This window comes from Succinimonas amylolytica DSM 2873 (genome assembly GCF_000378405.1).
In the GTDB taxonomy this organism is placed as follows: domain Bacteria; phylum Pseudomonadota; class Gammaproteobacteria; order Enterobacterales; family Succinivibrionaceae; genus Succinimonas; species Succinimonas amylolytica.
On the sequence record NZ_KB899636.1, the window covers coordinates 1,959,570 to 2,014,737 of the forward strand.

Below are 55,168 nucleotides of genomic sequence, written 5' to 3' on the forward strand. Positions count from 1 at the left end.
TATGGTACGGATTCACCAGCACTTTTGTCAAGAATCCCTGAAGCCTTAAAAAGACGGTTTAAGACCTAATACCAATATTTTAAGGGCAGTATTTTCCGGAAATGCCGGCCTAATGGAATGGTTACTTCCAAAAAAAGCTGCTGCGGAACCTGGGAACTGGCCACGGGGTTCTGCGACTGGTGGCTCCGCTCTCCCGGAGGCGCAGGAGGCTGGGAGGCGGGGGTTCTTAAGGACGGCAGCATATCATATTTCGGGTGCCCCGTTTCATCAGAGCTTGGGGTACGTCCGGCTTTATGGATCAGGCTTATTGATATGCCGGAATAGTGCCGGATCCGGAAAACCCTGATATTCAGGTTCCGCCCGCTTTTTTTGGGGAAATGAGAGATTCTTCAAGGTGTGTCCGGGCTTCTGGTTCCCGGATGCAGGTCTGGTAAACGGGGCTGAGCTTCATTTCCCCGTTAGCAGGCTTTATATCATCCGCTGTTTCCTTTTCGGGGCGGGCAATGCAAGATCCGGGAATACCGGACAACATTTTATTTCTCCAAAATTGCGGGGATGGAGTATTATTCTCCCCGCTGACAGCCCAGGCGTTCATAAGAGAGCTTTATACTGGTTCTGCGGCTGTTTTTTTGGAAGAGTGGCGCCTTCTCCGGTGTTTTCGGGGGGCTTTCCGGAGTTCCCAGGGTATTTTCTATGGTAAAAATCAACAGTAATTTTGCAGGTCTCAGACATGTTCTGAAAAGACTGCGCAACCGGGACATGATTTCCCTGAAGCTGACGCTGTGTGCTCTTGTTACCGGAGTTGTTACCGGAGCAGTATGCTCGTTTTTCGAGACCATTCCCATGGCTCTTTCCGGTTATCGGCTGTCGTCTCTGGAACATCTGGCAGGGCGCCCGCTTCTGGCTTGCCTCGCTGCCTTTGTAGTTAGTGCCTTTCTGGGCGGCTTTGCCATGTATCTTACTAAACGTTTTGCTCCCGAGGCCGGGGGATCCGGAATCCCTGAAATCGAGGGTGCGATGGCGGATCTGCGTCCGGTCAGGTTCTGGCGGGTACTACCGGTGAAGTTTTTCGGGGGCATATTTTCATTAAGCTCGGGCATGATTCTGGGACGGGAGGGGCCGTCCATTCAGATCGGCGGCAATCTGGGAGCCATGGTTTCCCGGATTTTTCGGCTGACTCCTGAAGAGTTTCATGCGCTTCTGGCTGCCGGAGCCGCTTCGGGACTGGCCAGTGCCTTTAATGCCCCTCTGGCAGGGATTATCTTTGTAATGGAGGAGCTTAGAAGCCAGTTTCGCTATACTGTAGCCTCGGTGCAGGCAGTGACCTTTTCGGTAATAGCCTCAACTATCACCCGGGATAACTTTTCGGGAGCTTTTCCGGTGTTTGAGCTTCCGGAATATCATATGCCGGATCTCGGGGATCTGGTGTTTTTCGCACTGTTCGGCATGGTGATGGGCGGTGCCGGGGTGGTCTTTAACCGCAGTGTCGGACTTGTGCAGGATCTCTACCTTAAAATTAACGGAGACCGTCTGAAACGGCATATCGGCACCGGGCTTGTTCTGGGGGGGCTGTTCGGAATGCTGTCCCTGTACTTCCCCATGCTGTCCGGTTCGGGAATGCAGCATATAACCGGCTGGATTACCGGTAATTTTTCCATAACGCTGCTGGTTCTGCTATTTCTGGGACGCTTTCTGGGGGTGCTGCTTTGCTTTTGTTCCGGAATTCCCGGGGGAATATTTGCGCCCTCCCTGTCTCTGGGAACACTGAGCGGAGCATTGGCGGGGGCGGTGCTGCTGCGAACCGGGTGCATTAACTTTGACCCCGGGATTATGGCCATTGTCGGCATGGGGGCCTTTTTTGCAGCCTCGGTCCGGGCCCCGGTGACGGGAATCATTCTGGTGTGTGAAATGACCAATAACTTTGAATTTCTGCTGCCTATGATGGTGGCGGTATTTGCTGCAACACTGACAGCCGGGGGGCTCAGAGGGAAGCCGGTGTATACCCAGATTCTGGAGCGCACCCTGAGACTTTCCGGAAACCGCAGCATGATGCGAAAATTTTCCCGCATGCGGGCGCACTACCGTAAAAACGGAAGCCGGATGCCGGCCGGAGATCCCAAGCCGGCTATGGAAGCTGCAGTTCCGGAAAAACAGTCCTGAGTTCCGGAGCTTCTGGGGACTTCTTCAGATTTTAAATACACTTTACCGGACGCGGCAGCCCGGCGATTTTCGTGGCCAGAAGTGCGGGACCGTCGGGAAAAAGCCTGTAGAGATATCTGCTGGAGCCTTTTTCCGGGCCGAATTCCTTTGCCATGGCCTTTACCAGAAGTCTGATGGCAGGGGAGGTATTGAATTCCTCGTAAAATTTTCTGACAAACAGCACCACTTCCATTCTTTCCGGGGTAAGGGGAAGATTAAGGTCAGCGGCAATTTTCGCGGCGACCTCCGGATTCCAGTCCTGAAAATTTTTAAGATAGCCGTTTTCGTCTGTTTCAATGCACTGTCCGTTTACGTTAAGCAAGATTATTCTCCCTGATGCAGCAAAATCATGGCGTAATGAGCCGGGAATACAGCTGTTTCCTGTTTTAGGCCGTTATGGTTCGTGGATACTGTAAGTCTCCGGAGATAATTTTCTGAAACTTTGTCAGTTTTTTCAACCGTTTCCGAGGGCTGGAATTTTTGGTGCCGGTCGGGATAAAAACAGAATTATGCGTACTGATAAAAACGTAATCCGTACGGGAAAAAGGGAGCTAGCGGAAACACGGAAAGAAAATACGATATATGTGGAGAGAGGAGATACTGCAAAAAAGAATGAAACAACGAAGAAAGAATACGTGCGGCAGAAGCCTGAAGATGGCGGACAGGATGAGATTTGAACTCATGAACGCTTGCGCGTTGCCGGATTTCGAATCCGGTGCATTCAGCCGCTCTGCCACCTGTCCACGGTTCGCAATTATATCTTTTTCCGTTCAGGATGCAAGAGGAAACTGCATTTTTAGGTGATTATCCTGTGAAAGCGTGCGGATTATGAGGAAATAGGCTGCCTCCAGGAATGCCGCGGGCAGTATTTCTGCTAATCCCGTGTCAGAAACGGCTCCCGGACTACACCGGCATTTGTTCAGCAGATCTCTCTAGCTGTCAGCGGTGCCTTGATGAAACACCCTTTGTAACGGGAATTTTCGGAGAAAGAAGCTTCCGCTTTACCGGAATGACGCTGGAAGAGTATTTCTGAGTATATGTCATAAGTGGTTATTTTTTAAACATTTGTATATAAAATAAGATGTAAATTACAAAAAATATTGATTTTTGAGGATAAGTACTGGTAGAATCCAGGTGTTCGTTCATAATGAACGATTATTCGAAAGCTTTAGAAGTGGTTATATACGTTATTATCAGGTTCGAAAGATAAAGATTATGAAAATAATTGCGTTCGTTTTATATTCCTTTATTTTTGCAGGTACCTCATATTCCGGTGCCCGGTTCACGTTATCAGAGAAATTCTCTCTGAAATCTCCCTCTGCCTTCCGACAGTATTTTTATTAGGGATTGGCAACTCTTTCTTAAGGTGTTATTTCTTTAGAAGATATTTTTGACAGTTTTTGAAGATTTTAAATAATTGTTTGGAAAAATATCTGATGAAGTAGCTCTGGATTCAATAGTTTTTAATGATCAGTCTGGATTTTTATTTGAAATTCTGAAGTTCGGGTTTTGTCATTGAAAATGACAGGTTTGATAATCAGAATAATGATAATTATTATTTAAATTTTTCGGATTTTATAGTGGGCGTCTGTATCTATCTATCTTGCAGGTGATTATCAGGTATTTATGCAGACGGTATGCTGCATGAGGTGCAAAGTTATTTCAGACAGGTAACAGGTGATCGCTGGGATGCTGCTTATCAGCAATTATCGCGTAAATGATTAAAGAAATATATGGATTCTTTATATGAACAGGCTTTGGAATTAAACGTTAAAAAGCTCATGGAACTTGAAGAAGAATATTACAGGAAACACTCTTCAGACAAGGAGCCCTTTAAAGAGGTGGTTCCGCGAATTTTTCGGATGGAGGACAGCTATTTCAAGTTTGTGATCAAAGGAGAGAAAGTGCTTAAAAGTGTTAGCTATGAGCTGGTGAAACTGTTTTTTAATTGTGCTGACTGTTTTGAAATTTTTCATGAAGGTGGAAATGAAATTTCTGTTGAGAAAGGTAAAAGAAGATACAGTATGGATATGTTTTCTCAGTCTGACAATATTGATATCGACATTGAGATGCAGACTTTCTCCTACAGAATTGAACGCTTCTTTATTTACTGGGCAGCCGGTGTTGCCACCAGGGATAACGGTATTCCCACTGATAAACTGAGAATGAAGCAGCGGCTTCTGGTGATCATTTCCAATGCCGGACAGCCTCTTGATGTAACTGCCAGTACCGAAAAATGGTATTTTGGAACGGGCAGTTTTCCATTTGATACTGACAATGGAAAAATAATTGGTAAATTGATCCCTACAGGATTAAATACTTTGGTGATAGATTTGGAAAAATTCAAAAAGCAAGTAAAGAAACCAAGGTTATTGCTTGATTATTATCTGTCATTTTTGCTCACTAGCACATATCAGGAGATGCGAGATTTATGTAATGCGGATGAAGATGGTATAATGAGAGAAATAATATTACGTGATATGGAATTTCTTTCGCGTGATGATACCTGGAGAGGTTATATGGAATATCACAACAAATTTTTTGAATCTCTTGCGGAAAAGTATGCGAATGAGTACCGGGAAAAAATTGAGGCTGAGTTGGAGGCTCGGATTCGGGCTGAGCAGGAGGCCCGGATTCAGGCTTTAAAATTGGTTTATGATGAAGAAATCAGAACAAGGGACGAAGAAATTAGAAAACTCAGAATCAGTGAAAGTGAATACAGAGCCAGGGCAGAAAGAACAGAAAGAGCAGAAGCCAGAGTTTTGGAGTTTACAAAAGGAACTCAGAAATCTTAGAGATGGTATCAGGTAACGATCTGCTGTGATTTTTATCTATTTAAAATGATTCTCATCGGGAAGTGTTTGCGAAATCATGTCGCATGATGGTACCTTCAGTCATATTTTTCCGATTGTATTTGCAGGAATATCCGGTTCTAATATAATGGCTCCGAGGAAAATGTTAGCGGTTATTTGTGCCGGGAGGAGGTTCGATGTTGAAAGGTTTTCTGGCCGTTTTTGCGGTACTGGCAGTTCTTGCCATCCCCCCAAGCAGCCTGGCCGCCGGGACTTTCTCTGAACAGTACCAAAAAGCATCTCTGCCCCAGGGCTGGAGTATCGGTCATCACTTTTTCAGTGAAATGCGGAAGCATAATGCCGCCATGTACACCAATGCCGCTCTGGAGGTTTCGGTGGGATATACCGAGCTGTATTCTCTGGAGTACGGGGCTGTAGAAAATGCAGTGAATGAAGCGATAGGTCTCTATACCTGCAAAAAAGGAAAAAAGGCCTGGACGGCCGAGGTGCTGTCCTGTGCCAATAATTTCACGCTCTATTTTTTTGAAAGAAACGGCCGGGTGGTGATGCTCACCAGTGATTTCTCAAATCCGCAGCAGGAGAAAGAGGTAAAGAACTTTATCGGTGCCATGTATTTCAGTGAGGCCGGCGGCAGCGGCGGAGCTTCAGGAAGCGGCAGCAAAAAGTCCTCCCGCTGATCAGAGCGGAGGACATTTCAGAGACCGGAGCACCGTTATTTCATCATCTTTCTGGCTGACAGACGACAGGAGGGGCCCCGGAGTCGGATATCAATGCTGCGGGAGTTTTTTTTCAGCAAAGGCCAGTGCGGTGTTTACCACTTCTTCGATGGAAAGGGTGGTGGAATCAAGAATCAGAGCATCCGGAGCTGGTTTCAGAGGTGCGGTCGCCCGGTTTCTGTCCCGAAAATCGCGATCCTTTATTTCAGCCAGAATCTTCTCATAGTCGGCGGTTTTCCCCTGTGCTTCCAGCTGCTTCGCTCTTCTTCTGGCCCGCTCCTCGGAGCTGGCATCCAGGAAGATTTTTACCGGAGCGTCAGGGAATACCACGGTTCCCATGTCTCTGCCGTCGGCAATCAGTCCGGGCAGGGTTCTGAATGCTTTCTGCCGGTCCAGAAGGGCGGACCGGACTCCGGGCAGTGCTGCGATCCGTGAGGCGGCACCGCCGGTTTCCTCGTTTCTGATGGCCCGGGACACATCCTCGCCGTCCAGCATGACGGCAACGCCGGTATCGCGGGGTTCGAAGGAGAGGCTGAGACTGGCCGCCAGTTTTACCAGGGCTGGCTCATCGGAAAGACTGACGCTGTTTTTCAGAGCGGCGTAGGCCAGTACCCGGTAAATGGCTCCGGAATCCAGAATGGCAAAGCCGTACTTTCTGCTGAGGCGGAGACAGAGCTCCCCCTTGCCGGCTCCGCCGGGGCCGTCCACTGTGATAACGGGAATTACTGCACTCATATCTGAATAATCCTTAAAATGAAAAGCTGATTTAAAGGACTCTATTATACGAAAGCCGGCAGGAATCGGCAAAAATGCCCCGTTCGTTTTGAAGCGAAGGCGGAATTCTCCCCGGGCATTTTCCGGAAAGCGGATTTTCGGGGGCAGCAATTTTCCGGTGCTGCTGTTTCATAAAAACTCGAAAACAGCAGGTCAATTCACCTCGCAGGGCACCGTAGGATCTTCAGAGCAGTCAGAAATTCCGTAAAAAGCTCCGATTATGGTTAAAAAACAGCCGGTTTTTCCTGTTTTTTACAAAAAATTTAAAAAAATTGCCGATTTTGTTTACAAAGGAAAATTTTTCATTATAATAGCACCCGTTGACGCGGACAGATGGCAGAGCGGTTGAATGCACCGGTCTTGAAAACCGGCGACGGTTCGCACCGTCCCTGAGTTCGAATCTCAGTCTGTCCGCCACTGATGAAGTTTCCTTCCTGGTATCATCTTTTTAGTTCTGTCTTTTCCTTTCACCACTTCTCTTCCTAATTCTTTATTTCCTGTAACGCTGTTTTTGTGATCTCTGTCCGGAGTTTTTTGTAATATCGCGAGTGATAAGGCATTTTTTTGGTGTCTTTTTAAGCAAAATTGCAAAGGTACAGATTGTTTATTAACTATACGTATTTGGCAGACGCGTGATTCGGTTCTCCGGTATTACGGCAGTTCTGAAGGTTATCCTGTTTTCGAAAACGTATTTTGTGTGATTCTGTCCGCAGTTTTCCGGCTACCGGAACTTTCAGCGGCAGAATTAGGGAATAGAAGATGCAGTCCAAAGAAGATCAAGCTTTAAACTCCCCGGTTGTTAAAGATCAGGCAGATTCACTGAATACTCCGGATTCCGGGCGGCAGACTAATGATGTCCGTCTGGCCGAACGGATTCGTTATATCATGGACTGCATTGCCGAAAATCTCGTTGATCGTGATTATGTGGTCAGACTGGCAGTGCTGGCAGTACTGGCCGGACAGAATATTTTTCTGTACGGTCCTCCCGGTACCGCAAAGAGCATGCTGTCCCGGAGACTGGCCTCAATTGTCCGCGGCGGAAAGTATTTTGAACACCTTATGCACCGGTTCTGTACGCCGGAGGAGATTTTCGGACCGGTGTCGCTTTCGGAGCTTAAAAAGGATAATTACGAGAGAAAAACTGCCGGCTACCTTCCGGATGCCGATTTTGCGTTTCTGGACGAAATCTGGAAATCGAGCCCCGCGGTTCTCAATACTCTTCTTACAATCATAAATGAGCGCTCCTTTCATAATGGCAGCCGCGTCGAGAAGGTACCGCTCCGTTCTCTGGCCGTAGCCTCCAATGAGATCCCGGATGCCGAGTCCGGAATGGAGGCCCTCTATGATCGCTTTCCGGTCAGGATTCCGGTTTTTCCGGTAAAGGGAGAGGGGGCTTTCCGGCGTCTTATCACAAATTCTGCAGAGTCTTCCCTTGAGGATTTTGAGAAAAAATTTCAGGGAATTTCCCCGGAGGAATATCAGGCATGGCTGCGGGAAATCCGCCAGATGCCGCTTTCTGAACATACTGTTGCGGCGCTTTCTCTTATCCGGGAGGAAATGCTCAGAGTTTCCGGAACCCCGCTTTCCGTAAAGGATCATGATTTCCGGGAGGGGGGCGACCCCGGAGTTTCCCGGAATGCAGAACCGCGTTTTTCCTACGTTTCCGACCGGAGGTGGATACAGGTGGCGGATTTGCTCCGGGCAGCCGCATTCTTTAATGGTCATGAGCGGGTGCTTCTGAGCGAGCTTCCCCTGGCGGTCACCGCTCTCTGGAATGCTCCGGCGGAGATTTCTGCCTTTCGCGATCTGGTGTATAACAGTATCAGAACCGTGCTTTCGCGCATGATCCGGGATGGCAGCACCGGACGTTTCCTAGATACGGGCAGGGAGATTGGCGAGCTTATAAAGCGCTATTCGGATCCCGACTCCTTCAAAAACTCCGGGGTTCAGGTGAAACTTACTCCGGAAAGGGAGGTCTGGTTCCGCTTCCTTAATGATACCGGCCTTTGCTATCGGGCTCTTGACAGAATGTGGAACAATGATGCTGTCATGGAGGAATTTTCTCTCAGCAGCATCTGGGCCCCGGGTGTTAGAAAGGAAGTCCGGAATCCCCGGGAAAACAGCAGAGCCGGTTTTGTTCCCGTGGTGGGGGATATTATTCGCATTGTGGTTACCCGGGATCTCAACGGCTATCTGGGCAATATTGATCTTCCCGGACTGGAGTGCTTTGGCTTTTCGGTGCCGGGGATGCTGGGCAGCAACGGCGCACTGACCGACGATAACCATTTTACCTGCAAGGCCGGACTTCTGCCGAAGCTTATGCAGATTTACCTTAAGAGCTGTCTGGATCCGGAGGTGGAGCTATATGCCCGTATCAGCGGTCTTCCCCAGCATCCGACTCTGGACGGAAAGCTGCAGGTGACTGTCAGGATTAATTTTGAGGGGATTTTTGCGGAAAGATATCTCCGGGAGGATATCCCGTTCTGTGATACTGACAAGATGACGGAAATTAAACCGGTTTCCGTGGGTGTTGACGGCAGATCAGTCTACGGGGATTTTCTTTTCGAACCCGGATTCCGGCTTTATTCTGCGCAGATGGAGAACAATGACAGCGTCATTGTGTCCATTGAGGACAAGACACCGCTTCCGGCCCGCGGCGAAGTGTGCGAATACTGGAACCGCTTTATGGGGAGCAGGTATGAGCTCTGCGAGGTTAATTCCTACCGCAAGTGGTTTCATAACCGGGTACAGGAGCTCCGGCTTGCGGAATGCCGGGAGATTTCCTGCCGGATTATGCCCGACGGACGAGGAAACTACATTCTGGTTCACAAGGGGCTTTGCTGTATTTCCGACGAGCTTTCCCGGATTCAGAATCATGACGAGCTGAGCGCCATGATGTCATCGGTGGTCGCCATGCGGCTTCAGGGCATTGACGAGAAGCGCTGTCTTCTGATGGTTTCCTCGCTGAACGGAGCGGATCTTACCGGTATCTGGATGAACTATGAGGGGATTGTTTCCATGCACCCCTGCGATATCCGGGATGAGAATTTTGAGGTGTCCGGAACGGCCGAGTCGGCGAAACTGGAAAACGGGGACTGCCGTATTGCAATAAAGACTGATGAGGGATTGCTGGAAGCAGTTCTTATTGATAAAACCTATAAGGTTCTTTCGGACTTTAGCGGCGATCTGGGAAGACTGTCCGAAAAAATGTCTCTGAACCGGGATCTGGTGGCCATGGTTACCCGGGATCTGGAAAACCGCGAGGAGCTGGTTAACAGCAGCATCTTCCTGTCCAATACCGACAAATACGAATTTACCAGGCTTCTTAAGGAGATCTACGAGCCCTACTTTAACGAATGCTCGGTTTCCTCCACCTATGAGATCCAGCTTACGGAGCTTTTAAGCCGTTATGAGAAAATCACTATTCCGAAAATCGATATGAGTCTCCGGGAGCAGGTCCGGAAGGAAGCGGAGCGTATCGAGGCGGAAAAGAGAGCCCTGCAGGAGCAGATTGCCCGTGAGGAGGAGGAGCGCCAGAAGCGTGCCCGGGAAGAATCGGCCCGTAATGCGCCTGCTCCTGAAGCGTCGGCCTCCTTAGCCAGGAATCCGGACGCTACTTTGGGTTCCGGCGCAGCCACCGGGATTTCTAAGGAACCGGAGAAGACACCTGCGGAAGTACGGCGTGAAGAAATCCTGGAGCAGGAGTCCGGAAAGAAGGCTGCTACGGAGAAGGTGGTTTCCGAGGTGGTGGCCGGAGCGGTATCCGGTGCCATTGCCGGAACCCTTGCCAGTGCGGCCCTGGAAAACGAGGCGGCTGCTTCTTCAGGAATTGCTCCCAGGGAGCCGGCCAGAGCTGAGCCCGCAACTGATAATTCCGTGTCCGCCCCGGTCTCAGGAAAGACCGCTCCGGCCGGAGCCGCCGGAATCATGAATGCAGTCCGGGAGGAGATCATGAAACCGGGGCCCGCTCTCTGTGAGGGTGAGGTTATAAAGCCGCGTCCCAGGCCTCAGGCTCCGGATCCTGTGCCGCAAAAGACACTTTCGGAACCGGAAGAAATCCGGGCAGAGAGAGCGGAGTCAGGGCCCGTAAAAGAAGCTTCTTCGGAGAAGCCTTACCAGGATGTGGCCGCCTCCCGGGCGGAAAAGCCGGTGATGCAGCAGGCCAGAAAGTCTGGCTGGAGCTTTAAGAATCTGTTCAGCAAGGGCGTTAAAAGCAGTGAAGTTCCTGCTTCCGGAGAGACTGCTGCCGGAGTCGCGGAACCCCCGGCACCAAAGCCTCGTCCCGAGCAGGATCCCATGCATATTGACGAATCCGTCTCCCGGGAGCTCGGAGATAATGACGAGTTCCGGTACCGGTTCGAGCCGGCTCCTAAGGTTCGGGATTCTGAGCCTGCTTCTCCCCAGTCTGCCGCAGTGCGGCCTTCCGGAGCCCCCGGGAAGCCGGTTATCGGCGGTGCGGCTTCAATGAGTCCGGTGCCCGAGCCTCAGAAGGATTTGCCGCAGGATTCTGTAAAGCCGGTGCTTTCCGGAACACCCCCGGAGGATTCCGGAGCTCTGCATGAAGGAGTGGTAAGCAGAATTTCTGAAATCCCGGTTTCCGCGCCCCCGCAGCCGGCCCCGGTGCCCCCGGAGCACAAAACGGAACCTCCGGTTTCGCTGGCCTCATCAGGAGCTCTTCCGGCGGGACTTCTTAAAAAGCTCCAGGAAAAGAAGACTCAAAAATCTCCAGAAGGTGTTCCGCCGCCCGCGCCGGCACCCCGGGATCCGGTTTCGGAAGTGGCAGAGGCATCGCGGGGAGCTCCGTCCGCAGAGGCGGTACAGTCTCCGCTGCCTCAGCAGGGCAATTCTCCGGTACTTTCCGGATCAGTGCCTGCTCCGGAGCCGGCAGTGTCTTCAGTGATGCAGAACGGCGATATGGATTTCGAGCTTTCCGGAGCGGAAGAGGAGATGAGCTATGAACAGCGGGCCCGCATGGAAAGATTCCGTAATCGTTCTGGCAGCGAGGAGGCTAAGCCCAAGCGTATCGATATCAGAGAGCTGCTGAGAAATCACCACAGCAATCTTTGATTTCCGGTTTATGCTGAAGGGAGCGGCTGCCATGTATGCGGATGAATGTAATTCTGCCGGCGAAGATAGGTTTCTGACGGATTTTGAGGGGGTTATCCGGGATCTCGGGGTGCGGCTTCAGCCCCGGAGATGGATATCTGAACGGGAGCAGAAGTCGGTCAGCCGGGCGGTAAAGGTGATTCAGGAGCTGGAAACCGAGATTCTGGATCGGCTGAAAAAACAGGAAAAGGGCAGTCCCGAGGAGCTTTTTGATCTCCGTAGGCTCGGCTGGCTGTCCCAGCTCTCTCCTCTGGAAATCGTCCGGGAGCCGGCCTATCTTGAGCAGCTCCGGGAACTTATTCAGACTCATGCTCCTGACGAGAATTTCGCCAGTGTGACAGAGAGCTTTCGGGTATACCGGGAACTCCTGGAGGAGGCTGTTCCGGCAGAGCCTGACACTGCGGGCTCCCGCTGGGAACGGGAGGACCGGCTGCTTATTGCCGCGAACCGCTTTCGGGCTGTCTGGGAAATCCGGATATCCGGGGTTTCCCGGGCCATTCGGAACCGGGTTGCGGCCCGGGAGCAGGTGATTCGGGATTTTCTGAACGATGCCGGTGATACCCAGTTTGAGGATATGTATTCCGGAATCCGGTTCTCTATGGAAAACGGCATTCCCTCCGATGTTTTTACTGCCATTCAGGACGGCGACCGGGACTGGCTGGAAAGAGCAGCCCGGCATTTTGTATCCCAGTTTGATATCCGGAAGAGGGATCTCTCCTATGTCCTCAGCTCCTACCGGGAGCTGCGCACCTCCAAAACCGGTTTCGGCTATCTCAGGTATATAAACGAGGTTCAGAAGAATCCGGAGCTTGCCGCTCTGGTGGACGAGCTTGGCCGCAGTCTCTCTCTTGACGAGGTTTTTCGGGAGGAGCAGGAAGAGCTCCGGCAGGCTTTGAAGGAGGCCCGGGGCAGCAGGATCCGCCCGGAGACCGACAGCATTAATGGCATAAGGCGCGACAATTATATTCCCTATGTTCTTCCGGAGGAGTTTGTCAGGCTGGCGGATCCCGACCTGGAGATCCTGTTTGATATTCATTATCTGGAACGTACTCTGCTTTCCTTTGATTTTAACAGAATGACCGGCGTGTTTAAGAATCTGCCGGAGTTCGGCAGAGGGGCCGGAAAGGGCCGGGGGCCTCTTATCATCTGCGTGGATACCAGTGCCTCCATGAAGGGCCGGAATGAAAACCTGGCCAAGGCCACCGCTCTTATGGCAGCTCTCAGATGTCTGGAAAACCGGAGACCGTGCTTTCTGATAAACTTCTCGGTAAAGACTGTAGCGCTCCGGGTTTCTCCGGATCGCAAAACAGAAGCTCTTTCCAACCTGAGCGAATTTCTTTCCCGCTCCTTTCACGGCGGTACCAGCATTGACGAAATGGTGAAGGATTCTCTGGACATTGTTTCCCGGGAGGATTCCTTCAGGAGGGCCGATCTCCTCTGTCTTACCGATGGCCAGCTGACCTGTTCTCCCGATACTGCGGAGCGGATTCGCGGTATCCGGGATACCCACGGAGTGCGGTTTTTTGAACTGATTTTCGGATATTCCGGACTTGCGGATTCCGGGGTGTTCGATGCGGTATACGAGTACACCATGAGGGGAATCCGGCGTTTTCGGAAGAATGCCGGAACTCCTGACATCCTGTTCGGAAATCCCCTTTCCTGATCATCATGAAGAAACAGCATTGCGGGTCCCGGAGGACAGGAGGGCCGCCAGCCCCGTAAGGGGAAAGCCTGGCCTGGGATTCGGGACAGTCCTGCTTTTCAGGAAACATAAAGCGCAGTGCGCGGGAGACGGACAGTCTTAGGTGATTTGTATTCAGATGCAGGATGTAACCAGAGTGAGAGCTTCCCGTTTTCATAGAAAGCTGAGTGCAGGGTGGCATAGTGCTGTTCCGCATGGGGCTCGTGAGTTTTTTTGTTTAGCAGCTAATGCTGTCAGTATTTCAGATTAGAGGGGTAATACATTTATGTCCGGACCTGGTGCAGTGGGGAATACCAATTATCAAGACATCAATAATGACATGCTTTCCGGAAATATCAAGGTTGGCAGAACGGCTGAGCAGGTCGAGGCGGAATACCGGCGCAATACCGCTTCTACTGCCAAAAGAGTTTTCCTTGGCATTATAACATTTGGGGGCTATGCCATTTATCATGCCTGCAAGGACAGCAAGTACAGGAGCGAGATGAAGTCTCTCTGCAAGGGCACTCAGGATTTTTATAATAATCTTGCCGAGATTAAGAAAAGATCCCAGAAGGGGGTGGAGCTGAATGATTTTAAGGGCAAAATGTGCCATGAGGATGTGACCTTTTCCAAGAATGCCAATGATCAGCTTTATGTTACCTTTTCCGACAAGTCCACTCATGAGATAAAGGATGCCGCGCAGGTCACCAAAAATATTGAGCTCGACATCATGGCTCATTCCCAGTTTTTTGACAGAAACTTTATTGTAGATACCATTCTGAAAAAATATGAGAATGCTCTCAGCAAGGGGCGGGAAGAGCTGGGCCAGGAGAATAATGTCTACATGGATGTCGAGGAGGTGGATCGGCGCTATGATGATGACCAGGACATGAACCACGTAAAAATGTTTAACATGGGACGTGATCTCAGCAAAATCAGACCTCTGCGCAATGAATACAAGGAGCAGTTTGACCGGCTTCTGGCCAAGCTCTTCGAATCAAGACTGGGGCTTGAACCGTCAGAAACCAAATATATCGATCGCAGTATCGGGGTCATGCTGGCGGAAAATGTTATGAACGGCACGATCAGAACCGCAGCCGATGCCCGTGCATTTATCAACCGCAATGCCTCTGCCACTCATTTTACCACTGTGGAGAGCGCCCGGATATTTGATCAGTTTGAGGAGGCGCAGGCCCGGGAGAAGGGAAACGGCAATCTTGACATCTTTAATGCTGACAGGAATGACAGGGTGCCGCTGAACACGGTGAGCTTTAAGGACGGCTATGTTAAGTCAGGGGACAACCCTCTGGTTCCGGCCGGAGAAAACAAGGTGGTTCATGACTTTGTCGCCAATCTTATTTCCGACCTGAATACTGCAAAGCAGGATCGGGATCTGACTCATGACGCCTCAAAGCAGGCCATTAACGATAAGGTGATGATCACCTCCGGCGAGCGGCTCCGGAAACTGTTTAGCGATAACGGCAAAACCGTAGCGCTGCTGATGAAGAACCGCGAGGAGTCTCTTAAGAACCCGGAAACCAAATCTCTTCTGGACTCGCTGGAGCCGAAATTCCGCGATGCTCTTAATGCGGAGCTTGACAAGCTTAACGACAGATATAATGCTCGGGTAAATGAGATCAAAAGAAGGATTGCCGATACCGAAAACACTATTAAAGAGTCATTGAATAAGGGAAATAAAGAAAACAGCCCCTTTATCCTGGATCTCAAGGACGGGCTCAGAAGGCGCAAGGATGCTCTTAATTATCTGGATGATGAAAATGGCGGGAGAGCGAATTTTCTGAGGGAGGAGCTCAGAGAACAGAAAAAGCAGGAAGATAAAATCAAGCATTCCTTTAACACCACCAATCTTGATGATGTCAGCAATGAGGAGATGGATCAGCTGGGCTTCACCAAACGGGTGAAGGATGATGAGAGTATTAAGGCAAAGCTAGGCGACTTCTACAATCTGAGTGAAAAGCGGGAAGAGCTTACCCTGGGCGCTCACTTTTTCTCCGAAATGGAACTCCGTCTTAATCGGGCGGCGGACGAAGGCTGCCGGGATTTCCAGAAGAAGATTTCCGGAATGATCGATAGCGTCTTTCCGAAGCAGGCCGGGAGAGTCGGCCATGATGTGAATTCTCTCAATAACGCCTCGCTCACCGATATTCTCGGAACCGCGGCGGAAGACAATCAGCTCCAGATGATTAAGGAAGCTCTCAAGATCTATTTTGCCGAGATGCCGATAATGGATCAGCGGGCCATGCTGGCTGCGGAAGCCCGCTACTGCATGATTGACGAGAACACCTCCGACGGTGCGAAGCTCGGTGCGATTCTGAAGGGTGCCGGACCGGTTATGCAGAAGATGCTGCAGGGACTTGATCCCAGAATGTTTGCGGGATCCCCGGATTTTCAGATGGCCATTGCCGACATGAAGGACAAACTGGCTCCGATTTCCCAGGAGGCCATTCATGCCTATCTTTATGACATTGTTAAGAATTCCGGCGGCGCTATTTCCAAAATTGACGTCAACAGGGCACTGGGCGCAGCCTCGGTGGCGCAGGCTCTGAAATGCACGGTGCACTATGCGAACGGTCAGAGCAGGGAATGTGTTATCAAGATTCTCCGTCCCGATGCCGAAATGAAGGCCCGCCGCGAGTTTGACATATTTATCAAGGCCGCCCAAACCGTGAAGCACGGCATGGAAGCAACATTCAGGGGGCAGTTTAACAGTATCCTCGAGGAGCTGGATCTGACCAACGAGGCCAAAAATGTCGCGAAGGGCAATGAGGTATACCAGTACAGCAAGGAGACCTATAACAGCAAAGATCTGAAACAGACCTACGGTTCCTTCAGCAATGTCAGCAGCATGAAGCTTGCGGAAGGCATCGCCCCCACCAAGAATGTCATGGTGCTGGAGGAGGTTCCGGGCTCAACCATGGAAACCTATCTGAACGAAACCCGGGATAAGACCCGGGAGGTTGCCGGCCAGACCAGAAGTGCAATTGCCAGCCGCGGCCCTGAAAATGCCCCGGCACTGGCGCTGAATGCAGTCCAGGAGCTTGACAGGCTGTATGCGGATGTCAGGAAAAAGTATGATGCCCTGGTCAATCTTTCCTATATGTGGGCTAACGAGGGCCTGTTTGCCGAAGGCTTTTACCACGGCGATATTCACAAGGGCAACATCATGACCCAGGCCGGCTGGAAGGAAGGAAATCCGGCTGACAGCGGCATTACCCTTATTGATTTCGGTAATGCCTCGCATCTGGACAAGAACTCCCGGGCTGCGGTGGTAAAGGTTGTGGCCGGTGCTGCCACCAACGACGCCTCCCTTTGTCTTGAGGGTTATAAGAAGCTTCTGTCTCCGGAAAGTCTGAGAATTTTCGAGAGTAATAAGGATGAAATCAATGCAAAGGCAGCGGCTATTTTCCAGAAAGGCACTCTTAAGGATACCTCTCTCCGTCTGCAGGCAGTTATAAAGATTATGCAGGAGGATTATTCCATAGAGGTGCCGTCCGCCATCCATAATTTTATGGAAAGCCAGCGCCGCCTTCAGAATGCCATGGATGATACCCTGGCGGTCATGAAGGAAATTGCTGCCGAGAGGAAGAGCCTTATCAGTCCTTACATTGACAGTATTGAAGACGAGGAGGTAAAGGAGACTGTCCGGAAGAATATTGCCAGTGCCGACAGCTATAGGCCGAAGACGCTCATAAATGCCATTACTGATGTGGTGAAGCAGAATCTCTATGCCGCCATGAAGTCTATCGGCAGCGCATCCAAGGCCAAACAGTGCTATGACAAGATCAGAAATGATGAGGATTTTCTGGTCAATCAGCCGGGCGGCAATGCCATTCAGGTCTGATCCTGTCACGGTCTGAGGGCATCTCTAGGAGAAGCGGGGACTGTTCCTTTAGGAGGACGTTCCCGTTTTATTATTCTGCTGATACATTTAAATGGCATGTTCCATGAGCTCCCCGCCGCATCTGTATTTTTGCGCCCGCCTGTTCGGTGGTTTTCCCCCGCTTCCCTGAGCATCAGTAATAAACGGGGAGGAAATAGTTACGATTTCTTTCCGGGAAGGGGGCGGAACTGTAATTTGTGTTTTGATTTTTAAGGTTCCTGCGGGATATGAAATAATTAGCTGTGCTAAACTGTTTCTGCTGTCATGAAGAGGCTGTTTCCGGGCTGTTCCGCAGTTTTTGCTGCGGCCGGGCAGGAAGCTTCGATTCTGTGCCGTACGGCCTGGCCATGGCAGACGGCTCCCCGGGGAATGCCCGCTGTGTCCGTATTTATTTCACCATCATGATTTTTTTATTTCTAGTACCGGGATTACAACTATATGAATTCATCTCCTTTATCTGCCATGCTGATTTCCTTTCTGGGAAAAGGGGAATACTGGCCGGCCTCCTACAGCTATCCTGACTGTGAACCCATTACTTGCCGGTATGGTGCGGTTGCCTTTATGGCATATCTTAAGGAGCACAAAAATGTCACCATTAACCGGCTGGTGATATGCGGTACTGACTCCAGTTCCTGGACTCTCCTTCCTTCCTATCTGGAGGATCTTGCCGCGCGGATATTCGGGACAGATCAGGATCCTGCGGCGGTTATGGAAGGACTCAGGAAGGTATCCCGGGGAGCTTCTGCCCGGGAACTTGCCAGGCTTGCCTCCGCTTCGCGCGGGGCGGATTTCGGAGCAGAATTTTCAGAGGCGCTGAAAGCTTTTGAAAACGACCTTTCCCAGGTACTGCAGCCTGCCGGACTGGTTCCGATCCTGATAAGGCATGCTGAAGACTTTTCCACCTACGACCGGCAGACAGATCTTTTGCATGCCATTCAGGATGCCGGTCTGGTTACCGGGGATACCCGGATTTATCTGGACATCACCTATGGCCTTAGAATCATGTCCTTTATGATATTTACGAGCTTCCAGAGCCTCTGCTATACCAGCGGAATTAAGATCTCCGGGATCTGCTATTCCCCGGAGTATATGCCAAGGTCTGAGCCGGCAGAAAGGCTGTCCTTTATTGAAGGCATCAAGAACAGACTGCGGTTCCTGAAAAGGACGGCCCCGGATCTCTTTCAGAAAAAAAAGCATGAGGTGGTGGAAATTCTGAATTCCCTGAAACAGCCCCAGACGTCCCGGAGTCAGGGGAATGCTCCGTCCGGGCCGTCGCAGCCGCGCCCATCCCGGGTCTGCTTTCTGGATTCCATAGCCGGGCTTCTTCAGGACGCCGCCGCGGTTAACCGTTTCCGGGTGTCGCTGGATCCTCTGGAATTCGAGCCGCAGCTTCGGGGGAACGGGACCTCCGGCAGGAATGACTGCTGGACACCGGAGGAAGCCAGGAAGCTTCGGGAAATCTCCTATCGCCTTAATGTCTGCGATTATGATGCCGCCGGCCCGCTTCAGGCGCTGAAGGAAAGGATTAAGTCCGGGGCCGGAAGAAAGGAGGTATCCGAAATTCTGGACCAGACCTTCAGCTGGACTGATTCCTATTTCGGAAGCCGGGAACCTGCTGTGCGCTCCCGGGCTTTAAAGAAGCTTGCCGCCCGGTACCTTGATGCCGGCGACTACCTTCATGCCGTGAACAGCTGCTACCGTGCCATTAACGAAATTGAGTTTGCCGGTCAGACCGGAGGGGGGGAGCAGGAACTCCGGGGGCTGATCCGCAGGCGGTACGGATCTGATTTCGAAAATGTCTTTATAAAGCAGCTAAGGGCTATGGTGGTGCATCTTAATGATAAGACTGAAGTTCTTGACGATTCCAAAGCCTTTATCCATAGGATGATTGCGGTTGACAACGATAATATTATCGATGCCGCGGAGCTTCGGAACTATTTCAGAAAATGCTTTGCTGCTTTGGGTGTTGACTGCGCCCCGCAGCCGGAATCCCGGGGGCACGTGCTGTTTTCGTTTATCGGCGCCGGGGATTACGGACATGCCTCGTATCGCTACCGCGATCCCTTCCGCCCGGATGCTCACGATTTTGATCTGGAAAACTCCGGAGCCATCGGGGTTTCCCTGGCAGCCAGAATGTGCGGGCTCTCCTGCAAAGGCTCTTCCGGATCAGCCGAAAAAGCTTCAGGCCTTACCCGCTTTGTGATCCTGGGCACGCAAACCAGCAACTGGCGTGTTATTCTGGAATCGCTGGATCAGGAGTTTATCAGAAAGCATTCCCTTTCAGAAAATGTCTCCGGCGGCGGCTCCGGGGCTGCCGGAGAGAGCAGTATTGCTGCCGCGTTTCAGGCACTCAAACAGGAGGTGACGGAGAATCTCGGACGGGAGGACAATGTCCGGGGAGTGCTTCCGGAGGAGTGTCTTAAAAAGCTGAACGCGTTCTTTAAGACAGCAAGGGATTCCCTGGGACTGGAGATCGTTCTCGCGGCTACCGATGACAGTATCGCGAATCCTGAGGTGCAGAACAGCATTGTCGGGGTTATTGCAGCTAACGTCAGGAACGGTGACCGGGTATCTCTGGATATTACCCACTGCTACCGGATCGTCCCGATTCTCAGCATTTGCGCGCTCCTTTATCTCACGGCTGTCAGACAGATCGTGGTTGAGCATATATTCTACGGTGATGTGCCCATGGAGACGGAATTTAAAGAGCTTAACGGACTTAAGAAGGCTCAGCTTCCCGATGAGGAGTCCTTTTCCAGAGCAGCCGCGGAGATTACGGCGGTTCTGGGGGATGTTTCCGGGACGGAGAATCTCTCGGGCTCCGTGTATGATATGCGGAATCTGCACCGGCTGGTAGAGTATGCGGCGGCGATTAATCAGTACCACGCCAGCGGCAATCTGGAATTTTTGCGGCCGCTGATAGAAACAGAGTTTTGCAAGAAGGATTTTGCAAGCTACGTTGACTTTATCAACGGCGTCATCCTTGACAATATCTCCATGTTCAGGGCCAGTGCGGAATTTCTGAATCCGGTGGTTGCCAGACTGGAGCAGGGCATCGGCGATCCGCTGCTCAGAACGCTGAAGGATGATATGCTGCGGGGACTTCAGTGGGTTAAGGAGCTTTCTGATGACAATACCGATTTCGGGATCCGGCTGCTTCTTCAGAAATCCAGTACCGCGCTGGAGAATCGCAACTACATTTTCTGCTATATAACCTGCTATGAGGCGATGCAGAAGATTTCGAAAAGGGAACGCCAGTTTATTGAAATGTACTGTAATAAGGGGCGGATCCGCATTAGTGAGCATCGCTTTATCGCAGATGCGGATCTTCCGCAGGAACAGAAGGATATCATTTCCCGCATAAACCAGGGCCTTGACAAAAAGGAACAGAAGGCTGCTGATGACGGGACAGCCGTGGTGCTTCAGGCGGAGGACTTTATTGCCGGCCAGAAGAAATCTCAGGGAAAGGACAGGTCTAAGGTCAGCGGAAATAATCTTGAAGGCCGGATTCTGACCATGATCGGCTGTTCCATTTTTGAAGGCAGGGAGTGGAATCTTGTCAGGAATTTAAGGAATTACTGTTTTCACAGTTCCTGTCAGGTCAGCGCCGCGATAACCGCAGATCTGAAAAATCAGAGAAAGCTTCTTGGCAGAATAATAAGAAGAATTGACAGCATGCTTTATGATGAGGACGGAAAGTAACCCCGAGGGGGCTTTCCCGGGAGATCTGTTTTTCCGGAAGTCGGGGGCTCCGGTGTTCCGCCTTTCCCGATAAATGTGTCAGGCTAGGTGCCGGAAGATAAAAAAGGAGCCGGCTTCTTCTGATGCTGCAGTCACGTAAACTTCTCCAAAAACCGCAGTAACAGTCTGAGCAGCTTTAAAAGCTGTTCAGATTCAAAACAGGGTCAGCTAAACAGATCCTTTTTTACAGGCCCAGTCAGGATCATCCGGCACTTCCTGCAGTCCGTGCTGACCTCGAAGATGCTCCCGCCGATTTCCATATAAAGCTTCTGCGGCCTGGCATGATCTCTTTTGGTACAGAGGTGGAAGCAGTAATGGAGACAGTGCTTTGATACCAGTACCGACACCGGTTCCTCCGGTTTTCGGCTCTCGTAGGAGGGGGCAGGGGAAATACCGCCGTGTGCGATAAAGAATTCTCTTGCAGATCTGTTATGCAGGTTGGCCCGGAAATCCAGCTCCCGTTCCTCGGGAGGCAGCGGATTATCTCCGGAAATGGTCCGGGCTATTTCCGGGCGGGCGGCGCGCTTTTTGTTTTCCAGATCCTGAAGGGCCTCCCGCCGCAGCCGGTTGATGAAGCTCTGCGGCATGAACCAGCAGTGCTCAAGAACGGTCCGGAAATCCTTAAGCTCATATACGGAATCGCCCAGCCGTCCCAGCTTATCCCGCAGATTTTTTTCCAGAAGCTCCCGATCCTTTGCCGGAGCCGGTTCCGGCAGGGTAACCTCGGCACTTCCCGTAAATCCGGTTTCGTCAGAAGCCTTCAGAATCGCGCCGGCTGCCGTCTCTCTATATTCCAGGGCAAGCTCCAGCCTTCTTACGGCAGCACCATCTCCCGACAGCAGCCGGTCAAAGGCCGCATCCCGGTTCCGGTAAAACACGGTTCCCGGGGGGATCGGAGGAATTTCCTGAAAAATTTCCGCGGTTACGCTGTCCAGCATCCGGCTTACCCGGAAGCCGTGAAGCTCCCTCCGGCTGTCATAGTAGTTCAGGGAATCCCCGTTGTTCAGCACGATTCCGGGATCGGTTCTGAAGGAGAGCCGGTTCCGGTTCTGCTTTGTCAGCTTTCCGATTCTGGCGCCCACAAATCCCGGAGCGTCGAAATTGGCGTAATTGTCCTTGTTTTCATGCAGATTGTATTCGGTAAAGCCCCGGTTAAAGCTCTTTTCGATATCCGGTTCAAAGGCGGTTACGGTTTTGCCGCAGGAGCTTCTTCCCAGATCCGGACGTTTTCTGAAAATATCGTCCAGAAGCCGGCGGTAAAAGGCGGTAACATTTCTGACATATCCGGCATCCTTGAGGCGGCCTTCGATTTTAAAGGAGCTTATTCCGGCATCAATAAGCTCCTCCAGATTCTGGCGGTGGCTGAGATCCTTCAGAGACAGCAGGTAGCGATCCCGGGCCAGAGGGCTTCCGTCAGCCCGGAAGAGACTCTGCTTTACCCGGCAGAGCTGGGCGCATTCCCCCCGGTTGGCGCTTCTTCCGGTGAGGGCGCAGCTAAGATAGCAGCGTCCGCTTACACCGGCACAGAGAGCTCCGTGCACAAACGCCTCCAGTCTGATGCCGGTGCGGGAGGAGATATTGCGGATTTCTGACAGGGACATTTCCCGGGGCAGTACAGCCTGACTGAAGCCCTGCTTTTCCAGAAACACAAACTTCGCGGGGGTTTCGCTGTCCTGCTGGGTGCTGGCGTGAAGCTCCAGCGGGGGCAGTTGCCCCGCCAGAAGTCCGTAGTCCTGAATAATCAGGGCATCTGCTCCGGCTTCATAAAGGCGGAAGGCCAGATCCCGGGCAGCGGCAAGCTCGCTGTCTGTGAGAATGGTATTGAGAGTGACGTGAACCTTCACCCGGAAAAGGTGGGCGTAATCACACAGCTTTTTAATGTCCTCCAGAGAATTCCCGGCATTTGCCCGGGCTCCGAAGCCGGGACCTCCGATATAGACCGCATCCGCCCCGCTGTCCACGGCCGTGAGGCCACAGGTCAGATCCCGGGCCGGGGCCAGAAGCTCAATCAGGCGCATGGCTAGACCTCCGCCGTGGCGTTTTCGGGAGCCGGTCCGGCCGCCGCTGCCTTTACATTGTGCAGGCTGAAATAGGCTCCCTTTCGGGCCATAAGCTCCTCATGAGTGCCTTCCTCGGCAATGCGCCCGTCGTTTATCACCAGAATCCGGGAGGAGTTTTCAATAGTGGAGAGCCGGTGGGCGATGATGAAGACCGTGCGGTTCTTCATCAGGTTGGCCAGAGCTTCCTGAACGATCTTTTCAGCCTTGTTGTCCAGAGCGCTGGTGGCTTCGTCCAGAATGACAATAGGGGCGTTTTTGATAAAGGCCCGGGCAATGGCGATGCGCTGTCTCTGTCCGCCGGAAAGTCTGGTGCCGTGTTCGCCGATTTCGGTGCTGAGACCGTCGGGGAGAGCATCAATGAACTCTGTCAGACAGGCACCTTCAAGAGCGGCTCTCATTTCCGCGTCGCTGGCTTCCGGCCGGGCGATTCTGATGTTTTCTTCAATGGTGGTGTTGAACAGGAAGTTGTCTTGGAAGACGTAGGCGATGCTGTCCCGGAGCGAGGTCAGAGAATATTCCCGGATATCCCGGCCGTCAATGAGGATCTGCCCCCCGGTAACTTCGTAGAGCCGGGGAAGCAGACTCACAATGGTAGATTTTCCGCCGCCGCTGTTACCGACCAGTGCCACGGAGGAGGATTTGGGAGCGCGGAATGAGACTCCCCGGAGCACCTCGTTTTCAGGATTATAGGCAAAATGCACCTCCCGGAATTCGATGGCGTCCCTGATTTCCCGGAGCTCCGGTTTTCTGGCAGACTGTTCCTGAAGCTCTTCCGCATCTGTTACGGTCTGTACCTCGAAGATTTCGTAGATACGCCCCAGAGCCACGATGGACTGCTGTACCTGAATGTAGTTGTTGCCGATGGATTTCAGCGGCGTATAGAGCATAATCAGGGCGGCCAGGAAGGAGACGAAGGTGCCGCTGGTGATGATGCCGTTAACGATCATGTATCCGCCGCAGGCAATTACCAGTGCCACCCCCACAGAGGCCACAATATGCATGAAGGGGGACAGCCAGTTGGTATCCCGGATCATCTTCATGCTCATTTTGAAGCTCCCTTGGGCCGCCTCCTCGAAGCTGTCCATCATGTGCCGGTTCAGGTTGTAGCTCTTGATAACCCGGTTTCCGCTGGCCACCTCGCCGTAGAGATTGAGAATGGCGGAGCTGAGCACCATGGTTTTTTTCATGATTTTCTTAATTTTCTTCCTGACGATGCTCATGGGGAGAATGATAAACAGCATTACAGCCAGGGCGATGATGGTGAGATGCCAGGAGTTCCAGATCAGCACGCCAACCAGGGCTACTGACGAGAAGAACTTGGTCAGAAACAGCTTGATATTGGAGATGAGTCCGGTAGCCGCCTGCTCGGCATCATTGAAGTAGCGGAACAGAATAGTGCCGGAATCGTTGGCATCGAAGTATCCGGTGTCCATGCGGAGCAGCTTGGCGAAGAGCTTCCTCCGGAGATCCAGAGTAATGCGGTTTCCCACATAGCCGTTAACCCAGGCGGACAGGTAGATGAATACTCCCTGGATAATGGTGAACCCCACGATGATGAAGGGGACCCAGCGGGAGAATTCCTCCTGCCTTTCCACCATCAGATTGTCCATGAACGGCTTCAGAAACCAGGCAATCACGGCATCAAGCGCTCCTACCGGTGCGGTCAGGAGGAGCCCCAGCACCGCCATGGCAAGATAGGGTCTGAGAAAGGGATAGAACTTGGAATAGGCGTCAAGGAATTCGCTTTTTTTTCGGAAATCTGGCATGTTCGGGACTTTTACTATAGGAGGAGACAGAGGATCTGCCGGCTGAAAACGGCCGGAAAACTACCTTTTAAATGATAAACCAAAGAGCCCCCGTTTATCAAGGAATCCCCGGCTAATCCGGCTAGTCCGGCAAAGACTGTCTCGGCCGGGGTGCTGAATGGTCTTGGGGCTGGCGGTTTTAGGCGTATTGTAATGTGTCATTATCCTCCGGCCAGGATTTCCTCCGGCTGATTTCTTTCTGTTCCCTTTCAATTCCTTTCCGTTCCTTGCTCCTGCTCCCTTCTCCGGCGCGCGGATTACCGGGGTGTTAAGGCTTAGTTTACGCTGAAGTCAGAAACAGGTCTTATGATGGCGCAGTTTTTACGGAGATTTTTATGAAAAGTGCATATTTTTCAGTTCTGGCTCTAATGACAGCCGGGTGTTCGGGACTGGGTATCGGATCCGAGGAGTACGGCTGCCGCGGACTTCCGGAGGGTACACAGTGCCACAGCGCCCGGGAGGTTTACCGGAGTCAGGGAAATTTTTTTGGGGGCCGGGAATCCCCGGGGGCGGGAAGCATCCCGGCAGCCGCAGAGGCTGTCCCTGAATCCGGATCTGTCCGGCCGGCGGAGATTTTCGGGAGACGGCTGTACCGCTATCCGGAGGATGTGGCAATTACCGTGGTAAACGGTTATACCGACAGAGACGGCACGGCGCATTCCACGTCCCTGCTGCTTAACAGTCTGGACAACGGCTACTGGTACCGGGGTGCGGATCCAAAGATCCCGGATTATGTTCTCAATGCAGATATTCCGGACGGAAGCTCCGGTCCGGAAGTGGCGGTTCCCTTCCGGGAAGAGACCGGAGCCGGAACAGCCCGGCGTTGATTGGTGTTTGTTTGGTTATGGAGGAATTTGTGATGAAGTCTTTTGCTAAGTGTAAGTGTCTAATGCAGGTTAACTGGCGGGTGATTGCCATGGCGGCGGGACTCTGCCTTGCGGAGAATGCTCTTGCCGGTACCGGAGGCGATGAGTTTGCCGATGTCTGGGATACTCTTAAGGAATGGATACAGGGAACTCTCGGCCGGGTTATCGCCGGCAGCATGATCCTGGTGGGAATTGTGGCCGGAGTGGCCAGACAGAGCATCAGTGCCTTTGCAGTGGGTATTGGCGGCGGTATCGGGATGTACAACACGCCTACAGTTATTGAAAGTGTGCTGAGCGCCTCTCTGGGAAGCCTGCAGGAAACCGAGGCTGCTTTCCTGAACGAACTCCTGGCGGCGGGCATGTAGGCAAATTCTCCGGGGCTGGAAGTCCCCGGAGGTTCCGGCGCTGTCAGTTCCTGACGCTTTCAGTTTCACCGGAGTGTCAGATCTTCTGCCACCTGGTGATCCTTCTGTCCTGTGCGGACACCACCAGGGCGATTTTCTCGGTGTTTTCGGATCCGTTTTCAGAAAAGGCGTTCCGGAGTTCGGTTCCGGTTTCGGAAAGGAGTGCTTCGGCATCCTCCCCGGGCCCGGCAAGCCGGAGTCTGATAACGGTACGGCAGTTTTTCCAGTTCTTAAGGTACTCGGCGGCAATATCCGGAGCACTGGCGGTTCCGGTATCCGCTCTTTCCGCGGCCAGTCCGGACAGGAGAAGAATGGTGAAGACGATGTCCCGGAGGTTCCGGCTGTTTTCGAAGGAATCCTGCCTGTCAAAGGCAAGGAGGGCGAGTCCGCGGTTCAGAGCGGCCACCAGGGCTTCCGGATAACCGCCAGTAAGACCTTCCCGGACTCCGGAGGCGATATCCCCGATATCCGCCTCCGATACCGGGGTCTCGCTGACCAGCGTGAAGTAGATCGCCAGCAGGGTTACGGTGGTGTTCAGATTCGGCGGAGTCAGAATCACTCTCCGGCGGCCCAGCTCGTTCTTGATGGTGCGCACGGACAGGTATCCGGTGTGGTAGAGAGCGCTGCCTGGCGGGGTACCGATGTAGCCGTAGTTTTCCTTAAGGGAGTAGGGGCCGCTCAGCACCTCCATAATATTGCTCAGGATATCCTCCGGGAGGCTGCGGAGCCAGTTTACGGCCAGGGAGGCGTACCGCCCGCCGCTTTCCGGCCAGTAGTTCCGGAATCCTGCTGCGGGGTTTGCCAGAAATCGCATGAGGGAGCGGGGGTTTATCACTTCTACCGGAGAGTCTATGGTCATGCGGTAGCCGCCGTAATACCGGTTAATGCTCCGGAGCAGCTGTTTCTGATCGCAGCCGAGAACCTGGGCGGCCCGGGAGAGTTCATTTCCCATGAACCCGGAAACATCATCGGGAGTAAAGCCCAGAAGAGCGGCGTTTTCAGAATCCAGAGTCAGGTTGATATAGCTGCTGAAAATGGCAAACATTTCGGAAAGCGGTACCGGCATTACCCCGGTTACCAGCAGGAATCTGAGATTTCCGATGGAGCTGTTTACGATGGTGAAGAATTCCGTGAGATAGAGGCTGAAGGCCTTGATCTGCTCCTCGGGAAGTCCGGGAAGACTCAGCGGGGCGTCATAGTTGTCAATAAGAAGCACCGTTTTTCTTTTGCTGTTCTCCAGAAGACTTCCCATAAGCTCGGGACCGCGGTGCGTCAGGGGGATATGGAGACTGTCGCCTTTTCTGGCATAGAGATCCGTGTCGCTCAGCCGGGCGGCCTCTTCAATAGCCGCGCAGACATGGGTGTCCAGACTTTTGACGCTTTCGTAGCTGCCGCCGAAGTCTATGGTGATTACGTTATATTCTCCGGTATCTCTCCAGTGTCCGGCGATTTTAAGACCTTCAAAGTATTCCGTGCCGTGGGCAAACAGCGAGGCCAGCGCAGACAGGAGCAGGGTTTTTCCGAAATTGGCCGGCCGGGTCAGAATAAAGGGGCCGTTGAACACCGCAATCTCAAAAATGTAGTCGGTTTTGTCCACATAGGTGCGGCCGGAGCGGCGCAGCTCCTCGAAATCGTTGCCGGTGCCGGGAAGAGCTCCGGTAATGGCTGTAGTCTCTGTCATGAATGCCTCTTTGCTGCAGTTAGCGGTTTCTGTCATCGTCCCCCGGCTATTATCCTGCCGTGACTTTCAGGAAAAAATGAACCGGATACCGAAAACGAAAGCGGCGGATGACAGATTATTTGAAATATGACAGATATCACGGTCCTGAGAGACAGGTAAGCACTATGAATAATGAAGCCCCCGGAAATGGGGGCCTGCTTTTGGGGAGAGACTGTACCGTAATCCCGGAGATCCGGCGCTCTCTTTAATATCAGACCGGCTGCGGCATTAATGACGCGGGCCGTGTCCGCCGCCATGGGAACGGGATCCGCCGGACGGCCCGGGCCTATAGGCCGGACCATGGGAAGATCCGTGTCCGCCACCTGGCCCTGGCTTGTAGGCCGGAGCATGAGAAGGGCCGGAGTGATGCCCTGTCGGACCGTAGTGGTGTCCCGGTCCTACCGGACGGGGACCCGGACCGCCATGGTGATGATGCGGCGGCGGAGGCGGGGCATGATGGTGATGCCGTGGCGGCGGAGGCGGGGCATGATGGTGATGCCGCGGCGGCGGAGGCGGGGCATGATGGTGATGCCGCGGCGGCGGAGGCGGCGGCGGCCGGTGATATCTCGGCGGCGGCGGGGGCGGCGCTATTACGTCAACCACGGTCACATTCGCCGGAGGTCCGACTACGGTTTCGGTGTAGCCGTAGTCATAGCCGTCATCAACGAGAATGCAGCCTGTCAGCATGGAAAGAGCTATTGCCATTCCAGTAACGGAAATTACTGATTTCAGCATAAATCCTCCTGTGTTGTCATTAAGTGCCGGTGTTCAGGTTTACCGGACTAAACATTCCAAAACAGCCCTGGAAGGTTCTGCCGCACATTATCGGGAAGACAGCGGCAGGGCAGGATCTCCGCAGGGAATATCCTCATAATCAGTGATGAGGCTTCATGTGGTGATCAGGTTTATGGTGATCCGGCTTATGATGGTCAGGACCATGGTGATCCGGCTTATGATGGTCAGGACCATGGTGATGCGGCGGAGGCGGCGGCCGGTGTCCATGGTGGTGCGGACCGTCATCGTAATAACCGTCATCTACCAGCACGCACCCGCTCATAAGAGCCAGGGAGGTCATGGCAATGACAGTGGCTTTAAGTAGTTTAATCATTATAATCCCTCGGATTCTGGAAAACGGCAGGACGGAGCTGCAATGATGCGTGCCGTTTCTGCCTGCTTCATTTTATAACATAATACCATGGTCTACACTTTCATTTATGTCAAAAGGTTACAGAACAGGGTAAAGTATGTCAGCCTGTATAAATAATGTGACAGCTCCGGCAGTTTCCGGGGAGGCGGAGTCTCTGCTTCCGGCCGGGGACGGATAAATCTCTGCTTCCGGCCGGCGATTCTTCCGGTGGTCCGGGTGCCGCAGGGGAAATGGGATATGCGTGAATGCCGGCTTCAAAACAGTTTTGAGAATACGGCGGCACCTCGGACAGAAATCCCTTGATTTTATTTGTACGGTGCAATACCTCATATAGTAGAATAACCGGTGTTCAGTCAATATTTCAGAGGATCGCGAACAGTATGGAATTTTCAAAGGTAATTCATGCGAGACACTCCAGCAGAAGCTTTTCCGAAAGACCGGTATCCAGAGAAATTCTGGAAGAGATTCTGCTGGAGGCTGGGGCTGCTCCTTCCTGGATCAATACTCAGGAATGGCGGGCATATGTGGCAACCGGCGCCGTGCTTGAAAAGATTCGCAGGGAGTTTGTAGAAAGAGCCGCCTCCGGCATTCAGGGGCAGTCAGACTTTCCGGTAACCAGAAGAACCTCCTGGTCTCCTCAGGCCCAGGCAAATATGTCCCGCCTGATGCAGCGCGCGGCTGATCTTAATGTCAGCAAGGAATGGGACGAATCCGAAAACGCTCTGTTCCACGCTCCGGCTGCGGTTTATCTGTCCCTTCCGAAGGATGCCAACAAGTGGGCTATTATGGATCTTGGCGGTTTTGAACAGACCCTGCTGCTCTCGGCTACCAACAAGGGTGTGGATTCCATTACTGCCTACAGCATGGTTAAGTACCCTGATGTCATCAGAAAGTATCTGAATATTCCGGATACCTATGCCGTGGCCATTGGCATCGCTCTTGGCTATGCATCGGAAAGCAAGATTAATACCTTCAGGTCGGAAAGAATGACCCTGAACCAGTTTGCGAAGTTTTCAGAATAGCACTCCTGGCGCCGGAGCTTTCCTGGATCATGGCGTTTTTGCCGGTGCATAGCAATAGAAACGGGGTTTTTGCGGAGATCCCGTTTTTTTGTTCCCGTCCTCAGGAGGGAATCCTCATTCGGGGCGGCGTTTCCCGGCCCCTGTGCCGAATTTTTTGTTGTTTTCAGGAGATTCATGATGACAGACAGCTTTAATGACAGGTTTCCTTATGGCTTTTGTGCTGACGTCTATCTTGCAAAGGCTCTGGAGAAGCTCCGGCTCACGCACCCCTGGGCCGAAGCCGGAATGTTTTCCCGGGACTTTTCCTATGCCGTAGAGGAGGAGAACGGCAGAATGGTGTTTGTCCGGTACTGCCGTGCCGGGAATAAGTCAGTGCGCGAAGTCCGGGATCTGGACTCCGCAGCGTTTATTGACTCCGTAATTTCTGACAATGTTTATGATGTGGAGCGGGCCAATCCCGTGAAGGAGGTATTTGATATTCCGCTGCCTCCGGGGATCAGTATCGGCAGCGACTGGGTTCTGGAAAAATATCAGTTTCGCACTCATGAGCTCGGCGGCTGTTCCTCCATGGTTCAGGCCGGAAACCGGGTTACCGGCGGAAACCGGGAGTTTTTTATTCCGCCCGAATTCTTCAGGGGCTCATTTGATGATTTTCTGGAACAGTATAACAGGATGGTTCCCGGAGCATTCGGTCTGGATCGGGATTATCTTAAAGGGGTTTCCGGCCTCGGGGAATTTCTCGGTTTTTCTTCCTGAACCCCGGGCCTCAGGGATATTGCAAATTCCGGATATGAAAAACCCCGGTTCATGAGGCCGGGGTTCCTGGGAGCGGTGCTTACCTGTTACTGCTTGTCTTCCAGAAGGAATCTGTAGCCGATACCGCCGAGAATGCCGCCGATAATCGGGAATACGATAAAGAACCATACCTGCTCGAGTGCCCATCTGTCGGCAAAGATGGCAGCGGCAATGCTGCGGGCCGGGTTTACCGAGGTGTTGGTTACCGGAATGGAAATCAGGTGGATCAGTGTGAGTCCGAGACCGATGGCAATCGGGGCGAAGCCGGCAGGAGCTCTTTTATCGGTGCTGCCGTGAATAATGAACAGGAACATGGCGGTGAGGATTACTTCGGTAACGGCACAGGCCAGGAAACTGTAGCCCTCGGGGGAATGCTCACCGTAGCCATTGGCCGCAAAGCCTCCCGGAACCTGACCGGACTTGCCGGTAAAGATAATGTAGAGCAGCGCTGCAGCAATGATGCCGCCCGCAATCTGGGACAGAATATACGGGATAAGATCCTTTCCCGGGAAACGGCCGCCGGCCCAGAGACCGAGAGAAACCGCCGGATTGAAGTGTCCGCCGCTTATATGTCCTACGGCATAGGCCATGGTGAGCACAGTAAGACCGAAGGCCAGTGATACGCCGACGTAGCCAACGCCGACATTCTGAAGGCCGCAGGCAAAAAGGGCGGTGCCGCAGCCGCCGAATACCAGCCAGAAGGTGCCGGCAATTTCAGCAAAACATTTTTTTAGCATTGTTTGTTGTCCTGATGAAGTTAATCCTAAGTAGATAAAGCCACTCCCGCGCGCGGATTTTAATGCAAACTCCGCAGGAATTCCACCGGGATCCCGGATCATCGGAAGTCCTCTCCAGGAGATTTAGCCGGGCAATCTGGGAAGCGGTACCGCCGCCGGCCTCCTTTCCTATAATTGCCGGATTTTTCAAAAAATAATTTGAAAAATGTGATCTGGGTTGTATAATTCCCGAACTTTTCAGGTAGTGTCCGACCATCTTTTCAGATGCCTTCCGGAGTTTCCGGTTCTGGGGATAGCGGATCCGTTATTTAATTTGCAGCCCCGGCGTAGCAACATATGAGCACCATCAGTACCAGGCGACGGATAGTCACCTTTAAAAATTCCCTGTTCCATTTCGGCAGTGCCGTGCGGGATTCCATGATTGCCGAGAAGTATTCCGGTTCCCGTTTTCTGAAGGATATTATTGCCGGTATTACGGTAGGCATTATTGCCATCCCCCTTTCCATGGCACTGGCCATTGCTACCGGGGTAAATCCGGAATACGGACTTTATACAGCCCTTGTGGCCGGCATCGTTATTGCTCTTACCGGCGGTTCCCGGTACAGCATTTCCGGGCCTACCGCAGCCTTTGTGGTCATCCTTTATCCGGTGACTCAGACCTATGGCATGGCGGGCCTCTGCATGGCCAGCATGCTGGCGGGGTGTTTTCTTCTTATTATGTCAGCAGGAAGACTGGGCAGGCTGATTCAGTTTATACCCATTGAAGTTACTCTCGGGTTTACCATGGGTATCGGCATTGTTATAGCGGTACTGCAGGTAAAGGATTTTCTGGGACTTAACGTGGTTATGCCCGAATCCTTCGTCGACAAGATTTTTGTGCTGGCTACCAATATCGGCAGTGCCAACTGGGGCGATGCTGTTGTCGGGGGCGTCACTCTGCTTACGCTGGTGCTCTGGGGAAAGTTTAGGATCAAATTTCCGGGGCATCTCCCGGCGGTGCTTCTGGGAACCCTCACTGCCTATCTTCTTACCAGATATGCAGGATCGGAGATTGCTACCATCGGCACCCGTTTTCACTATCTGAATCCGGATGGCAGCCAGGGGAACGGCATTCCTCCCTTTCTGCCGGAGTTTGTGCTGCCGTGGAATCTTCCCGGCCCTTCAGGAGCCCCTCTTAATTTTGATTTTGCCACTATTCAGGCACTCATTGTCGCTGCTTTTTCCATGGCGGTGCTGGGTGCTATTGAGTCCCTGCTCTGCGCTGTGGTGCTGGACGGCATGACCGGAACCCGTCATCATTCCAACGGCGAGCTTTTCGGACAGGGAGTGGGCAATGTCATTGCTCCGTTCCTGGGCGGTATTACCTCCACGGCAGCTATTGCCAGATCCGCTGCCAATGTCAAGGCCGGGGGGACCTCTCCTGTGGCTTCCGTGGTGCATTCTCTTCTGGTGCTGGTTTCGATCCTGTTCCTGGCTCCGTTTCTGAGCGAGCTGCCCCTTTCAGCCATGGCAGCGCTGCTTCTTCTGGTGGCCTATAACATGAGCGAGTGGCGCAAGGTGGTCAGTCTTTTCCGTACCGCCCAGCGTTCTGACGTTCTTATTATGGTGTGCTGTATTTTCTGTACCGTGGTGTTCGATATGGTGGTGGCCATCAGCTTCGGCATTATCATGGCCTCGGTGATCTTTATGAGAGACATGGCCCGCATGACCAAGGTGCATGATCTTTCACTGCACCGTCATGTGTCAGAACAGGTTGGCAGCCAGTACGAGGTGCTGGGGATTTCCGGGCCGCTTTTCTTTGCCTCTGCCGAGAGAACCTTCAGAAAGATCCGGCATGACTGTCTGAACCGTCAGAAGCTGATTCTGGACTTCACTGCCATGAATATGCTGGATGCGGGCGGGGATCACTGCCTGGATCAGTTCTGCAACGACATGAAGAAGCGGGGGGTGGATCTTATGATCTGCGGTGTGCAGTACCAGCCGATGCGCTGCATGGTGAAGTCCTCCTTCGCCGCCAAGCATCCCGAGGTGCGTTTTACCTCCACCCTGGAGGAAGCGCTGGAGCTGGCTTCCGCAACGATGAATGCAGCGGGCGGTACCGCCGCCGGGCGGCAGTAGTTCCGCTGTCCCGAGCTCTGGGCGGCTCTATAAACACCTTTCGTTTCAGTGTATAATTAGCTCACGGATATTCAGCTGCATTGCGGCCGGTGTCCGTGAGTTTGTCCGTCTCTGTCCGGATCTCCTTTTATCAACCTTTTGAACAGTTGTTATCATGCAGAAATTTAAAATTACCGGCGGCAATGCCCTGATCGGCGATGTCACCATTTCCGGAGCCAAGAACGCTGCTCTGCCGATTATTCTGGCCACCACTCTGACCGATGAGAAGGTGGTGCTTCGCAATGTTCCGAATCTCCGGGATACTGCCACGGCATTTAAGCTCCTGGAAATTCAGGGCAAGCAGGTGACAAAGCTGGACGAATCCTCCTATGAGATTACCGGCAGAGTTTCCAACTACACAGCACCCTACGAGCTGGTAAAGACCATGCGGGCCTCCATTCTGGCACTGGGGCCTCTGACTGCCAAAATGAATGCGGCTGATGTGTCGCTCCCCGGAGGCTGCGCTATCGGAGACCGGCCGGTAAATCTGCATATTCAGGGACTCCGGCAGATGGGCGCTAACATTCAGATTGAGGGCGGCTATATCAAATCCCGGGTGAGCGGCCATCTTTTGGGAGCATCCTTCTACTTTGACGTGGTTTCGGTTACCGGTACTGAAAATCTGGTTTCCGCGGCGACTCTGGCCAGCGGTACCACGGTTCTCAGAAATGCAGCCATGGAGCCTGAGGTGGTGGATCTGGTACGCTTTCTGAGAGTGCTGGGGGCCGATATTTCCGGAGAGGGAACCTCCGAGATCACCATTAACGGCGTAGAGGCCCTGCACGGCGGCGAGTATGCGGTGGAACCGGATCGCATTGAAACTGGAACCTTCCTGGTGGCGGCCGCTGTTACCCACGGGTGTGTTACCTGCCACAACACCGATCCCCGGCTTCTGGAGGCCGTGCTGGCAAAGCTGGAGGAGGCCGGGGCCGACATTGCCACCGGTCCTGACTGGATCCGTCTTGATATGAGGAACCGGGAGCTCAGACCGGTAAACATTACGACCGCTCCCTATCCGGCCTTCCCGACGGATATGCAGGCGCAGTTTACCACCCTGAACGCACTGGCCCGGGGCACCGGCATTGTCACTGAGAACATTTTCGAAAACCGCTTCATGCATGTTCCGGAACTGAACCGCATGGGAGCCAATATCGAGATCCAGGGCAACAATGCCATCTGCCGGGACTGCGACGGACTGTCCGGGGCTCAGGTAATGGCCACCGATCTCCGGGCCAGTGCCTCGCTGGTAATTGCCGGACTGGTGGCGCAGGGGGAAACCGTGGTGGATCGCATCTATCATATGGATCGCGGCTATGAGAATATCGAGAAGAAGTTCCGCGGCCTGGGCGGCATTATTGAAAGAATAAACGGCTAGGCCGGAAACAGTATGTTTTTCCGGAAAGAAAGTCCGGGCTGCGGTGCCCGGACAGCGGCGCCGGGGAAAAGGCGCGGGTTCGGATTTCAAAAGAGAGGTGTTCTAATTGTCCTTCAGTCTAAAGCCCTATAATACCTTCGGCCTTGATGTCAGGGCCAGAGACGGCATTGTGGTACGTGATTTTGCCATGTTTCCGGCGGCCTTTGACAAGATCAGAAAGAATGGTACCGGTTTTATTACCCTGGGGCACGGGTCAGATGTGCTTTTCAAGGGAGACTACGACGGTACTGTCATCGTGAACCGCCTTATGGGGGTGGAGTTCAACGAGGATGCGAATACCTACTACGTGAAGGCCCAGGCCGGCGAAACCTTCCATGATATTGTTGCCCTTACCATGAAAAAGGGGATCTACGGTCTGGAAAACCTGGCCATGATTCCGGGAACCGTGGGCGGAGCGCCGGTGCAGAATATCGGAGCATACGGGGTGTCGCTTTCGGACTTCTGCCGCTATGTGGAGGTGCTGGATCTGGTGACCGGCAAGGTGGATCGGATTATGGGAAGAGACTGCGGTTTCGGTTACCGTACTTCGGTGTTCCGTACCCCGGAGAACCAGGCCCGCTACATTATCACCGCCGTGGAGCTGGCGCTTCCCAAGGACTGGAAGCCGGAGACCTCCTACAATGCTCTCAGCAGCCAGAACCTGGAGACTCCCGAGGCCATTTATGATTTTGTCTGCAGCACCAGAAAAATCAAGCTGCCGGATCCGAAGGTGCTGGGAAATGCCGGGAGCTTTTTCCGGAATCCTGTGGTATCCCGGGAGACTCTGGCTCTTATTCAGAAGACCTTTGAAAACGTGCCTCACTATCCCGCTGAAAGCAATCCGGAGATGGTCAAGCTGGCTGCCGGCTGGCTTATTGATCAGGCTGGCTGCCGGGGGCTCAATCTGGGGACTGCCGGAACCTACAGAAACCAGGCTCTTGTGCTGGTCAACTATGGCGGAGCCACCCCGGACGATCTGGTAAATGCTGCAAAGCATGTTCAGACCCGGGTGGAGGATGCCTTCGGGGTGCATCTGGATCCCGAGGTGCGCATTTACGGAGAAAAGGGAGAATGCCAGTTGTAAAGACTCTGGAGCAGCGTTTTTCCGTTAATGAAAACCGCTTTCTCGAGATTTTGTCAGACGGGGTTTTTCATAGCGGTCAGGAGCTGGCAGATGATATCGGGGTAAGCCGCACCACGGTTTCCAATATTGCCCGGCATCTTAACGACTGCGGTCTTCCCGTGTTTCCGGTAAAGAGACGGGGCTATGCCCTGGAGTATGTTCCGGAACGGATCTCCGAGGATCGGGTGCGGGAGTTTCTTTCGGATTTCCCCGTTCCCTGTATGGAATCCTTTGACGTGGTGGATTCCACCAATCTTTATGTTCTCAGGCATCCGGAGCTTCCGGAATATTCTCTGATTTCGGCCGAATTTCAGAAGGGCGGCCGGGGCCGGGTAGGACGTCAGTATTTTAATCTTTATGCCAGTCAGGTAATGTTCTCCTGTGCCGTCAGGTTCCGGGAGCTTGCCGCCATGCAGGGGCTGAGCATTGCGGCCGGTGTTGCCGTGGCCCGGGGGCTGCGGCAACTCGGCTTTCATGATGCGGGTATCAAGTGGCCTAATGACATCTATCTTCAGGGAGCCAAGCTGTGCGGCATCCTTATTGAATCCACTGCCCGATCTGAAGGGGTCTTTGCCACAGTGGGTATTGGCGTCAATATCCGGAAGATATTTCTGGAGCGTATGGCGGAGAACGGCCTTCTGGATCAGCGTATCACCGCCCTGGAGCTTTCGCCGGATGCCACAGCGGAAAATCTTTCCCGGAACCGGATTCTGGCAGTGCTCTACCGTAATCTCCGGATCGTGCTTCAGGAGTTTGTCCGGGACGGTATTTCCGGAGTGCGCCAGGATTATGATACGCTGGATATTTTTCGGGGACAGGAGGTGGTCCTCAAAAACAGTGTGGAGGAGCTTAGCGGAATCTGTCAGGGGATTTCCTCCGGCGGGGCGCTCCTTCTGAAGACCGGTGAGGGACTGCGGCAGATTGCCGCCGGAGATATGTCTCTCAGACCCCGGAATGATGCTTTCTCCGGCGGCAGCGGAACCGGAACAGCACTGTGAGCGATTTTGCCGAACAGCTGACCGGTATGCAGGGCCGGCAGCATTCCGAAAATGATCAGGAATCCGATTTCTGCTGGAATCCGGAAGTACGGTCCTATCTTAATATTCATCCGGATCGGGAGGATGTGGCACGGCTGCGAAAAAGCCTTGAGGGGCCGCTCAGACGGGTGCCGCAGGATCTTTTTCAGGGAGATGCCCTGAAAATGAGTCAGAAGCTTCAGGCGCTATATGTTTCCATGCATTCCTTTAATGAAAAGATGGTGCGGGAGATTCTTACGAAGAAGGAGCGGCAAGAACAGAGAGAGTGTGCCTTCCGCATGATTGTTCAGGAAAACCAGGAGCAGTGAAGATGGCAGACAAAACCGCTGATACCCCTGAAATCAATGTAATTGTCGGCTGTGCCGGGGCCGGGAAGACCACGGCCAGAGTGGCTTTCCGGCTTGATGCCGGCCACTGGCCGTATCATCTGAATTTTGATGAATACCGGCATGCTCTGAAAGCCCAGTTCAAGGAGCCGCAGTATGCCGCAGCCCGTCTCTGCGCACTGCCCGCTGCGGTTTTTGACAGCCTGAACTGGACTACAAGATCCGTCATTATGGGGCTGGCCGAGGATCTGATTTCCCGCCGCCAGAGCTTCAGTCTTGAAACTACCGGCGATGACGGACTCTATCCTATAATCCGCAAGGCCAGAAACGCCGGCTATATGGTTTCCGGTGCCATTGTGCTTACCAAGGATCCCTATATTAATATCACCAGAATCAGAAACCGGGCCTTTAAATCCCGTCTCGGCCAGACCATCATTGACCAGAGTGTCTTTAATGAAAAGGAGATCCTGAATAACTACAGCAATATTATGGCCTCCATCTACAGAACCCTGGAGCTGTTTTCCACCTGTCTTATCGTGGACAATTCCGGCATCTCGCCCAGAAAGCTTCTCAGAAAGGAGACGAACGGGCAGTTTTTCTCCAACGATGTGCCGGTGAGTCTGGAACGGGCCCACAAGATAATTGCCGATCTGGATTATTTCAAGAACCGGAGCTCCGGCGGGGCTTCTTATGCCAAAACTCCTGAAGACCGCTAGGCTGTAGCCGGTTAGCCGCTTTCCCTCTGCACTTTACCCAGCGTTTTCTTCTGTGCATTCCCCGGATTTTTCTCCATTTTTCCCGGTGCCGCAGTCCTCAATAATCTGTATTAGATTCAAAGCTGTACCACAGGCATTTTTAAAATTTCATGGCATGAGAGTAATGGAGGAGGGCGGTAGCTGCTATTTTGTGTAAACACTGCTTTTGTTCCTGAAAAGCACCTTTTTCGTTCTCACTTCTGCCAGCAGTAATGGCGGTCGTTCATTTTTAATTGCGGATCAGTGCTGTACCTGAGTTTCATCGTCACTCCGCTTTCTTCACTTTGCACTTTTTTGTTCCCTAAACGCAGTTTCTCCTGCCGATAATTAAAGCAGGAATACACGCTTGCCGTGGTTCGGAAACTTTAACTGTTACCAAGGAGTGCTTTATTATGCTTATCGATACCCTTCCTGCATGGCTGAAAGAAACTGTAACTGCACTGGGTGGCTGGGAATGTCCTGATTATAAAAAAGCTGCCCTGAATATCAGGAACTCCCGCGCGGAAAGTCTGAACTATATTCATACATATTTTCCGAGAAGCTTTAGGGAGATTCAGGATGTACTGTGCAGGCTGGACAGCGAGGCGCCGCAGTTCAGATCGGATCTTCTTGATAAGAAAGAGCTAAGAATTTTATCTGTGGGGTGCGGTACCGGCGGTGATGTGCTGGGACTTGTGGATCTGATTCTTCAGGCTCATAATTTCAGTTATGACAAGGCCCCGGAAAAAGCCCCAGAAGTGAATATCACCGTGGATCTGGTGGACGGTAACAGTGATGCTGTTTCTCTGGCGGAATATATGCTTGCGGAGCTGAGAAGAAGGTTTAACTGTTCTATAGCCGTAAATCATTTCATCCGGAGATTTTCTGATGAGTACGGATTCAGGGAGGAAGCCGGCAAGCACGGGAAGTATGATTTCATTGTTGCCTCCAAGTTTCTCCAGGAGCTGGCTGAAGACATGCCTTATTATGGTTTTATTGAGGCCTTCAGAAACAATCTTTCGGATACGGGGCTTCTGATTATCCTTACTACGGTTGACAAGCCTAGTGGTTCTCAGTCCTGGAGCGATTTCATTCCGGTCATTCTTAACAGGGAGACCAATCTGGCCAGTCGGGAATTTAATGCGGAAATCGCCACAGTCTACCCCTTGCCCTGCAGAGCCCAGCCGCAGTGTTCAAATAGCTGCTGCTACACCAGAATCTGGTGTGAAGCCACGAATTACAGCTACGCCGCAAGACTGCTGGCCCGGAAGGAGTATGCGGCCAGACTGGTTCCGGTGGTGCGGGCCGGAGAATATTTTGTGAATGCCACGTATTCCTCGAGTAACCAGAACTGCTATGTAAGGGCGGATTTTATTCAGGCCTGATAATTCCTGAACTCTGTCCGAAGGCCGGTGTTCTAAGCCGGCCGGAAATTCTGGCAGAATCATGCCGGTCAGTCATTTTTAAACTCCGGAGGACTTCTGATAAAATCCTCCGGGCATTTAAAGGAATATTTATGGAACAGAAAATCGCAATTACACTTCCTGACGGAACCCGGACTGAGGCTCTGGCCCCGGTTATTGTTTCAGCCAGCAGATCCACGGATATTCCGGCTTTTTTTGCCGGGTGGTTCATGAACCGGCTGCGGGCGGGATATTCGGTATGGGTAAATCCCTTTAATCAGCGACCGTCCTATGTGTCCTTCCGGAACACCCGGGTGATCGTGTTCTGGTCTAAAAATCCGGCGCCGCTTTTGCCGTATCTTGACGAACTGGACGCTATGGGGTTCAGCTACTATTTTCAGTTTACTCTGAATAATTACGAACCGGAAAAACTGGAACCCCGCGTGCCGCCTCTGGAAAAGCGGATTGAGACCTTCAGAAAGCTTTCGGAAAGACTTGGGCCCGACCGGGTGATCTGGCGGGCGGATCCCATAATTCTTACCCCCGCGCTGACTCCGGAGGTAATTCTCACCAGAATCAGCTCCCTGAGTGCCAGACTGCGGGGACTGACCCGGAAGCTGGTCTTCAGCTTTATTGACGTGAATGCCTACCAGAAGGTGCAGCGGAATCTCGTAAAGGAAAAAATTCTGGCGCCCGGGGATCTGCCCTCCGCCGAGGCCACTTCTCAGGAACAGGGAATTATTGCGGCAGGGCTTAGGGATCTCCGTGACTACTGGAGCCGGCACGGCTGGGACTTCGCGCTGGCCACCTGTGCGGAGGGGGCGGATCTGACCTGCTACGGCGTCGAGCATAACCGCTGCATTGATCCGGATCTTATGGCAAGGGCGTTTCCCGATGACATCCTTCTGCAGAACCACCTTGCGAAATTCCGTATCGGCCAGGGGGAGACGGATCTCTTTAATGATAATTCCGGTGCCTTTGATTACCGGAAATTCAAGGACAGGGGGCAGCGTCAGGTCTGCGGCTGTGTGGCCAGCAAGGATATCGGGATGTACAACACCTGTCCTCACGGCTGTGTTTACTGCTATGCCAACGCCTCCCGGAATATGGCTGAGAAAAACTTTCAGGCCTGTCTCCGAAATCCCGGAAGCGAGAGTCTTCTTCCTTTTGCGGCAAAGCACTGAGAGCTTGTTTCAGGCTCCCCGGGAAGGGCAGTTTTTCTTTGCAGTAATCCCGGGAGTGCTTTCAGGCTCTGGGCCGAAGCTCTGTGAGGCAGGCCGTTTTTTGCTTTCTGGCTCTGTCTCCGTATATGAGAGATCTCCGCATAGGCCCTTGTTATTACTTCCAAAGGCCGCTTTTGCGGGATTGGGGAATGCTAAACAATTAATTAGGAAGAAGGGGAAGACGCTAATGGAGAGCAAATCTGGGATTTTCCGTTCAGTTCTGTCAGACTGATTTCTTTGGATCCCGAATAGAAAAACAGGACTTCCGCATAGAGGAAAAGAGAGATTCCGGTAAAAATTCCGTTCGCGTAGCAAAATCGGAGTCCGCACGGTGCTTTTTGCTACGACAATGCGGCGAGGCGTGTTATAATGAAGGCGCGAGGAATATATTCGCAAGACAAGAATCTCATAAATCAGGTGTATCAGAGATCTTGGAGGTATCTATGGCACACGGTATTTCCGGCAGACATGGTTCTGGGAGAAACGGCTTCACGCTGGTGGAGCTGGTGGCGGTTATTGTTATCCTGGGCATCCTTTCAGCAACGGCTTCAGCCAAGTTTGTTTCTCTCCAGAGTGATGCCAGGGCGAATATTCTCAGAAATATGCAGGGCAGCATTAAGTCAGCAAACTCCATGGTGTTTGCCAAGGCTCTTATCAATCATGCGAATACCAGCTATACCGAAAAGGGAACCGGTGAGGACTGGTCTGAGAACTGTGCAAAAGATAACTGTGTCAGCATCGGGGATATGTGGGTTTACCTGAAGTATGCCTATGTTGACCGGAATTCTGTGGCCTTTATTCTGGATGCCGATATTTCCGGTATCAAAACCCGGGAGCTCAATCACGGAACCACCGGCCAGAAAATCAAGCTGCCGAAGCGGGATTCGAGTCTGGGGGATCTTAATTACAGCTGTGATAAGGACAAAAACGCTGTTTGCACCGGTCATGATTTCTGTCAGTGCCGTAGCAGCAGTGAAACCATAGACGGTATCTCGGGACGGGATACCCAGTATATTGTTCCGAAGGGCTTCAAGTATTATCAGAAAAATGCCTCTGCCAAGGAAAGCTGCTATTTCAAGTATTCCTCCGCGGAATATCTGGAGTACAAGGAAGGAGATGTGAAGGTGAAAAAGGTCTTCCCTCCGGCCTATACTCTGGCACTGGACGGTTGCTGAGACCGGGAAATCTGGCTGTCTTCCGGGAGGCGGTATGACCATTGTGAAGGGCGGTTTTGGAGACTGCCCTTTTCTGTTTTGTGCCCGGCTCTGGATACTCTCTTCTCGCCTTTCTCCCGGGAAACAGTACCGGAATCATCTTTTCGCGGCCTTTCTGCAGCTTTCGGCTTTCCCTGAGGAAGGCTGTCCGGAAAATCTCCCCGGAACCCAGGGCCAGGGAAACAGGAAGCCTTTGCGGCTTTCCGGGGGATTTTTGCTAGCTGGAGTCCGGGGATGCTCCGCCGCAGATGTGCGCGCTTCTGCTTTTCAGATCCGCACCCGGATTGCCGGCCGTGCCGCAACCTTTTCGTCACCGGCAAAGCAGCCGATGTCGCTGACAAGTCCCGAGTAGTAGATGGTAGCTGCGTTGTACTGCATAATTCCGGGGGAGCGGAGCCACCAGTAGCATGTCTTATCCTTGTGCGTCCAGAGATTTTTGGCGAGGGTGAACGGGGTAGGTGTAGTCTGCCGGCTCCTGGTATCCGGAAGATAGTGCTTTACCTCATCAAGACTCAGGGCGAATACCCGATCCCGGGTGTCATTGCCGCCCCTGGTATGGTAGAGCTCATTGTCGGGATTCCGGTTTACGGTTTCCAGAATAAGCTCCTTCTCGTCCGCTGAAAATGCCGTGCTGTAAAATTCGCCGTTAAGCCAGCTGCGGTATTCCGAGTTTTCCCAGGTGATATCGCCGCATCCGGGATGATAGCAGCGGCAGTCGATGCCGAATTCCGTGAGAAGCAGTACCGATTCGGCATCCCGATCCAGAACAATCCAGGTCAGAGGATCCTTGGTTGTGGCGTTTTCAGATAGGAAATAGGAACCGAATTCTGTCCGGCTTCCGATGTCTGTGCTGCTAAGGGCCATTTTTTCCAGCTCCGGCGGTAAACAAAACTTACGGAGAGGCATTATAGCGCATTGACAGGGTTTTGGCAGGAGGGGGCGGGACTCCGAGCTTCTTTCCTGTTCTGTTCCGGGATCATGCAGGAAGCCGCGTAATACTGCGGACTCCCGGATCGCAGGCGTTTTTTCTGCTGTAAGGAACAGGGATCGGGAGAGGATAATCATAAAATTGAAGATGTTTCAATACCCGAAATTCAATATTGCGAAAAACCCAGCCATTCGGAAATTTGTGTTTGAGACTTCTTAAATTTCGGCATACAATGCTCGCCGACTAACCGAGAGCTACTATTAAAAGAGGATTTCATGATAGATAAAGAGAACTACAATCCCCTGCCTACCGTTAATCCTGCCAACCGGGATGAGGTGGAGCAGCTGAGTGCTATATCCGTTAAGCTGGAGCGTCTGGCTTCGAGACTTCTTTCGGTGCGCATCAGGCTTCAGAAGGCCAGGGATGAGATTGAGATTCCGGGACTCAGTGAGGATGATCTGCTCCGGAATATTTCCGATTTGTCAGAGGCCTGCAGCAAGATCGAGTCTCAGGTTCGCAATGCCGACATGACCGGTTTGGAGCAGGTATATCCTTCCGAGGTTGCCAACAGTGCATCCCGTCTGATTATTCCGAGCTGATATTACGACGGGGAAGCTGCTTTCCTGGTAACGAGAAGAGACAGAAGTCTCAGCATGTTCCATTCCCTCCCCTTTTACTGGCCAAAAAACTGAATTTTGAGCATAGGGGGCCTCCTTCCAGTGTGACGAGGTTCGGTAAACTTAAGTTATTCAACCCTGCAATTACTACAGCTTGCAGGGTTGTTTACTTTTATTCAAACCCCCCTTTAATTCGTGTCTGCTGATTTTTTGTACAGCTTCTTTTTATACGTGTCTTCTCAGCTAACATTTCTTCCTTGTCAAGCCGGGCTGCAATCTCTTGTTCTGTCTGATTCCCTGGTTGAATTGTATAGTTCCAGATAGCCAGTTTCTTTGCACATTTTTCCTCTTCACCATCTTTTGCTGGGCGTGGAATTATCTTTTCTTCGTTCCATCATACCGTCTGTTATAATTGTGGCCGTTTCATACTTATTGGTATCCAATTTTCACTTGATTGTCAGGCCTGTTTTTGTGGTCGTGTTTTCAATCAGATTAATAATGTTCTCGACAGAAATCTGGGGTTTGCCTTCCGGATGGTCGTATTCAGGGGGGAACAGAATGCTGAAGTCTATAGGTATCGGAACTGAATTATTTCATAAGCTTATTGAAAATAACTGCTATTACGTAGATAAGACTCCGCTCATCAGAACCGTGTTTAAGGAATCAGCTACCAATGCCTTTCTCATTATGAGACCGAGGCGTTTCGGTAAAACGCTAACCATGTCCACCTTCTATGACTTTCTGTCTCTGAATATCGAAAATCCCGGCGATGTGTCACTTCAGGAAAAATGGTTCAAGGGCACCAAGATCTTTGAAGATAAGGAATTCTGCAGTAAATACATGGGCAAGTTTCCGGTAATCTTTGTGTCGTTTAAATCCATCGTTCATCAGAATTTTAACGATGCGTATAATCAGTTTGCTACGCTGATATACAGACTGGTACTGCAGTTTGAATATCTGGCCACCAGTAAGGAATTATCCGATAAGCAGAAGGAACAGTATGCCTGTCTGAGTAACTATGAAAAGCTTACAGACAGAACCAATAAATCTTATCTGACCGGATCCCTTCAGACGCTTTCCTGTCTTCTCGAAGCACATCATAAGATAAAACCGATAATTCTGATTGATGAATATGATGTGCCTATTGCCAAGGCGGCTTATCATGGCTACTACGATGAAATGATAGATCTTATCAGTCCTTTCTATAACGACACCTTAAAAACAAATACGTATCTGGACAGAGCCGTGCTTACCGGGTGTTTAAGAGCAGCCAGGGAAAGTATTTTTACCGGGCTTAATAATCTTCTGGTCTGTTCGGTTCTTGATTCCGGAGATGATGATCTATCCACTGGAATAGGCTTTACCAAAGAAGAAACTCAGGAAGTTCTCGCATACTACGGACTTTCAGACTATTACGAAGAGGCAGGAAACAATTACGACGGGTACCATTTTGGAACAACTCAAATGTACTGCCCGTGGGATGTCATGAACTTCTGTAATGACAACTACAGAAAACTGAGTAAAAACAAAAATCTCATTCAGGCCGGCAACTACTGGATAAATACCAGCGGTAACGATGTTATCGAAGAATTCATGGGCCTTATCGAGCCTGAAGATGTTGATCTGATGCAGGATCTTCTGGACGGTAAATCAATAACCGCGGAAGTAAGAGCGGCGCTGTGCTACGGCGACTTGCAGAATCATGACATCAATGATTTCTGGACTCTGCTGCTTTATACCGGCTATCTCACCTTTGATCCGGCATACCGTTCATCAATAAAAACGGAATACAGCCTGTACATTCCAAATGAAGAGATAAGAGACTGCTTCAGAGATAAAATTCTGAATTACTTTAAGACTAATTCAGTTATGAAAGCCAGTACCGCTGAACTGGTAAAAGGTTTGTTTGAAGGTGATGCCGAAAAGGTGCAGGACAACCTTAACACGCTCCTTGGCAAATACGTTTCAATCAGAGATTTTGCCGCGAACGCACCTAAAGAAAATTATTATCACGGTTTTATGAACGGACTGCTGGTCAACGGCACGTCATTCATAGAGGAGCATAAGTCCAATTTTGAATCCGGGGACGGCTACGTTGATATCATAATTGCTTCAAAAAACAGTGATACCGTGGCTATTCTGGAACTTAAACAGACTGACAGGCCGTTTGGGGCAAGGCTGATTGCTGCTGAAAAAGCAGTGAAACAGATTGCTGAAAAAGGCTATGCAACGGTTTATATGAAGGATCCTCTGGTACGGAATGTATACGCCTATGGTATCTGTTTTCATAAAAAATTATGTTCGGCTGTTGTTAAGAAAATGAAATGAAGTTACCGGCTGTTTTCTAACATCCCTGTTTAAGTACATTTTGCCATTTTTCGAAAAACAAGAAACGTGCGGATTTTTGCCTGTTCTGTTCCTTAGTCCATACGCAACTCAAACTCATAACAGCTCCTAAAAGCTGTCCAGGGAAAAAAAGTTCTGACACGTCTTCAACCTGTCAGACTTACTGCCCGATTTTCGGGATCAGTTTAGTAATAACCGGACAAACTAACAAATCAGCGACAGCAGGGGGAGAACTCTGCAGGGGTTCTGTTTTTTGTCTGCTGACATCCCGGCACCCGCAAAAAAATTCCGGATCCTTTTTATAAACCGGAGGAAGCGCCCTCTGTTTCAGGGCTGGCTTCCTCCGGCCTTTCTGCTACCTCCGTCTTCTGAAATCCAGTCCTTCGTAGATACGAACCGGGTTTCCGCGTTCCAGCCTGTAGTGTCTTATCCAGGCACTGTTCTTCTGATCCGCCCGGGCAGCCTCCGCCATTTTTCTGAGAATGTCCTTGAGCTTGTTCATGGCATCGCGGCGGTTCAGTTCCTGCGTGCGCTCGGCGGTGGAGGTTACCACGGTGCCGGTGGGCAGGTGTACCAGGCGTACCCCGGTTTCCACCTTGTTGACATTCTGACCGCCGTTACCGCCTGCATGAAACCGCTCGAAACGGATCGGCCCTTCCGGGATTACCCCGGCTGCCTCCGGAATGATGTGAACATCAATGAACCAGTTTTTCCGGCGGTGCCGTGGACGGAAGGGGCTTTGGCAGATCCACTGCACACTGCCTTCAAGTCCGGCGAGATCTCCGGAGGTTCTGAAGATCACCGAGGAGAGACAGTTTTTTTCCCGTCCTTTGCCGGATTCCACTACCTCAAGGTCGGGAAACTCCTTCCTGAGAGCCTGAAGCAGCAGACTGACGGCGAGTTCGCATTCGGCAGGTCCCTGACCGGAACTAATTTGCACCAGCATGTGTTTCTTCTCCTTATTCTGCATTTCCAGCCTTGAAGCTGTAGAGCGGTCTTATAATTCCGGTGACCGTAACGCTTTCCGCCACCGCCTCCCTGATGGCATCCATGGTCCGGTAGGCAGCCGGGGATTCGTCCAGGGTTCCGGCATGGATACAGGTGGAATAGATTCCCTGCATATCCTTTTTGAAGGTGTTTACGGTGCAGATTTGCCTGACCTCGCTCCGCGGCACGATTCTGCCGGAGCCATGCGGGGCGGAATAGTTCCATTCCGGATTCCCGTGGCCGAATCCCGTAAGAATTCCCTCCTTCATGCTGACCGGAATCAGTACTTTTTCTCCGGCTAAGGCGGAGATGGCTCCCTTCCGCAAAATCAGAGAGCCTGGTTCCGGCCCCGCGGTAACACAGTTATGGGCGCAGGAAAGAATCTCCTCCGCCTTCCACTTCATTCCCCGGAGGATTTCCTGGATAATGATGCTCCGGTTAAGAGCTGCATATTTCTGGGCTGTAGCGGTGTCATAAAGCCAGTCTTCCCGGAGATCTCCCGTGAGCCAGGTGAGTTCGTAGGGGACTGTGATGCCGGCATCCCTGAGGCAGCGCTGTCCGGCACTCAGGTAGTGTTCGGTTATTTCCCGGCCCAGATGGCGGCTTCCGCTGTGCACGGCAAGAAAGAGACTGTCGCCGTCTGAACCGGCTTCAATGAAGTGGTTGCCGCCGCCGAGAGTTCCCAGGGAAAGCAGGGCGCGATCCCTCCGGATATGCCGGGCGGCCCGGAGATCGTCATGATTCCAGGAGCCTGCGAACACGGACGGCCTGGTCCGGGCGGCGAAGCCCGAGGGAACACACTCCCGGATTACCCGGTCCAGACGGATCCAGTCCGGTTTGCCACGGGTGATTCTGACCATGGAGATGCCGCAGCCGATATCCGCTCCTGTAAGCACCGGCATAACCCGGTCGCCAAGGGTGGCGGTAAAACCGATGGGGCAGACCTTTCCGGCGTGGACATCCGGCATAACCCGGATCCGGCTCTCCCAGAAGGCTTCGTTATTGCAGAGGGCAGTGATCTGACTGCGGGCCCAGGTATCGATCTGAATGCCGGGATCCGTCACGGTATAGACCACGGCGGAAGCGCAGGCGCCATTAATTACAGTATGCATACGTCTGAATATTCCTGATAAGCTGCCGTTCGTGCAGGAGTACCGTCCGGGAGAACTGTGCCGGATACCTTCCGCCCTGAGAGCGGGAAGTTTTATACCAGGCCTGGGATCTCACCGTTTTTCCTGTACGGAATCCGTAACGGGCAGAGTGCCCGCAGGGCGTACAGACGACGGTACTGTCGCTTTTAAGACGGCAGAAACTAAAAAACAGTTATTTAAAAAGCAAAAAGACTGAAGAATGATGCTTTCGGTTACGCAATATCAGCGTATGACATACGAAACGCCGGGCGATGAAGCCGGGACGGAAGAAGAGAAAACAGAGAGAGAAAAAGTCCTGAAGGACTCAGGGGGTCTCAGAGTTCCCTAACACCGCAGTCCCTGATGGTAACGGAAAGATCTTTTGAAAATGATGAAGCGCTGCGCATAAAATCCTCCTTTGCTGTCCGGTTCTGAAAATTCCCTCACCGGGAGATACTGAGCCCGGGAAGGTCTGGCGGTAACGGCTGCGGGACTTTTTTCAGAAAGGAGATATCAGTCCCTCCGGTGCACTGCTTCTGCAATTATGGATTACAGTTTTTTCAAAGTCAATGATATTTATTAATCTTCCGAAAATTTTTTTTGAAGATATGGTTTTCCTTTTTTACTTCCGTTTTTCTGTCAGGAATATTCCGGCGGGAAATGGCAGATCTGCCGGCGTTTTGGGGAGATGGCATTAATATCAGCCCCGGGAGATCAGATTCCGCTTCTGTTCCTGGGGCCCGGGGATTTCTGACCGATCCTCTCCCTGTCATCATAAAAGCAGTTTTAAGACCGGTGCGGTCTCTTCCTGTATCTTTAATGCCAGGTATCCGAAAGGTAACTGTAAAGCATAAATTCCTGCTGTGGCGCCGGGGAACAGGAGGCGTCAGCGAAGTTTTCTGAAATCTCCTTCCGGAAATCATCAGACGGTGATTTTCAGAGAGGGCGATTCCTGGCAGAATTTTGTGCGGAGTGATACCCCGATCTCATTCCGCATAATCCGATATGGCGAAGTTAACAATTTTTTTGGTCCGCTCCGGTTTTATGTTAACAATTAACGGGTGATAGGCTATAATTTAGAAAACGTTTGCATACATGTCTGTTTCTAATGATGCCACTACTGCTTACTTTTATGGCTGGAAACGGATTATCTGGAAAAATAACACGGCTGATGATGAAAAACCTTAGTCCTGACAGAATAACGGAGCTTAGCGAGCTGATTACCTCCGGAGTCTCAACCCCGGATCTGGTATATAAGCGTTTTTTACGGAATGTCCCGTACAACATGAATGGGGTGCGGGGGAATCTCCTGTATCCTGATTATGTTCTTATGGCACAGGGGCCGCTGCAGTTTGACCGGATGGATGAGTCCAAAATTCTTGCCGGAACCGTGAGGCTCAAAAACGGTATTCTCAAGGTTGGCACCGGGGAGAGGTTTGTTTTTCTGCAGTGTGTTTCCCGGGTTGAGGAGATTGGCAGCGGTGTAACCGATATCGGGGTTCTGATGTTCTCCGATGTTTCGGAGCTCTCACTGTTTCTCAGGAATATCGGCGGGCTGGTGTGCTACGGAGTTATCAGTAATCCCGTAGTATATGAAGGAGAACAGAATCATGTCCTGATGGTGGATGAGTGCGGCGAGTGCTGCACTCTGGAGCCTTTGGCTGCTACAGATTTTGATTATGTTCAGGATTCCGCTGATCTTTCCAGAAGCTTTGCCAGAAAGGGCGATTTTCTGGTGCTGGGCACTCCCGGGGTGGTTGCTTTCCTCAGGATTGAGAACTGGGAACGGCAAAAGGCCGCAGTGCTGGAGTTCAGTATACTCCGGAAGGCCGGCTGAGGGGTATCTCAGCTAGCAGGATTTTACGAAAGAGCTGTCTTCGGACGGCTTTTTTGATCCCGTGTAAAAAGTCCACCGGCAATTAAGAAGAGAAACAGTGTCATAAAATCCCGGTGCTGATCTTTGGGAGTGATTTCTTTCCGGAATCAGAATGCGTACTAAACTCTCCGGAGCGCAACATTCCGGGGAATTCGTCCGTGCCTGTCAGGCAGAATCACAGGAGTTACTTTTTAATCTGGGAAATGATAAAGTCATTCATGCGATCGTAGCTGTTCCAGGAATCCTTATCAACACTCCTGCAGGACAGCTCAAACAGCTTTTTCAGTTTTTCAACAATAGCAGAAGCTTTTATTCCGGTTTCCCTGAGTATGTAATCCTCATCAATTGCCACTATCTGATGAGCTGCGCTATTCCGGATGCTTTCCTCTACGGTTCTGATATCCTCTGCCAGTTTAATAATCTGAGGATCTGATATTTTTTTCCTAATTATATGGAGAATACTTGTGGAGTTAACATAAGAATTTGGATCGAAGTTGTTATTGAATGACCTGCTGAGAATATCAAAAATATCAGAATTTATCACCTTGTCACCATCCCATTTAAGAGCATTGTGTTTATTTTTTCGGGCATAGCTGCCTTTTATATCGATATGGGCCTGTTTTAATAATACCAGCAGGAACATTTCTACAATTACCGGTGTGGTTGCTCTGATAAAATCAGCAAACTCTTTCCTTCGGTATTTGATTACCAGATTTTGAACATATTCAAAAGATTGTATTAAATTGCTGTCCTGTACCGGAAATATAAATTTCAGCTGTTCTTTGGGAAAGATGCTTTTGGCATCGTTGAATTTTAAGGTGTTTCTGAAAATCGCGGCTTCGATATATTTGCGATAGCCGGACGACTTTTCTTTGATAGACTGTGCTATCGCGAGTGCGGCAGGGTAATCATAGGCCCTTAAATGCTGTTCAATGATTTTTTCCCGGGTAAGCACCTCCAGTGTCGGGCACTCCACCTCCCGGCATCTGTTCGGAGTGTCCGGAGTGTTGTCAATGTTGCACTCCCAGAGATCCTGAACATTGAGATTCCTGCTGTGATGATGCTCATTCATTCCCTGGACAGGAGTGGCAACCTGGATCAGCTTTGCTGCAAAGCCGCCCAGAGTGTACAGTACCAGAAGGCCGCTTTTCATGGCCGGGGTTCCTGAGGAAATGTTTATGATAAGCCGGTCGGTTTCGTCCATGGTGGCGAGAATCTCTTTTATGTGCTTCAGAAACTCCTCATAAAAGTAGTCGAAATCATGAACATTCAGAAGTTCCGGGTTTTCAATTGCGTGGATGTCGGCAGTTTTTCCGAAATTTTCATAAAGCCTGTTTATGCAGTACCGGTATCTGTCATCCTCATGATGCTTTCTGACCATTTCTCCTGACAGATACATATAGATGGTATCAGGTCTGTAGAAACGGCAGATATGGAGGAGAGAGCCCTCCTTCTTGTTGCTTTCTGAAATGGGATCAGTACCGCCCACCGGTGAAAACAGTATGGTTTTATTCATTAGTAGCCATCCTCATTTAATAATAAAACACTGCTCATGCTGTCCTGATTTTTGCAGCAAAAATCAGAATCTGAACCTTACAGTATAATCAGGGAGTCTTTTTCAATACGAACGTTCTGGCCGAAAAAGATAAATTTTCCATCTGCTCTTAATACGTAAACACGGACGCTGTCCCTGTTCAGATCCATGTTTTTGGGAATCTGCTTCAGAAGATCATTGAATTTTCTGGCCGGGAGAAAAACCTCAAACGCTGAGAACTGTACCCGGTAGCCAAAGCCTTCCATCATTTTTGCAAATTTGTCCCGCAATTTATCGGACTGGATATCGTAAATCACCAGAGCATATACGCAGTTGTTGTCATTTTTAGGAACATACTGATTCATGATGACGTTTTTAAAAAGCTGCTGTTCGCGGTTTTATGCAGATTATCTTATACGTACCGGGATATAATATTCCGGAGAATTTCTGTCTATTGCCTTAATCAGTCTCTCGATCTGATATTCGATAGCCTTTCGGAAGCTGATGGCGTAATCTATAAAATCAAGATACCTGGATTTGGTGTTCATTTTATTTTCAAATTTAGAAAGAAAGAGCCTGATTCCTTCCTGATTGAGATAGATTCCCTGATTGTTTTCATTTTGCCTGAAGTTGCTCATCACAATTTCATGTCCGTTGAGACATGACATGGCCAGGGAATCAACTATTACCGCCCGCCATTCCTCCATTAAGTCGCTGGCCAGACTCTGGTGCTTAAGATGATCATGATGAATAAAGCCCCAGAACGGATTAAGATTTTTAAGCTCGATAATGCCGATTATTTCGTTGAAGAGCAGGGTATACCCGAAGCTTATCAGAGAATTAAAAGGATCTCTGGGCGGGCGTCTGGTTCTCCCGTTAAAGGCAAACTGCGGATCGGTTAGCCCCCCGAGATATTTAAAGTACTCTTTTGCGGCATATCCTTCGTGTCCCAGTATCTGGCTGATGACGGAGCATTTCATGACCGCCTTTTCAGCCAGTCTCATATTTCGGAACCCCGCAGACAAATCCGTATTCCTGTTCCTGCCGTAGCGGCGGAGAATGGCAATCTGGTTTGAAATTTTTGCTGCGATGATGTTTTTGCTGATGGTTAAGGAAAAATCCCTGTCATTGGAATAGCAGAGCTGCTTTCTCTGTTTAATTGAATTGGCGTGGCTAAGAGAAATCAGCCGGCCCTGATAGGAGCCGTTCATAGAGAGATAGATGACGTCAATTCCGGACCGCAGGCATTTTGTAAGGCATTGCGTGGATACCTGAACATTTCCGAAGATCTCGATCACATCAACTACTTCTGCGGGAACGCTTTTAATTACCTCTCCCTTCGATTTTACGGTAAATCTGTTACCGGAAATACCCAGGAAGGCTCCCTGTTCTGAAATGCATAAATAGGCCAAGGCGGAGTCCTTTTTATGTTATCTTTCCTGTCTCCGATTATACATAACTGCTTAGGCGGTATTTATTATGCTGCTGAAAACTGAGAATTTTGTCATGTTTTTATATTTTGTATGTTTATAGTTAGGCGTTTCTTAATGTTATTACGGTAAATGTATGCGGTTGAGATTTAATACGGTTCTCTTTAGTGTTTTTGAGATGAGGTTTTGATTTTTATTTTTAAGTATCTTTATAACTGTGTTCAGGCTCTCAAAAAGTAATGGTTATCGTTTTTGTTAATTTAACCTTGTTATAGACTTTTTTAAACGTGCGGAAAGCAACGCTTAAAATGCGCGAGACATGGCGCTTTTAGGTGTTCTCTGTTCCATGCTGAAGTTATATTGTCAGGCTCTCATTGTTGTTTATGCAAAAATTAAGCAGACTGAAAATCCGGCTGCAGATACCGGATAACGTTTCTCTTTCCTGTACCAGAGGATCGCTGTTCCACGGGGCTCTCATGAACATGATTGACAGCGATTATGCCAATTTTCTTCATGAAAGCCGGCTGCATCCCTATGCGCAGTATATCAGCCGTGAAGAAGACGGGGCGGTGTACTGGGTCATAAGCTGTACCAATGAGGAAGCCTGTAGCCGGATTATTGCGGCTCTGATGAGCAGGGACAGTGTTTTTATTGAAAAGCTTAACGCCGAAGTCGGACTAGGGGAGCGTTCCTACAGTGAACTGTCCTATGATTCTCTGGCGGCGCTGTTTTACGGAGATCCTCTGCCCCGATTTACAGATATCAGAATCATCACCCCCATGTCGTTTAAGAGCGAGGGCGGTTACTGCATCTTCCCCGACATCAGGAAGATCTACAAGAGCATGATGAACAGGTACGATACAGCCATGAAGGACAGCAGCAGTACGGTTTTCGATCTGTCCGCCCTGAACGAACTCTGTGAAACAACAGCAATCACACGCTATAACCTCAGAAGCCGGATGTTTCCTGTAGACGGGGCTTCCATCCCTTCATTTTCCGGAACCATATCCCTCAGATTTTCCGGTTCCAAATCCATGATTAATTTTGCCCATATGCTTTTCAGATTCGGGGAGTTTTCCGGGGTGGGAGTTAAGACCTCTATCGGAATGGGGGCAATTCGTATTGAAAACAATAATGGTGGTATGAAACATGTCATTGACTGAACGCCAGGTGAAACTTGTAATCGGAAGCCTTCTCCACGATGTTGGCAAGGTTGTGTACCGATCGGGACAGGATTCCCGGAATCACAGTCTCTCCGGAAGTCAGTTTCTGGAGGAGCTGGGCATTAAGGACTCCGCAATTCTTAACTGCGTCAGGTATCATCACGGGAAAATGCTGTCATCTGCCAGGGTGCCCGATGATGATCTGTGCTATCTCGCATACTTTGCCGACAATATTGCCGCGGCAGTTGACAGAAGAGGGCGGGATGACAGTGCGGAGGCTGGTTTTGACAGAACGGTGCCACTGGAATCGGTGTTTAACATTCTGAACGGCAATAACGAGAGTAAGCACTACCGTCAGGATTTTCTGACCCTGGAAAAGGTAAATTATCCCTCGTCTGACAGGGCCGTCCTTGATAACAGCTTCTATCAGCGGATAACCCGGAATTTTGAGGAGAATCTGCACGGAATTTCCTGTACCGAGGAAAACATTTCATCAGTACTGTCGCTTCTGGAGGCCAATCTTTCCTATGTGCCTTCATCCACCAATACCGGAGAGCTTACCGATATTCCTCTCTATGATCATCTGAAGCTGACGGCTGCCTTTGCCTCCTGTCTGGAGGCCTACACCGCCGAGAAGGGCATCTCAAACTACCGGGAAAAGTTCTTCAGTGCCGCCGATGATACCTATGGCGAGAACATGTTTCTCCTGTTTATTATGAAAGAAAGCTCCCCGGCGGACAAACGAAAGCGACGGCCCTTAAGCCGCATTCGGAACGCTGCATGCCCTGGAATGGAGTGGCGACCCAGATCTCTTCGGTAAGATCCGTTCCGGCCCCCGTTAAGTTGGCTGGGTCATGCTGACGCTGGCACAGATCACTTTGCCCTGATTGCTGGTTTCGCTCAGCACACACAGACCTTCAGTAATTTTGGCTCTGGAGATGGCGCGTTTGACCTGATCCATCCGGAATTTTGCCAACGACTGATCGTTCGGGCTGTCTTCGTATTTGACCTTCCGCGTTATTATCACGTAAATAATTCT

At 51.3% G+C, this 55,168-nt stretch carries 41 protein-coding genes, 2 tRNA genes and 1 pseudogene; 28 read left to right on the forward strand and 16 right to left on the reverse strand.

The genetic code is table 11. From position 1 onward, the window contains the following. Positions 1-117 precede the first annotated feature (117 nt). Together F557_RS0108755 and clcA are read left to right on the forward strand one after the other, a co-directional pair. Positions 118-324, forward strand: a complete 207-nt coding sequence (locus tag F557_RS0108755) for a DUF6273 domain-containing protein (RefSeq protein ID WP_019001857.1) — start codon at positions 118-120, stop codon at positions 322-324. A 369-nt stretch (positions 325-693) separates the two neighbouring features. Further along, positions 694-2,160, forward strand: coding sequence for a H(+)/Cl(-) exchange transporter ClcA (gene clcA / locus F557_RS19405; protein WP_019001859.1), 1,467 nt, complete (start codon positions 694-696; stop codon positions 2,158-2,160). Between the two features lie 31 nt (positions 2,161-2,191). Here clcA and F557_RS0108770 read toward each other — a convergent pair whose 3' ends face one another. Then, positions 2,192-2,521, reverse strand: a complete 330-nt coding sequence (locus tag F557_RS0108770) for a TusE/DsrC/DsvC family sulfur relay protein (protein WP_019001860.1) — start codon at positions 2,519-2,521, stop codon at positions 2,192-2,194. Positions 2,522-2,708: 187 nt separating this feature from the next. Here F557_RS0108770 and F557_RS22255 point away from each other — a divergent pair, with 187 nt between their 5' ends. Beyond that, the gene (locus F557_RS22255) at positions 2,709-2,876 is read left to right on the forward strand and encodes a hypothetical protein (protein WP_157617798.1); all 168 of its coding nucleotides are present in this window, start codon (positions 2,709-2,711) and stop codon (positions 2,874-2,876) included. On the opposite strand, the gene F557_RS0108780 is transcribed toward F557_RS22255, so the two are convergent. Then, a tRNA-Ser gene (locus tag F557_RS0108780) sits at positions 2,855-2,942 on the reverse strand. The two genes, F557_RS22255 and F557_RS0108780, sit on opposite strands and share 22 nt — an antisense overlap. 990 nt (positions 2,943-3,932) lie before the next feature. On the opposite strand from F557_RS0108780, the gene F557_RS0108790 reads away from it, so the two are divergent. Together F557_RS0108790 and F557_RS0108795 are read left to right on the forward strand one after the other, a co-directional pair. Next, positions 3,933-4,994: a hypothetical protein gene (locus F557_RS0108790; RefSeq protein WP_019001862.1), complete on the forward strand. Its 1,062-nt coding sequence runs from the start codon at positions 3,933-3,935 to the stop codon at positions 4,992-4,994. A gap of 194 nt (positions 4,995-5,188) precedes the next feature. After that, the gene (locus F557_RS0108795) at positions 5,189-5,689 is read left to right on the forward strand and encodes a hypothetical protein (RefSeq protein WP_019001863.1); all 501 of its coding nucleotides are present in this window, start codon (positions 5,189-5,191) and stop codon (positions 5,687-5,689) included. A gap of 90 nt (positions 5,690-5,779) precedes the next feature. Here F557_RS0108795 and cmk read toward each other — a convergent pair whose 3' ends face one another. Further along, the gene (gene cmk / locus F557_RS0108800; protein WP_026297836.1) at positions 5,780-6,463 is read right to left on the reverse strand and encodes a (d)CMP kinase; all 684 of its coding nucleotides are present in this window, start codon (positions 6,461-6,463) and stop codon (positions 5,780-5,782) included. Between the two features lie 366 nt (positions 6,464-6,829). Between cmk and F557_RS0108810 the strand changes: the two genes are divergently transcribed. From F557_RS0108810 to F557_RS0108835, 5 genes are all read left to right on the forward strand, one after another. Then, a tRNA-Ser gene (locus F557_RS0108810) sits at positions 6,830-6,919 on the forward strand. 342 nt (positions 6,920-7,261) lie between these two features. Further along, complete coding sequence (locus tag F557_RS21190) at positions 7,262-11,569, forward strand: AAA family ATPase (RefSeq protein ID WP_019001865.1); 4,308 nt, start codon at positions 7,262-7,264, stop codon at positions 11,567-11,569. 31 nt (positions 11,570-11,600) lie between these two features. Then, positions 11,601-13,271, forward strand: a complete 1,671-nt coding sequence (locus F557_RS0108820; protein WP_169335181.1) for a VWA domain-containing protein — start codon at positions 11,601-11,603, stop codon at positions 13,269-13,271. Positions 13,272-13,575: 304 nt separating this feature from the next. Beyond that, positions 13,576-17,151 (forward strand): AarF/UbiB family protein, encoded by a 3,576-nt coding sequence (locus tag F557_RS0108825; protein ID WP_019001867.1) that lies wholly within the window; start codon positions 13,576-13,578, stop codon positions 17,149-17,151. Between the two features lie 477 nt (positions 17,152-17,628). Then, positions 17,629-20,892 (forward strand): TM1812 family CRISPR-associated protein, encoded by a 3,264-nt coding sequence (locus F557_RS0108835; protein WP_019001868.1) that lies wholly within the window; start codon positions 17,629-17,631, stop codon positions 20,890-20,892. 203 nt (positions 20,893-21,095) lie between these two features. Here the strand turns inward: F557_RS0108835 and F557_RS0108840 are convergent, their stop codons facing one another. After that, positions 21,096-22,949 (reverse strand): peptidase U32 family protein, encoded by a 1,854-nt coding sequence (locus F557_RS0108840; RefSeq protein WP_019001869.1) that lies wholly within the window; start codon positions 22,947-22,949, stop codon positions 21,096-21,098. A 2-nt stretch (positions 22,950-22,951) separates the two neighbouring features. Further along, positions 22,952-24,757, reverse strand: a complete 1,806-nt coding sequence (locus F557_RS0108845) for an ABC transporter ATP-binding protein (protein ID WP_019001870.1) — start codon at positions 24,755-24,757, stop codon at positions 22,952-22,954. Between the two features lie 374 nt (positions 24,758-25,131). Between F557_RS0108845 and F557_RS0108850 the strand changes: the two genes are divergently transcribed. Then, a complete protein-coding gene (locus F557_RS0108850) occupies positions 25,132-25,623 on the forward strand; it encodes a hypothetical protein (RefSeq protein ID WP_019001871.1) in 492 nt (163 codons plus the stop codon). Positions 25,624-25,655: 32 nt separating this feature from the next. Beyond that, complete coding sequence (traA, locus tag F557_RS19415; RefSeq protein ID WP_425425328.1) at positions 25,656-26,027, forward strand: TraA family conjugative transfer protein; 372 nt, start codon at positions 25,656-25,658, stop codon at positions 26,025-26,027. Positions 26,028-26,103: 76 nt separating this feature from the next. Here traA and F557_RS0108860 read toward each other — a convergent pair whose 3' ends face one another. The 3 genes from F557_RS0108860 to F557_RS22265 form a co-directional block, all read right to left on the reverse strand. Then, the gene (locus tag F557_RS0108860; protein WP_169335182.1) at positions 26,104-27,747 is read right to left on the reverse strand and encodes an AAA family ATPase; all 1,644 of its coding nucleotides are present in this window, start codon (positions 27,745-27,747) and stop codon (positions 26,104-26,106) included. A gap of 267 nt (positions 27,748-28,014) precedes the next feature. Then, entirely contained in the window at positions 28,015-28,521 is a 507-nt protein-coding gene (locus F557_RS22260; RefSeq protein ID WP_157617799.1) for a hypothetical protein, read from the reverse strand. A gap of 139 nt (positions 28,522-28,660) precedes the next feature. After that, complete coding sequence (locus tag F557_RS22265; RefSeq protein ID WP_157617800.1) at positions 28,661-28,894, reverse strand: hypothetical protein; 234 nt, start codon at positions 28,892-28,894, stop codon at positions 28,661-28,663. A 419-nt stretch (positions 28,895-29,313) separates the two neighbouring features. On the opposite strand from F557_RS22265, the gene F557_RS0108890 reads away from it, so the two are divergent. Both F557_RS0108890 and F557_RS0108900 read left to right on the forward strand, forming a co-directional pair. Next, positions 29,314-29,955 carry a nitroreductase gene (locus tag F557_RS0108890; RefSeq protein ID WP_019001878.1) on the forward strand — a complete coding sequence of 214 codons (642 nt, stop codon included), beginning with the start codon at positions 29,314-29,316 and terminating at the stop codon, positions 29,953-29,955. A 177-nt stretch (positions 29,956-30,132) separates the two neighbouring features. Then, positions 30,133-30,711: a hypothetical protein gene (locus F557_RS0108900; protein ID WP_019001880.1), complete on the forward strand. Its 579-nt coding sequence runs from the start codon at positions 30,133-30,135 to the stop codon at positions 30,709-30,711. Between the two features lie 86 nt (positions 30,712-30,797). On the opposite strand, the gene aqpZ is transcribed toward F557_RS0108900, so the two are convergent. Continuing rightward, complete coding sequence (aqpZ, locus tag F557_RS0108905; protein WP_019001881.1) at positions 30,798-31,487, reverse strand: aquaporin Z; 690 nt, start codon at positions 31,485-31,487, stop codon at positions 30,798-30,800. A gap of 336 nt (positions 31,488-31,823) precedes the next feature. On the opposite strand from aqpZ, the gene dauA reads away from it, so the two are divergent. The 9 genes from dauA to F557_RS21195 all read left to right on the forward strand — a co-directional run bounded on the left by dauA (position 31,824) and on the right by F557_RS21195 (position 42,079). Beyond that, entirely contained in the window at positions 31,824-33,605 is a 1,782-nt protein-coding gene (gene dauA, locus F557_RS0108915; protein ID WP_019001883.1) for a C4-dicarboxylic acid transporter DauA, read from the forward strand. Positions 33,606-33,759: 154 nt separating this feature from the next. Beyond that, positions 33,760-35,019: a UDP-N-acetylglucosamine 1-carboxyvinyltransferase gene (gene murA / locus F557_RS0108920; protein WP_019001884.1), complete on the forward strand. Its 1,260-nt coding sequence runs from the start codon at positions 33,760-33,762 to the stop codon at positions 35,017-35,019. Between the two features lie 106 nt (positions 35,020-35,125). Further along, on the forward strand, positions 35,126-36,142 hold the full coding sequence (gene murB / locus F557_RS0108925) for a UDP-N-acetylmuramate dehydrogenase (protein WP_019001885.1): 1,017 nt from the start codon (positions 35,126-35,128) through the stop codon (positions 36,140-36,142). Then, a complete protein-coding gene (locus F557_RS0108930; RefSeq protein WP_019001886.1) occupies positions 36,130-37,179 on the forward strand; it encodes a biotin--[acetyl-CoA-carboxylase] ligase in 1,050 nt (349 codons plus the stop codon). Before murB ends, F557_RS0108930 begins: the two co-directional genes overlap by 13 nt. Beyond that, positions 37,176-37,526 carry a hypothetical protein gene (locus tag F557_RS0108935; RefSeq protein ID WP_019001887.1) on the forward strand — a complete coding sequence of 117 codons (351 nt, stop codon included), beginning with the start codon at positions 37,176-37,178 and terminating at the stop codon, positions 37,524-37,526. The genes F557_RS0108930 and F557_RS0108935 overlap by 4 nt, the downstream gene beginning before the upstream one ends. Before the next feature lie 2 nt (positions 37,527-37,528). Beyond that, positions 37,529-38,260, forward strand: a complete 732-nt coding sequence (locus tag F557_RS0108940; protein WP_019001888.1) for a zeta toxin family protein — start codon at positions 37,529-37,531, stop codon at positions 38,258-38,260. Between the two features lie 431 nt (positions 38,261-38,691). Beyond that, on the forward strand, positions 38,692-39,663 hold the full coding sequence (locus F557_RS0108945; protein WP_019001889.1) for a methyltransferase domain-containing protein: 972 nt from the start codon (positions 38,692-38,694) through the stop codon (positions 39,661-39,663). Positions 39,664-39,794: 131 nt separating this feature from the next. Then, positions 39,795-40,865, forward strand: coding sequence for a DUF1848 domain-containing protein (locus F557_RS0108955; RefSeq protein ID WP_019001891.1), 1,071 nt, complete (start codon positions 39,795-39,797; stop codon positions 40,863-40,865). A gap of 482 nt (positions 40,866-41,347) precedes the next feature. After that, positions 41,348-42,079, forward strand: a complete 732-nt coding sequence (locus F557_RS21195) for a type II secretion system protein (RefSeq protein WP_019001892.1) — start codon at positions 41,348-41,350, stop codon at positions 42,077-42,079. 306 nt (positions 42,080-42,385) lie between these two features. On the opposite strand, the gene F557_RS21205 is transcribed toward F557_RS21195, so the two are convergent. Next, the gene (locus F557_RS21205; RefSeq protein WP_019001894.1) at positions 42,386-42,982 is read right to left on the reverse strand and encodes a DUF6273 domain-containing protein; all 597 of its coding nucleotides are present in this window, start codon (positions 42,980-42,982) and stop codon (positions 42,386-42,388) included. Between the two features lie 339 nt (positions 42,983-43,321). On the opposite strand from F557_RS21205, the gene F557_RS0108980 reads away from it, so the two are divergent. Both F557_RS0108980 and F557_RS0108985 read left to right on the forward strand, forming a co-directional pair. Then, on the forward strand, positions 43,322-43,645 hold the full coding sequence (locus F557_RS0108980) for a hypothetical protein (RefSeq protein ID WP_019001896.1): 324 nt from the start codon (positions 43,322-43,324) through the stop codon (positions 43,643-43,645). A 576-nt stretch (positions 43,646-44,221) separates the two neighbouring features. Next, entirely contained in the window at positions 44,222-45,991 is a 1,770-nt protein-coding gene (locus tag F557_RS0108985; protein WP_019001897.1) for an AAA family ATPase, read from the forward strand. 373 nt (positions 45,992-46,364) lie between these two features. Here F557_RS0108985 and prfH read toward each other — a convergent pair whose 3' ends face one another. Beyond that, the gene (gene prfH, locus F557_RS0108990) at positions 46,365-46,955 is read right to left on the reverse strand and encodes a peptide chain release factor H (RefSeq protein ID WP_026297837.1); all 591 of its coding nucleotides are present in this window, start codon (positions 46,953-46,955) and stop codon (positions 46,365-46,367) included. Between the two features lie 13 nt (positions 46,956-46,968). Then, on the reverse strand, positions 46,969-48,108 hold the full coding sequence (locus F557_RS0108995; RefSeq protein ID WP_019001899.1) for an RtcB family protein: 1,140 nt from the start codon (positions 48,106-48,108) through the stop codon (positions 46,969-46,971). Between the two features lie 1,189 nt (positions 48,109-49,297). On the opposite strand from F557_RS0108995, the gene F557_RS0109020 reads away from it, so the two are divergent. Further along, the gene (locus tag F557_RS0109020; protein ID WP_019001904.1) at positions 49,298-49,963 is read left to right on the forward strand and encodes a hypothetical protein; all 666 of its coding nucleotides are present in this window, start codon (positions 49,298-49,300) and stop codon (positions 49,961-49,963) included. Between the two features lie 223 nt (positions 49,964-50,186). Here F557_RS0109020 and csm6 read toward each other — a convergent pair whose 3' ends face one another. The 3 genes from csm6 to cas1 all read right to left on the reverse strand — a co-directional run bounded on the left by csm6 (position 50,187) and on the right by cas1 (position 52,948). After that, on the reverse strand, positions 50,187-51,518 hold the full coding sequence (csm6, locus tag F557_RS0109025; protein WP_019001905.1) for a type III-A CRISPR-associated CARF protein Csm6: 1,332 nt from the start codon (positions 51,516-51,518) through the stop codon (positions 50,187-50,189). Positions 51,519-51,595: 77 nt separating this feature from the next. Further along, positions 51,596-51,901, reverse strand: a complete 306-nt coding sequence (cas2, locus tag F557_RS19435) for a CRISPR-associated endonuclease Cas2 (protein ID WP_019001906.1) — start codon at positions 51,899-51,901, stop codon at positions 51,596-51,598. Between the two features lie 42 nt (positions 51,902-51,943). Beyond that, entirely contained in the window at positions 51,944-52,948 is a 1,005-nt protein-coding gene (gene cas1 / locus F557_RS0109035; protein WP_019001907.1) for a CRISPR-associated endonuclease Cas1, read from the reverse strand. 401 nt (positions 52,949-53,349) lie between these two features. Between cas1 and cas6 the strand changes: the two genes are divergently transcribed. Further along, on the forward strand, positions 53,350-54,129 hold the full coding sequence (cas6, locus tag F557_RS0109040) for a CRISPR system precrRNA processing endoribonuclease RAMP protein Cas6 (RefSeq protein ID WP_019001908.1): 780 nt from the start codon (positions 53,350-53,352) through the stop codon (positions 54,127-54,129). Continuing rightward, the gene (cas10, locus tag F557_RS0109045) at positions 54,116-54,949 is read left to right on the forward strand and encodes a type III-A CRISPR-associated protein Cas10/Csm1 (protein WP_019001909.1); all 834 of its coding nucleotides are present in this window, start codon (positions 54,116-54,118) and stop codon (positions 54,947-54,949) included. Before cas6 ends, cas10 begins: the two co-directional genes overlap by 14 nt. Before the next feature lie 18 nt (positions 54,950-54,967). On the opposite strand, the pseudogene F557_RS0109050 reads toward cas10, so the two are convergent. Beyond that, positions 54,968-55,168, reverse strand: a pseudogene (locus F557_RS0109050) (IS110 family transposase); the annotation flags it as partial.

Excerpts from the sequence above, each read along its gene's own strand:
- aqpZ (WP_019001881.1), bottom strand. The coding sequence starts at position 31,487 with ATGCTAAAAAAATGTTTTGCTGAAATTGCCGGCACCTTCTGGCTGGTA.
- F557_RS0108940 (WP_019001888.1), top strand. The coding sequence starts at position 37,529 with ATGGCAGACAAAACCGCTGATACCCCTGAAATCAATGTAATTGTCGGC.
- csm6 (WP_019001905.1), bottom strand. The coding sequence starts at position 51,518 with ATGAATAAAACCATACTGTTTTCACCGGTGGGCGGTACTGATCCCATT.
- F557_RS0108945 (WP_019001889.1), top strand. The coding sequence starts at position 38,692 with ATGCTTATCGATACCCTTCCTGCATGGCTGAAAGAAACTGTAACTGCA.
- F557_RS0108825 (WP_019001867.1), top strand. The coding sequence starts at position 13,576 with ATGTCCGGACCTGGTGCAGTGGGGAATACCAATTATCAAGACATCAAT.
- clcA (WP_019001859.1), top strand. The coding sequence starts at position 694 with ATGGTAAAAATCAACAGTAATTTTGCAGGTCTCAGACATGTTCTGAAA.
- F557_RS0108955 (WP_019001891.1), top strand. The coding sequence starts at position 39,795 with ATGGAACAGAAAATCGCAATTACACTTCCTGACGGAACCCGGACTGAG.
- F557_RS0108860 (WP_169335182.1), bottom strand. The coding sequence starts at position 27,747 with ATGACAGAGACTACAGCCATTACCGGAGCTCTTCCCGGCACCGGCAAC.
- cas2 (WP_019001906.1), bottom strand. The coding sequence starts at position 51,901 with ATGAATCAGTATGTTCCTAAAAATGACAACAACTGCGTATATGCTCTG.
- murA (WP_019001884.1), top strand. The coding sequence starts at position 33,760 with ATGCAGAAATTTAAAATTACCGGCGGCAATGCCCTGATCGGCGATGTC.
- F557_RS0108755 (WP_019001857.1), top strand. The coding sequence starts at position 118 with ATGGTTACTTCCAAAAAAAGCTGCTGCGGAACCTGGGAACTGGCCACG.
- F557_RS21205 (WP_019001894.1), bottom strand. The coding sequence starts at position 42,982 with ATGGCCCTTAGCAGCACAGACATCGGAAGCCGGACAGAATTCGGTTCC.
- prfH (WP_026297837.1), bottom strand. The coding sequence starts at position 46,955 with ATGCTGGTGCAAATTAGTTCCGGTCAGGGACCTGCCGAATGCGAACTC.
- F557_RS0109020 (WP_019001904.1), top strand. The coding sequence starts at position 49,298 with ATGATGAAAAACCTTAGTCCTGACAGAATAACGGAGCTTAGCGAGCTG.
- F557_RS0108820 (WP_169335181.1), top strand. The coding sequence starts at position 11,601 with ATGTATGCGGATGAATGTAATTCTGCCGGCGAAGATAGGTTTCTGACG.
- traA (WP_425425328.1), top strand. The coding sequence starts at position 25,656 with ATGAAGTCTTTTGCTAAGTGTAAGTGTCTAATGCAGGTTAACTGGCGG.
- F557_RS0108930 (WP_019001886.1), top strand. The coding sequence starts at position 36,130 with ATGCCAGTTGTAAAGACTCTGGAGCAGCGTTTTTCCGTTAATGAAAAC.
- F557_RS0108850 (WP_019001871.1), top strand. The coding sequence starts at position 25,132 with ATGAAAAGTGCATATTTTTCAGTTCTGGCTCTAATGACAGCCGGGTGT.
- F557_RS22255 (WP_157617798.1), top strand. The coding sequence starts at position 2,709 with ATGCGTACTGATAAAAACGTAATCCGTACGGGAAAAAGGGAGCTAGCG.
- F557_RS0108790 (WP_019001862.1), top strand. The coding sequence starts at position 3,933 with ATGGATTCTTTATATGAACAGGCTTTGGAATTAAACGTTAAAAAGCTC.
- F557_RS0108840 (WP_019001869.1), bottom strand. The coding sequence starts at position 22,949 with ATGCGCCTGATTGAGCTTCTGGCCCCGGCCCGGGATCTGACCTGTGGC.
- cas6 (WP_019001908.1), top strand. The coding sequence starts at position 53,350 with ATGCAAAAATTAAGCAGACTGAAAATCCGGCTGCAGATACCGGATAAC.
- F557_RS0108985 (WP_019001897.1), top strand. The coding sequence starts at position 44,222 with ATGCTGAAGTCTATAGGTATCGGAACTGAATTATTTCATAAGCTTATT.
- dauA (WP_019001883.1), top strand. The coding sequence starts at position 31,824 with ATGAGCACCATCAGTACCAGGCGACGGATAGTCACCTTTAAAAATTCC.
- F557_RS21195 (WP_019001892.1), top strand. The coding sequence starts at position 41,348 with ATGGCACACGGTATTTCCGGCAGACATGGTTCTGGGAGAAACGGCTTC.
- F557_RS22265 (WP_157617800.1), bottom strand. The coding sequence starts at position 28,894 with ATGATTAAACTACTTAAAGCCACTGTCATTGCCATGACCTCCCTGGCT.
- F557_RS0108835 (WP_019001868.1), top strand. The coding sequence starts at position 17,629 with ATGAATTCATCTCCTTTATCTGCCATGCTGATTTCCTTTCTGGGAAAA.
- F557_RS0108890 (WP_019001878.1), top strand. The coding sequence starts at position 29,314 with ATGGAATTTTCAAAGGTAATTCATGCGAGACACTCCAGCAGAAGCTTT.
- F557_RS0108995 (WP_019001899.1), bottom strand. The coding sequence starts at position 48,108 with ATGCATACTGTAATTAATGGCGCCTGCGCTTCCGCCGTGGTCTATACC.
- F557_RS0108845 (WP_019001870.1), bottom strand. The coding sequence starts at position 24,757 with ATGCCAGATTTCCGAAAAAAAAGCGAATTCCTTGACGCCTATTCCAAG.
- cmk (WP_026297836.1), bottom strand. The coding sequence starts at position 6,463 with ATGAGTGCAGTAATTCCCGTTATCACAGTGGACGGCCCCGGCGGAGCC.
- cas10 (WP_019001909.1), top strand. The coding sequence starts at position 54,116 with ATGTCATTGACTGAACGCCAGGTGAAACTTGTAATCGGAAGCCTTCTC.
- F557_RS0108980 (WP_019001896.1), top strand. The coding sequence starts at position 43,322 with ATGATAGATAAAGAGAACTACAATCCCCTGCCTACCGTTAATCCTGCC.
- F557_RS0108795 (WP_019001863.1), top strand. The coding sequence starts at position 5,189 with ATGTTGAAAGGTTTTCTGGCCGTTTTTGCGGTACTGGCAGTTCTTGCC.
- F557_RS21190 (WP_019001865.1), top strand. The coding sequence starts at position 7,262 with ATGCAGTCCAAAGAAGATCAAGCTTTAAACTCCCCGGTTGTTAAAGAT.
- F557_RS22260 (WP_157617799.1), bottom strand. The coding sequence starts at position 28,521 with ATGCTGAAATCAGTAATTTCCGTTACTGGAATGGCAATAGCTCTTTCC.
- F557_RS0108900 (WP_019001880.1), top strand. The coding sequence starts at position 30,133 with ATGACAGACAGCTTTAATGACAGGTTTCCTTATGGCTTTTGTGCTGAC.